Annotated in this window: 66 protein-coding genes and 1 pseudogene (1 of these 67 only partly in view); 62 read left to right on the top strand and 5 right to left on the bottom strand. The window is 72.9% G+C overall.

The window, feature by feature from the left end; genetic code table 11:
- From ACYVI6_RS04085 to ACYVI6_RS03875, 43 genes and pseudogenes are all read left to right on the top strand, one after another.
- Positions 1-847 carry the end of a DNA-directed RNA polymerase subunit beta' gene (locus ACYVI6_RS04085; RefSeq protein WP_460445147.1) on the top strand. It extends 3,026 nt beyond the left edge of the window, so the window shows 847 of its 3,873 coding nt (coding positions 3,027-3,873); its start codon lies off the left edge, out of view; it ends in the stop codon at positions 845-847.
- Positions 848-1,078: 231 nt separating this feature from the next.
- On the top strand, positions 1,079-1,453 hold the full coding sequence (gene rpsL / locus ACYVI6_RS04080; protein WP_056675708.1) for a 30S ribosomal protein S12: 375 nt from the start codon (positions 1,079-1,081) through the stop codon (positions 1,451-1,453).
- A 1-nt stretch (position 1,454) separates the two neighbouring features.
- Positions 1,455-1,925 (top strand): 30S ribosomal protein S7, encoded by a 471-nt coding sequence (rpsG, locus tag ACYVI6_RS04075; protein ID WP_460445146.1) that lies wholly within the window; start codon positions 1,455-1,457, stop codon positions 1,923-1,925.
- A 59-nt stretch (positions 1,926-1,984) separates the two neighbouring features.
- Entirely contained in the window at positions 1,985-4,087 is a 2,103-nt protein-coding gene (gene fusA / locus ACYVI6_RS04070) for an elongation factor G (protein ID WP_460445145.1), read from the top strand.
- A gap of 93 nt (positions 4,088-4,180) precedes the next feature.
- Positions 4,181-5,374: an elongation factor Tu gene (tuf, locus tag ACYVI6_RS04065; protein ID WP_460445144.1), complete on the top strand. Its 1,194-nt coding sequence runs from the start codon at positions 4,181-4,183 to the stop codon at positions 5,372-5,374.
- 417 nt (positions 5,375-5,791) lie between these two features.
- Positions 5,792-6,100 (top strand): 30S ribosomal protein S10, encoded by a 309-nt coding sequence (gene rpsJ, locus ACYVI6_RS04060; protein WP_056675697.1) that lies wholly within the window; start codon positions 5,792-5,794, stop codon positions 6,098-6,100.
- Between the two features lie 13 nt (positions 6,101-6,113).
- On the top strand, positions 6,114-6,767 hold the full coding sequence (rplC, locus tag ACYVI6_RS04055; RefSeq protein ID WP_460445143.1) for a 50S ribosomal protein L3: 654 nt from the start codon (positions 6,114-6,116) through the stop codon (positions 6,765-6,767).
- A gap of 2 nt (positions 6,768-6,769) precedes the next feature.
- Complete coding sequence (gene rplD, locus ACYVI6_RS04050) at positions 6,770-7,465, top strand: 50S ribosomal protein L4 (protein WP_460445142.1); 696 nt, start codon at positions 6,770-6,772, stop codon at positions 7,463-7,465.
- Entirely contained in the window at positions 7,462-7,764 is a 303-nt protein-coding gene (gene rplW / locus ACYVI6_RS04045; RefSeq protein ID WP_460445141.1) for a 50S ribosomal protein L23, read from the top strand. The genes rplD and rplW overlap by 4 nt, the downstream gene beginning before the upstream one ends.
- 31 nt (positions 7,765-7,795) lie before the next feature.
- Entirely contained in the window at positions 7,796-8,632 is an 837-nt protein-coding gene (gene rplB / locus ACYVI6_RS04040) for a 50S ribosomal protein L2 (protein WP_460445140.1), read from the top strand.
- An 11-nt stretch (positions 8,633-8,643) separates the two neighbouring features.
- The gene (rpsS, locus tag ACYVI6_RS04035) at positions 8,644-8,925 is read left to right on the top strand and encodes a 30S ribosomal protein S19 (RefSeq protein ID WP_460445139.1); all 282 of its coding nucleotides are present in this window, start codon (positions 8,644-8,646) and stop codon (positions 8,923-8,925) included.
- Positions 8,926-8,962: 37 nt separating this feature from the next.
- Positions 8,963-9,334, top strand: coding sequence for a 50S ribosomal protein L22 (gene rplV / locus ACYVI6_RS04030; protein WP_460445138.1), 372 nt, complete (start codon positions 8,963-8,965; stop codon positions 9,332-9,334).
- Complete coding sequence (gene rpsC / locus ACYVI6_RS04025; RefSeq protein ID WP_460445137.1) at positions 9,334-10,200, top strand: 30S ribosomal protein S3; 867 nt, start codon at positions 9,334-9,336, stop codon at positions 10,198-10,200. Before rplV ends, rpsC begins: the two co-directional genes overlap by 1 nt.
- Before the next feature lie 2 nt (positions 10,201-10,202).
- Complete coding sequence (gene rplP / locus ACYVI6_RS04020) at positions 10,203-10,622, top strand: 50S ribosomal protein L16 (protein WP_460445136.1); 420 nt, start codon at positions 10,203-10,205, stop codon at positions 10,620-10,622.
- A pseudogene (gene rpmC / locus ACYVI6_RS04015) lies at positions 10,622-10,837 on the top strand (50S ribosomal protein L29); the annotation flags it as partial. The gene rplP and the pseudogene rpmC, both read left to right, overlap by 1 nt.
- A 20-nt stretch (positions 10,838-10,857) precedes the next feature.
- A complete protein-coding gene (gene rpsQ, locus ACYVI6_RS04010) occupies positions 10,858-11,163 on the top strand; it encodes a 30S ribosomal protein S17 (protein WP_284291410.1) in 306 nt (101 codons plus the stop codon).
- Positions 11,164-11,266: 103 nt separating this feature from the next.
- Positions 11,267-11,635: a 50S ribosomal protein L14 gene (gene rplN, locus ACYVI6_RS04005; protein WP_460445135.1), complete on the top strand. Its 369-nt coding sequence runs from the start codon at positions 11,267-11,269 to the stop codon at positions 11,633-11,635.
- 1 nt (position 11,636) lies between these two features.
- Positions 11,637-12,002: a 50S ribosomal protein L24 gene (gene rplX, locus ACYVI6_RS04000; protein WP_460445134.1), complete on the top strand. Its 366-nt coding sequence runs from the start codon at positions 11,637-11,639 to the stop codon at positions 12,000-12,002.
- The gene (gene rplE, locus ACYVI6_RS03995; RefSeq protein ID WP_460445133.1) at positions 12,002-12,580 is read left to right on the top strand and encodes a 50S ribosomal protein L5; all 579 of its coding nucleotides are present in this window, start codon (positions 12,002-12,004) and stop codon (positions 12,578-12,580) included. The genes rplX and rplE overlap by 1 nt, the downstream gene beginning before the upstream one ends.
- Position 12,581: 1 nt before the next feature.
- The gene (locus tag ACYVI6_RS03990; protein ID WP_460445132.1) at positions 12,582-12,767 is read left to right on the top strand and encodes a type Z 30S ribosomal protein S14; all 186 of its coding nucleotides are present in this window, start codon (positions 12,582-12,584) and stop codon (positions 12,765-12,767) included.
- 67 nt (positions 12,768-12,834) lie between these two features.
- Complete coding sequence (rpsH, locus tag ACYVI6_RS03985) at positions 12,835-13,233, top strand: 30S ribosomal protein S8 (protein WP_460445131.1); 399 nt, start codon at positions 12,835-12,837, stop codon at positions 13,231-13,233.
- A gap of 16 nt (positions 13,234-13,249) precedes the next feature.
- On the top strand, positions 13,250-13,789 hold the full coding sequence (gene rplF / locus ACYVI6_RS03980; RefSeq protein ID WP_460445130.1) for a 50S ribosomal protein L6: 540 nt from the start codon (positions 13,250-13,252) through the stop codon (positions 13,787-13,789).
- Complete coding sequence (gene rplR, locus ACYVI6_RS03975) at positions 13,790-14,164, top strand: 50S ribosomal protein L18 (RefSeq protein ID WP_284291414.1); 375 nt, start codon at positions 13,790-13,792, stop codon at positions 14,162-14,164.
- 55 nt (positions 14,165-14,219) lie between these two features.
- The gene (gene rpsE, locus ACYVI6_RS03970) at positions 14,220-14,858 is read left to right on the top strand and encodes a 30S ribosomal protein S5 (protein ID WP_460445129.1); all 639 of its coding nucleotides are present in this window, start codon (positions 14,220-14,222) and stop codon (positions 14,856-14,858) included.
- Positions 14,858-15,040 carry a 50S ribosomal protein L30 gene (gene rpmD, locus ACYVI6_RS03965; protein ID WP_284289760.1) on the top strand — a complete coding sequence of 61 codons (183 nt, stop codon included), beginning with the start codon at positions 14,858-14,860 and terminating at the stop codon, positions 15,038-15,040. The genes rpsE and rpmD overlap by 1 nt, the downstream gene beginning before the upstream one ends.
- A 1-nt stretch (position 15,041) precedes the next feature.
- The gene (gene rplO, locus ACYVI6_RS03960; RefSeq protein ID WP_460445128.1) at positions 15,042-15,497 is read left to right on the top strand and encodes a 50S ribosomal protein L15; all 456 of its coding nucleotides are present in this window, start codon (positions 15,042-15,044) and stop codon (positions 15,495-15,497) included.
- A gap of 152 nt (positions 15,498-15,649) precedes the next feature.
- Entirely contained in the window at positions 15,650-16,957 is a 1,308-nt protein-coding gene (secY, locus tag ACYVI6_RS03955; protein ID WP_460445162.1) for a preprotein translocase subunit SecY, read from the top strand.
- The gene (locus ACYVI6_RS03950; RefSeq protein WP_460445127.1) at positions 16,957-17,526 is read left to right on the top strand and encodes an adenylate kinase; all 570 of its coding nucleotides are present in this window, start codon (positions 16,957-16,959) and stop codon (positions 17,524-17,526) included. The genes secY and ACYVI6_RS03950 overlap by 1 nt, the downstream gene beginning before the upstream one ends.
- Positions 17,527-17,539: 13 nt before the next feature.
- Positions 17,540-18,382 (top strand): type I methionyl aminopeptidase, encoded by an 843-nt coding sequence (map, locus tag ACYVI6_RS03945; protein WP_460445126.1) that lies wholly within the window; start codon positions 17,540-17,542, stop codon positions 18,380-18,382.
- A gap of 113 nt (positions 18,383-18,495) precedes the next feature.
- Complete coding sequence (locus ACYVI6_RS03940; RefSeq protein WP_460445125.1) at positions 18,496-18,966, top strand: thioredoxin family protein; 471 nt, start codon at positions 18,496-18,498, stop codon at positions 18,964-18,966.
- A gap of 71 nt (positions 18,967-19,037) precedes the next feature.
- A complete protein-coding gene (locus ACYVI6_RS03935; protein WP_284289762.1) occupies positions 19,038-19,628 on the top strand; it encodes a MauE/DoxX family redox-associated membrane protein in 591 nt (196 codons plus the stop codon).
- On the top strand, positions 19,625-20,584 hold the full coding sequence (locus tag ACYVI6_RS03930; protein WP_460445124.1) for a thioredoxin domain-containing protein: 960 nt from the start codon (positions 19,625-19,627) through the stop codon (positions 20,582-20,584). Before ACYVI6_RS03935 ends, ACYVI6_RS03930 begins: the two co-directional genes overlap by 4 nt.
- Before the next feature lie 89 nt (positions 20,585-20,673).
- Positions 20,674-21,282 carry a hypothetical protein gene (locus tag ACYVI6_RS03925; RefSeq protein ID WP_460445123.1) on the top strand — a complete coding sequence of 203 codons (609 nt, stop codon included), beginning with the start codon at positions 20,674-20,676 and terminating at the stop codon, positions 21,280-21,282.
- Positions 21,282-21,764 carry a hypothetical protein gene (locus tag ACYVI6_RS03920; RefSeq protein ID WP_460445122.1) on the top strand — a complete coding sequence of 161 codons (483 nt, stop codon included), beginning with the start codon at positions 21,282-21,284 and terminating at the stop codon, positions 21,762-21,764. Before ACYVI6_RS03925 ends, ACYVI6_RS03920 begins: the two co-directional genes overlap by 1 nt.
- Positions 21,761-23,383 (top strand): hypothetical protein, encoded by a 1,623-nt coding sequence (locus ACYVI6_RS03915; RefSeq protein WP_460445121.1) that lies wholly within the window; start codon positions 21,761-21,763, stop codon positions 23,381-23,383. Before ACYVI6_RS03920 ends, ACYVI6_RS03915 begins: the two co-directional genes overlap by 4 nt.
- Before the next feature lie 143 nt (positions 23,384-23,526).
- A complete protein-coding gene (gene rpmJ / locus ACYVI6_RS03910) occupies positions 23,527-23,640 on the top strand; it encodes a 50S ribosomal protein L36 (protein ID WP_009740505.1) in 114 nt (37 codons plus the stop codon).
- Positions 23,641-23,800: 160 nt separating this feature from the next.
- Positions 23,801-24,175, top strand: a complete 375-nt coding sequence (gene rpsM / locus ACYVI6_RS03905; RefSeq protein ID WP_460445120.1) for a 30S ribosomal protein S13 — start codon at positions 23,801-23,803, stop codon at positions 24,173-24,175.
- Between the two features lie 56 nt (positions 24,176-24,231).
- The gene (gene rpsK / locus ACYVI6_RS03900) at positions 24,232-24,639 is read left to right on the top strand and encodes a 30S ribosomal protein S11 (protein ID WP_460445119.1); all 408 of its coding nucleotides are present in this window, start codon (positions 24,232-24,234) and stop codon (positions 24,637-24,639) included.
- A gap of 144 nt (positions 24,640-24,783) precedes the next feature.
- Positions 24,784-25,800: a DNA-directed RNA polymerase subunit alpha gene (locus ACYVI6_RS03895; protein ID WP_460445118.1), complete on the top strand. Its 1,017-nt coding sequence runs from the start codon at positions 24,784-24,786 to the stop codon at positions 25,798-25,800.
- Between the two features lie 54 nt (positions 25,801-25,854).
- Entirely contained in the window at positions 25,855-26,514 is a 660-nt protein-coding gene (gene rplQ, locus ACYVI6_RS03890) for a 50S ribosomal protein L17 (protein WP_460445117.1), read from the top strand.
- Between the two features lie 71 nt (positions 26,515-26,585).
- Positions 26,586-27,431: a tRNA pseudouridine(38-40) synthase TruA gene (gene truA / locus ACYVI6_RS03885; RefSeq protein ID WP_460445116.1), complete on the top strand. Its 846-nt coding sequence runs from the start codon at positions 26,586-26,588 to the stop codon at positions 27,429-27,431.
- A gap of 29 nt (positions 27,432-27,460) precedes the next feature.
- Complete coding sequence (locus tag ACYVI6_RS03880) at positions 27,461-28,036, top strand: TlpA family protein disulfide reductase (RefSeq protein ID WP_460445115.1); 576 nt, start codon at positions 27,461-27,463, stop codon at positions 28,034-28,036.
- A gap of 135 nt (positions 28,037-28,171) precedes the next feature.
- Complete coding sequence (locus tag ACYVI6_RS03875; protein WP_460445114.1) at positions 28,172-28,663, top strand: VOC family protein; 492 nt, start codon at positions 28,172-28,174, stop codon at positions 28,661-28,663.
- A 3-nt stretch (positions 28,664-28,666) separates the two neighbouring features.
- Here the strand turns inward: ACYVI6_RS03875 and ACYVI6_RS03870 are convergent, their stop codons facing one another.
- The gene (locus tag ACYVI6_RS03870; protein ID WP_460445113.1) at positions 28,667-29,419 is read right to left on the bottom strand and encodes a VOC family protein; all 753 of its coding nucleotides are present in this window, start codon (positions 29,417-29,419) and stop codon (positions 28,667-28,669) included.
- A 122-nt stretch (positions 29,420-29,541) separates the two neighbouring features.
- Between ACYVI6_RS03870 and ACYVI6_RS03865 the strand changes: the two genes are divergently transcribed.
- The 9 genes from ACYVI6_RS03865 to ACYVI6_RS03825 all read left to right on the top strand — a co-directional run bounded on the left by ACYVI6_RS03865 (position 29,542) and on the right by ACYVI6_RS03825 (position 43,134).
- Positions 29,542-31,224 (top strand): ABC-F family ATP-binding cassette domain-containing protein, encoded by a 1,683-nt coding sequence (locus tag ACYVI6_RS03865; RefSeq protein ID WP_460445112.1) that lies wholly within the window; start codon positions 29,542-29,544, stop codon positions 31,222-31,224.
- Positions 31,221-31,757 carry a hypothetical protein gene (locus ACYVI6_RS03860; RefSeq protein ID WP_460445111.1) on the top strand — a complete coding sequence of 179 codons (537 nt, stop codon included), beginning with the start codon at positions 31,221-31,223 and terminating at the stop codon, positions 31,755-31,757. Before ACYVI6_RS03865 ends, ACYVI6_RS03860 begins: the two co-directional genes overlap by 4 nt.
- A 145-nt stretch (positions 31,758-31,902) precedes the next feature.
- Positions 31,903-37,701, top strand: coding sequence for a pullulanase-type alpha-1,6-glucosidase (pulA, locus tag ACYVI6_RS03855; RefSeq protein WP_460445110.1), 5,799 nt, complete (start codon positions 31,903-31,905; stop codon positions 37,699-37,701).
- 134 nt (positions 37,702-37,835) lie between these two features.
- Complete coding sequence (gene rplM / locus ACYVI6_RS03850) at positions 37,836-38,279, top strand: 50S ribosomal protein L13 (protein ID WP_460445109.1); 444 nt, start codon at positions 37,836-37,838, stop codon at positions 38,277-38,279.
- Between the two features lie 45 nt (positions 38,280-38,324).
- The gene (rpsI, locus tag ACYVI6_RS03845) at positions 38,325-38,810 is read left to right on the top strand and encodes a 30S ribosomal protein S9 (RefSeq protein WP_460445108.1); all 486 of its coding nucleotides are present in this window, start codon (positions 38,325-38,327) and stop codon (positions 38,808-38,810) included.
- Positions 38,811-38,934: 124 nt separating this feature from the next.
- The gene (glmM, locus tag ACYVI6_RS03840; protein WP_460445107.1) at positions 38,935-40,281 is read left to right on the top strand and encodes a phosphoglucosamine mutase; all 1,347 of its coding nucleotides are present in this window, start codon (positions 38,935-38,937) and stop codon (positions 40,279-40,281) included.
- A gap of 52 nt (positions 40,282-40,333) precedes the next feature.
- A complete protein-coding gene (locus ACYVI6_RS03835; RefSeq protein ID WP_460445106.1) occupies positions 40,334-41,341 on the top strand; it encodes a GNAT family N-acetyltransferase in 1,008 nt (335 codons plus the stop codon).
- A 240-nt stretch (positions 41,342-41,581) separates the two neighbouring features.
- Positions 41,582-42,193 carry a hypothetical protein gene (locus ACYVI6_RS03830; protein WP_460445105.1) on the top strand — a complete coding sequence of 204 codons (612 nt, stop codon included), beginning with the start codon at positions 41,582-41,584 and terminating at the stop codon, positions 42,191-42,193.
- Between the two features lie 440 nt (positions 42,194-42,633).
- Entirely contained in the window at positions 42,634-43,134 is a 501-nt protein-coding gene (locus tag ACYVI6_RS03825; RefSeq protein ID WP_460445104.1) for a hypothetical protein, read from the top strand.
- 6 nt (positions 43,135-43,140) lie between these two features.
- Here ACYVI6_RS03825 and ACYVI6_RS03820 read toward each other — a convergent pair whose 3' ends face one another.
- The gene (locus tag ACYVI6_RS03820) at positions 43,141-44,127 is read right to left on the bottom strand and encodes a helix-turn-helix transcriptional regulator (RefSeq protein ID WP_460445103.1); all 987 of its coding nucleotides are present in this window, start codon (positions 44,125-44,127) and stop codon (positions 43,141-43,143) included.
- Between the two features lie 54 nt (positions 44,128-44,181).
- Between ACYVI6_RS03820 and ACYVI6_RS03815 the strand changes: the two genes are divergently transcribed.
- Positions 44,182-44,739, top strand: coding sequence for a mycothiol transferase (locus ACYVI6_RS03815; protein WP_460445102.1), 558 nt, complete (start codon positions 44,182-44,184; stop codon positions 44,737-44,739).
- Positions 44,740-44,844: 105 nt separating this feature from the next.
- Here ACYVI6_RS03815 and coaA read toward each other — a convergent pair whose 3' ends face one another.
- On the bottom strand, positions 44,845-45,828 hold the full coding sequence (gene coaA / locus ACYVI6_RS03810) for a type I pantothenate kinase (protein WP_460445101.1): 984 nt from the start codon (positions 45,826-45,828) through the stop codon (positions 44,845-44,847).
- On the opposite strand from coaA, the gene glmS reads away from it, so the two are divergent.
- From glmS to ACYVI6_RS03765, 9 genes are all read left to right on the top strand, one after another.
- A complete protein-coding gene (glmS, locus tag ACYVI6_RS03805; RefSeq protein WP_460445100.1) occupies positions 45,827-47,683 on the top strand; it encodes a glutamine--fructose-6-phosphate transaminase (isomerizing) in 1,857 nt (618 codons plus the stop codon). The genes coaA and glmS overlap by 2 nt on opposite strands.
- A 7-nt stretch (positions 47,684-47,690) precedes the next feature.
- On the top strand, positions 47,691-48,044 hold the full coding sequence (locus ACYVI6_RS03800; protein ID WP_460445099.1) for a holo-ACP synthase: 354 nt from the start codon (positions 47,691-47,693) through the stop codon (positions 48,042-48,044).
- A gap of 93 nt (positions 48,045-48,137) precedes the next feature.
- Positions 48,138-49,640: a bifunctional ADP-dependent NAD(P)H-hydrate dehydratase/NAD(P)H-hydrate epimerase gene (locus ACYVI6_RS03795; protein ID WP_460445098.1), complete on the top strand. Its 1,503-nt coding sequence runs from the start codon at positions 48,138-48,140 to the stop codon at positions 49,638-49,640.
- 50 nt (positions 49,641-49,690) lie between these two features.
- A complete protein-coding gene (alr, locus tag ACYVI6_RS03790; protein ID WP_460445097.1) occupies positions 49,691-50,872 on the top strand; it encodes an alanine racemase in 1,182 nt (393 codons plus the stop codon).
- Positions 50,869-51,972 (top strand): alpha/beta fold hydrolase, encoded by a 1,104-nt coding sequence (locus ACYVI6_RS03785; protein ID WP_460445096.1) that lies wholly within the window; start codon positions 50,869-50,871, stop codon positions 51,970-51,972. The genes alr and ACYVI6_RS03785 overlap by 4 nt, the downstream gene beginning before the upstream one ends.
- 36 nt (positions 51,973-52,008) lie before the next feature.
- Entirely contained in the window at positions 52,009-52,602 is a 594-nt protein-coding gene (tsaE, locus tag ACYVI6_RS03780; protein WP_460445095.1) for a tRNA (adenosine(37)-N6)-threonylcarbamoyltransferase complex ATPase subunit type 1 TsaE, read from the top strand.
- Positions 52,602-53,270 (top strand): tRNA (adenosine(37)-N6)-threonylcarbamoyltransferase complex dimerization subunit type 1 TsaB, encoded by a 669-nt coding sequence (tsaB, locus tag ACYVI6_RS03775; protein WP_460445094.1) that lies wholly within the window; start codon positions 52,602-52,604, stop codon positions 53,268-53,270. Before tsaE ends, tsaB begins: the two co-directional genes overlap by 1 nt.
- A complete protein-coding gene (rimI, locus tag ACYVI6_RS03770; RefSeq protein WP_460445093.1) occupies positions 53,267-53,731 on the top strand; it encodes a ribosomal protein S18-alanine N-acetyltransferase in 465 nt (154 codons plus the stop codon). The genes tsaB and rimI overlap by 4 nt, the downstream gene beginning before the upstream one ends.
- The gene (locus ACYVI6_RS03765) at positions 53,718-54,254 is read left to right on the top strand and encodes a GNAT family N-acetyltransferase (RefSeq protein ID WP_460445092.1); all 537 of its coding nucleotides are present in this window, start codon (positions 53,718-53,720) and stop codon (positions 54,252-54,254) included. The genes rimI and ACYVI6_RS03765 overlap by 14 nt, the downstream gene beginning before the upstream one ends.
- Positions 54,255-54,258: 4 nt before the next feature.
- On the opposite strand, the gene ACYVI6_RS03760 is transcribed toward ACYVI6_RS03765, so the two are convergent.
- Together ACYVI6_RS03760 and ACYVI6_RS03755 are read right to left on the bottom strand one after the other, a co-directional pair.
- Complete coding sequence (locus ACYVI6_RS03760) at positions 54,259-54,687, bottom strand: hypothetical protein (RefSeq protein ID WP_460445091.1); 429 nt, start codon at positions 54,685-54,687, stop codon at positions 54,259-54,261.
- The coding region (locus tag ACYVI6_RS03755; RefSeq protein WP_460445090.1) for an alpha-hydroxy-acid oxidizing protein at positions 54,684-55,827 on the bottom strand (1,144 nt) is incomplete at its 5' end. The genes ACYVI6_RS03755 and ACYVI6_RS03760, both read right to left, overlap by 4 nt.

The raw sequence follows: 55,827 nt of genomic DNA, 5'->3' as shown, positions 1-55,827 counted from the left end.
CATCACCCACGGCCTGCCCCGCGTGGTCGAGCTCTTCGAGGCCCGGACGCCGAAGGGCGTCGCACCGATCGCCGAGGCGACCGGCCGGATCACCATCGAGGACACCGACAAGACGCGGCGGATCGTGCTGACGCCGGACGACGGCTCCGAGGAGCACGCCTTCCCGGTGTCGCGTCGCTCGCGGCTGCTCGTGGCCGACGGCGACCACGTCGAGGTGGGCACCAAGCTCATCCAGGGCGCGATCGACCCGAAGCAGGTCCTGCGCATCCTCGGCCCGCGTGCGGTGCAGACCCACCTGGTCGACGAGGTGCAGGAGGTCTACCGCTCGCAGGGCGTGTCGATCCACGACAAGCACATCGAGGTCATCGTCCGGCAGATGCTGCGCCGGGTGACGATCATCGAGTCCGGCGACGCCGAGCTGCTGCCCGGCGAGATGGCCGAGCGCGGTCGCTTCGAGGCGGAGAACCGCCGCGTCGTGGCCGAGGGCGGTCAGCCGGCGTCGGGTCGTCCCGAGCTCCTCGGCATCACGAAGGCGTCGCTCGCGACCGACTCGTGGCTGTCGGCGGCCTCCTTCCAGGAGACCACCCGGGTGCTCACGGACGCCGCGATCAACGGCCGCAGCGACCCGTTGCTCGGCCTCAAGGAGAACGTCATCCTCGGCAAGCTCATCCCGGCGGGTACCGGTCTTCCCCGGTACCGCAACGTCCGGGTGGAGCCCACCGAGGAGGCCAAGGCCCTCATGTACGCCATGCCCGGGTACGAGGACATCGACTTCGCGCCGTTCGGCGCGGGGTCGGGCCAGGCGGTGCCGCTCGAGGACCTCGACCTCGGCGACTACCGCGGCTGACCGGTCCCGGCGCGACCCCCGGGTCAGGGAATCCCTGACCCGGGGGTCGCGTTTTGACCATCGGTGAGCACGGCGAGTATCTTGGATCGTCGTGCCCGGGGTGACCCGGGCTCTTGTGCGTCGCTCCCACTCAGCGGAGCCGGGCGCCGGCCGACACTCCCGACCGCGGGGGCCACAGGCAGCACGACCGCACGAACCCCGAAGCAGTTGTTCGCCAGAGACGGAGAAGCAGTGCCCACGATCCAGCAGCTGGTCCGCAAGGGCCGGCAGGACAAGGTCACCAAGACCAAGACCCCCGCGCTGAAGGGGAGCCCTCAGCGGCGTGGCGTGTGCACGCGCGTCTACACGACCACCCCGAAGAAGCCGAACTCGGCGCTGCGCAAGGTGGCCCGCGTGCGGCTCACCAGCGGCATCGAGGTCACGGCGTACATCCCGGGCGTCGGGCACAACCTCCAGGAGCACTCGATCGTGCTCGTCCGCGGCGGCCGGGTGAAGGACCTCCCCGGCGTCCGCTACAAGATCGTCCGCGGGTCGCTCGACACGCAGGGTGTCCGTGGCCGCAAGCAGGCTCGCAGCCGGTACGGCGCGAAGAAGGAGAAGAGCTGACATGCCTCGCAAGGGCCCCGCGCCGAAGCGGCCGCTGGTCGTCGACCCGGTCTTCAACTCCCCGCTGGTCACCCAGCTGGTGAACAAGATCCTCCTCGACGGCAAGAAGTCCGTCGCCGAGAAGATCGTCTACGGCGCCCTCGAGGGTGCACGCGACAAGACGGGCAGCGACCCGGTCGTGACGCTCAAGCGCGCCCTCGACAACGTGAAGCCGGCCCTCGAGGTCCGCTCGCGTCGCGTCGGTGGCGCCACGTACCAGGTGCCGGTCGAGGTGCGGGCGAGCCGCTCCACCACGCTGGCGCTGCGCTGGCTGGTCAACTTCTCGCGCGACCGCCGCGAGAAGACCATGACCGAGCGCCTCATGAACGAGATCCTCGACGCCAGCAACGGCCTCGGTGCCGCGGTGAAGCGCCGCGAGGACATGCACAAGATGGCGGAGTCGAACAAGGCCTTCGCCCACTACCGCTGGTGACCCTCGGGTCCCGCGGTTCCAGAGTCTGACGACGACAGCAGCAGGGAAGAAGAGACGCTGTGGCACAGGACGTGCTGACCGACCTCACGAAGGTCCGCAACATCGGCATCATGGCGCACATCGACGCCGGCAAGACCACCACCACCGAGCGGGTCCTGTTCTACACCGGGATCAACTACAAGATCGGTGAGGTGCACGACGGCGCCGCCACGATGGACTGGATGGAGCAGGAGCAGGAGCGCGGCATCACCATCACGTCGGCCGCGACGACCTGCTTCTGGGAGGGCACCCAGTTCAACATCATCGACACCCCCGGCCACGTGGACTTCACGGTCGAGGTCGAGCGTTCGCTGCGCGTCCTCGACGGCGCGGTCGCGGTGTTCGACGGCAAGGAGGGCGTCGAGCCCCAGTCCGAGACGGTGTGGCGCCAGGCGGACAAGTACAACGTCCCCCGCGTCTGCTTCGTCAACAAGATGGACAAGCTCGGTGCGGACTTCTTCTTCACCGTGCAGACCATCAAGGACCGCCTCGGTGCCAAGCCGCTGCCGATCCAGCTGCCGATCGGTGCCGAGAACGACTTCATCGGCGTCATCGACCTGATCTACATGCGTGCGCTCACCTGGCGCGGCGACACCGGCAAGGGCGAGGCCTACACGATCGAGGAGATCCCGGCCGAGCTGCGCGAGCAGGCCGAGGAGTACCGCCACGCCCTGATCGAGACGGTCGCCGAGTCCGACGAGGCGCTGCTCGACAAGTACGCCGGCGGCGAGGAGCTCAGCCCTGAGGAGATCAAGGGCGCGATCCGCAAGCTGACGATCGCCGGCGACCTCTACCCGGTGATGTGCGGCTCGGCGTTCAAGAACAAGGGCGTGCAGCCCATGCTCGACGCCGTCGTCGACTACCTGCCCTCGCCGCTCGACGTCCCGCCGATGATCGGCCACGACGTGCGCAACGAGGAGCAGGAGATCATCCGCAAGCCCGACGCGACGGAGCCGTTCTCGGCGCTGGCGTTCAAGGTCGCCTCGCACCCGTTCTTCGGCAAGCTGACGTACGTCCGGGTGTACTCGGGCCACGTCGCGTCCGGCTCGGGTGTCATCAACTCGACCAAGGGCCGCAAGGAGCGCATCGGCAAGCTGTTCCAGATGCACTCCAACAAGGAGAACCCGGTCGAGGACGCCACCGCGGGCCACATCTACGCGATGATCGGCCTGAAGGACACCACGACCGGCGACACCCTGTGCGACCCGACCAACCAGGTCGTGCTCGAGTCGATGACCTTCCCGGACCCGGTCATCTCGGTGGCCATCGAGCCGAAGACGAAGGGCGACCAGGAGAAGCTGGGCACCGCGATCCAGAAGCTCGCCGAGGAGGACCCGACCTTCCAGGTGCAGCAGGACGAGGAGACCGGCCAGACCATCATCAAGGGCATGGGCGAGCTCCACCTCGACATCCTCGTCGACCGCATGCGGCGCGAGTTCAAGGTCGAGGCGAACGTCGGCAAGCCCCAGGTCGCCTACCGCGAGACCATCCGTCGCGAGGTCGTGAAGATCGACTACACGCACAAGAAGCAGACGGGTGGCTCGGGCCAGTACGCGAAGGTGCAGATGACCTTCGCGCCGCTGGTCTCCGAGGACGGCGCGATGTACGAGTTCGAGAACAAGGTCACCGGTGGCCGCGTCCCGCGCGAGTACATCCCCAGCGTCGACCACGGCATCCAGGACGCCATGCAGCTCGGCGTGCTGGCCGGCTACCCGCTGGTGGGCATCAAGGCGACCCTGCTCGACGGTGCCGCCCACGACGTCGACTCCTCGGAGATGGCCTTCAAGATCGCCGGCTCGATGATCCTGAAGGAGGCCGTGCGCAAGGCAGACCCCGTGCTGCTCGAGCCGGTCATGGCCGTCGAGGTGCGCACGCCCGAGGACTACATGGGCGACGTCATCGGCGACCTCAACAGCCGTCGCGGCCAGATCCAGTCGATGGAGGACGCCAGCGGCACCAAGGTCGTGAAGGCCCTCGTCCCGCTGTCCGAGATGTTCGGCTACGTTGGCGACCTGCGGTCCAAGACCCAGGGTCGTGCCAACTACAGCATGCAGTTCGACTCCTACGCCGAGGTTCCCCGGAACGTCGCGGAGGAGATCATCAAGAAGTCCCGGGGCGAGTGACCTGGCTCCGCCAGGTCACCCACCCCACCCAAGCCGGCCGCACCGACCTTTGATCTGCGGCTCCACAACCCCAGTGTCCTGAGGAGGACCCCAGTGGCGAAGGCCAAGTTCGAGCGGACGAAGCCGCACGTCAACATCGGCACCATCGGTCACATCGACCACGGTAAGACGACGCTGACGGCCGCGATCACCAAGGTGCTGCACGACAAGTACCCGAACCTCAACGAGGCGTCGGCGTTCGACCAGATCGACAAGGCGCCCGAAGAGAAGCAGCGCGGCATCACGATCTCGATCGCGCACGTCGAGTACCAGACCGAGAAGCGTCACTACGCGCACGTCGACTGCCCCGGGCACGCCGACTACATCAAGAACATGATCACCGGTGCGGCGCAGATGGACGGCGCCATCCTGGTGGTCGCCGCGACCGACGGCCCCATGCCGCAGACCAAGGAGCACGTGCTCCTGGCCCGCCAGGTCGGCGTCCCCTACATCGTGGTGGCGCTGAACAAGGCCGACATGGTCGACGACGAGGAGATCCTCGAGCTCGTCGAGATGGAGGTCCGCGAGCTGCTGTCCGCCTACGAGTTCCCGGGCGACGACCTGCCGGTCGTGCGCGTCTCGGCGCTGAAGGCGCTCGAGGGCGACGCCGAGTGGGGCAACAAGCTCATGGAGCTCATGGACGCGGTCGACGAGTCGATCCCGCAGCCCGTGCGCGACGTCGAGAAGCCCTTCCTCATGCCGATCGAGGACGTCTTCACGATCACCGGCCGCGGCACCGTCGTGACCGGTCGCATCGAGCGCGGCATCCTCAAGGTCAACGAGGAGGTCGAGATCGTGGGCATCCGCGAGAAGAACTCCAAGACGACCGTCACCGGCATCGAGATGTTCCGCAAGCTCCTCGACGAGGGCCAGGCGGGCGAGAACGTCGGCCTGCTGCTTCGCGGTCTCAAGCGCGAGGACGTGGAGCGCGGCCAGGTCGTGTGCAAGCCGGGTTCCATCACCCCGCACACGAACTTCGACGCCAACGTCTACATCCTGTCCAAGGACGAGGGTGGCCGGCACACGCCGTTCTACGGCAACTACCGCCCCCAGTTCTACTTCCGCACGACCGACGTGACCGGCGTCGTGACCCTCCCCGAGGGCACCGAGATGGTCATGCCGGGCGACAACACGGAGATGGCCGTCGAGCTGATCCAGCCGATCGCCATGGACGAGGGCATGGGCTTCACCATCCGCGAGGGTGGCCGCACCGTCGGTGCGGGCCGCGTCACCAAGATCGCGAAGTGACCCGGCGCGGTCGCTGACCGCGCTGGACAGCACCACCAGAGGGGCCCGGGCGCCTGCCCGGGCCCCTCTGCCGTGCTCCGCCCGCAGCGGGGGAGCACACGCGGATTGGCCAAGAGCGCAGGTGCTCTGGCAGACTATCCAGGTTGCTCGACGCGCCCCGGCGCTCGCTGACCACCACGCGGTGGGCGGCGGCCCGAGGCCCGGCCCCCAGGGGCTCGGGGTGCGCGTCGACGTCCGGCTCAGGCCGGCGGGCGACGATCCCAGCAGGTCGGAGGGGTGGGTGCCGAGAGGCGCCGGCTCCGCCGCGTGGCGCTTAGGCGACACGCCCGACCTCGGGGGTCGGCGGCCACACCCGGAGCGGCTCCCGCCGTCCCGGGACGACAGCAGCGGTACGACGAGAGAGAGCTCCACGAAACGATGGCGGGACAGAAGATCCGCATCCGGCTGAAGTCCTATGACCACGAGGTCATCGACAGCTCGGCGCGCAAGATCGTCGACACGGTGACCCGCGCGGGCGCGACGGTCGTCGGCCCGGTGCCGCTGCCGACGGAGAAGAACGTCTACTGCGTCATCCGGTCGCCGCATAAGTACAAGGACAGCCGCGAGCACTTCGAGATGCGCACCCACAAGCGCCTCATCGACATCATCGACCCCACGCCGAAGGCGGTGGACTCGCTCATGCGACTCGACCTGCCGGCGGACGTGAACATCGAGATCAAGCTCTGAGGACCCAGAACCCATGACCAAGCAGATCCAGGGCGTCCTGGGCGAGAAGCTCGGCATGACGCAGGTGTGGGACGAGGCCGGCAAGCTCGTGCCGGTCACCGTCGTCTCCGCGTCGCCGAACGTCGTCACCCAGGTCCGTACCTCCGACAGCGACGGCTACGAGGCCGTCCAGATCGCGTACGGCGCGATCGACCCTCGCAAGGTGAACCAGCCCTCGGCCGGTCACTTCGCGAAGGCCGGTGTCACCCCGCGTCGCCACCTGGTCGAGCTGCGCACCACCGATGCCGGTGAGTACGCCCTCGGCCAGGAAGTCACCGTCGAGATCTTCGCCGCCGGCCAGAAGGTCGACGTCGTCGGCACCACCAAGGGCAAGGGCACCGCGGGCGTCATGAAGCGTCACGGCTTCCACGGCGTCGGCGCCTCCCACGGTGCGCACCGCAACCACCGCAAGCCCGGCTCGATCGGTGGCGCCTCGACGCCCGGTCGCGTCTTCAAGGGCCTGAAGATGGCCGGTCGCATGGGCCACGTGCGCATGACCACCCAGAACCTGACGGTCCACGCCGTCGACGCCGAGCGCGGTCTGCTGCTCATCAAGGGCGCCGTCCCCGGCCCCCGCGGCGGCGTCGTGCTCGTGAAGACCGCCGCCAAGCTCGTGAAGGGGGCCTGAAGGTGACCACCATCGACGTCCTCTCGCCGACCGGTGAGAAGTCCGGCACCGTCGACCTGCCCGCCGAGGTCTTCGACGTGCAGGCGAACATCCCGCTGATGCACCAGGTCGTCGTGGCCCAGCAGGCCGCGGCTCGCCAGGGCACGCACTCGACGAAGACCCGTGGCGAGGTCAGCGGTGGCGGTCGCAAGCCCTACCGCCAGAAGGGCACCGGTCGCGCCCGCCAGGGCTCGACGCGCGCGCCGCAGTTCACCGGTGGTGGCGTCGTCCACGGCCCGCAGCCGCGCGACTACAGCCAGCGCACGCCCAAGAAGATGAAGGCGGCCGCCCTGCGCGGTGCGCTCTCCGACCGGGCCCGCGCCGACCGCATCCACGTGCTGTCCGCCCTGCTCGACGGCGACGCCCCCTCGACGAAGTCGGTCATCACGGCGCTCGGCCACGTGAGCGACCGGCGCAGCCTGCTGGTGGTCGTGGACCGCACCGACGAGCTGGGCTGGAAGAGCCTGCGCAACGTCGACCGCGCGCACGCCATCGCGCCCGATCAGCTGAACACCTACGACGTCCTCTGCGCCGACGCGGTGGTCTTCACCTCCGCGGCGCTCGAGACGTTCCTGGCCGGCCCGGCCACCGGTCGCGGCGCCAAGGCCGTGGCCACCGAGTCCGAGGCCGTCGAGCTCTCGAAGGAGGCGGCGAAGTGACCGCTCTGCAGAAGGACCCGCGCGACATCCTGCTCGCGCCGGTCGTGTCGGAGAAGAGCTACGGGCTGCTCGACGAGGGCGCCTACACCTTCGTCGTCGACCCGCGCGCCAACAAGACCGAGATCAAGGTCGCGGTCGAGCGGGTGTTCGGGGTGAAGGTGCGGTCGGTCAACACGCTGAACCGCAAGGGCAAGACCCGCCGCACCCGCTTCGGCACCGGCAAGCGCAAGGACACCAAGCGCGCGATCGTGACCCTCAGCGAGGGCTCCATCGACATCTTCGGGGGACCGGTCTCCTGACCGGGCACCCACGAGAGCTGAGGACACACACATGGGCATCCGCAAGTACAAGCCGACGACGCCGGGCCGTCGTGGCTCCAGCGTCGCCGACTTCGTCGAGGTCACGCGCTCGCAGCCGGAGAAGTCGCTGGTCCGCCCGCTCACCAAGAGCGGCGGTCGCAACAACTCGGGCAAGGTCACGACCCGCCACATCGGTGGTGGCCACAAGCGCGCCTACCGCGTCATCGACTTCCGTCGCCACGACAAGGACGGCGTCCCCGCGAAGGTCGCGCACATCGAGTACGACCCGAACCGCACCTCGCGCATCGCGCTGCTGCACTACGCCGACGGCGAGAAGCGCTACATCATCGCGCCGGCCCGTCTGAAGCAGGGCGACCTCGTCGAGGCCGGTCCGGGCGCCGACATCAAGCCGGGCAACAACCTGCCGCTGCGCAACATCCCCACCGGCACGGTGATCCACGCCATCGAGCTGCGGCCCGGCGGCGGCGCCAAGATCGCCCGCTCGGCCGGCACCAGCGTGCAGCTGGTCGCCAAGGACGGCCCCTACGCGCAGCTGCGCATGCCGTCCGGCGAGATCCGCAACGTCGACGTGCGCTGCCGCGCCTCGATCGGCGAGGTCGGCAACGCCGAGCAGTCGAACATCAACTGGGGCAAGGCCGGCCGCATGCGCTGGAAGGGCAAGCGCCCGACCGTCCGCGGTGTCGCCATGAACCCGATCGACCACCCGCACGGTGGCGGTGAGGGCAAGACCTCCGGTGGTCGCCACCCGGTCAGCCCGTGGGGCAAGCCCGAGGGCCGCACCCGTCGTCCGAACAAGGACAGCGACAAGCTGATCGTCCGTCGCCGTCGCACCGGCAAGAAGCGCTGAGGAGCCCGCAGATGCCACGCAGCCTGAAGAAGGGCCCCTTCGTCGACGACCACCTCGCGAAGAAGGTGGACGTGCAGAACGAGAAGGGGACCAAGAACGTCATCAAGACCTGGTCCCGGCGCTCGATGATCGTGCCCGACATGCTCGGTCACACCATCGCCGTGCACGACGGTCGCAAGCACGTCCCGGTCTTCGTGACCGAGTCGATGGTCGGGCACAAGCTCGGCGAGTTCGCTCCGACCCGCACGTTCCGCGGTCACGAGAAGGACGACCGGAAGGGCCGTCGCCGCTGACGCGGCGACGACCACCGACAGAAGGTAAGGACACACGATGGAAGCCAAGGCGCAGGCGCGGTTCGTGCGCGTCACGCCCCAGAAGGCACGCCGCGTCGTCGACCTCATCCGGGGCCAGAACACGACCGCGGCGAACGCCGTGCTGCGGTTCGCCCCGCAGGCCGCGAGCGAGCCCGTCCTCAAGGTGCTCGAGAGCGCCGTCGCGAACGCGCGGGTCAAGGCCGACCGCGCCTCCGAGGCGTTCGACGAGCGCGAGCTGGTCGTGCAGGCCGCGTTCGTCGACGAGGGCCCGACCATGAAGCGGTTCCGCCCGCGTGCCCAGGGCCGCGCGTACCGCATCAACAAGCGCACGAGCCACATCACGGTGGTCGTGGGCACGCCCGAGGACACGAAGGGGAGTGGCCGCTGATGGGCCAGAAGGTCAACCCGCACGGCTTCCGGCTGGGCATCACCACCGACCACAAGTCCCGGTGGTTCGCCGACAGCACCAAGGCCGGCCAGCGCTACCGCGACTACGTGAAGGAGGACGTCGCGATCCGCAAGCTGATGTCCACCGGCATGGAGCGCGCGGGCATCGCGAAGGTCGAGATCGAGCGCACCCGCGACCGCGTGCGCGTCGACATCCACACCGCCCGGCCGGGCATCGTCATCGGCCGTCGCGGCGCGGAGGCCGACCGCATCCGCGGCGAGCTGGAGAAGCTCACGGGCAAGCAGGTGCAGCTGAACATCCTCGAGGTGAAGAACCCCGAGATGGACGCGCAGCTGGTCGCCCAGGGCATCGCCGAGCAGCTGTCGGCCCGCGTGGCCTTCCGCCGCGCGATGCGCAAGGGCATCCAGTCCTCGCTGCGCGCCGGTGCCAAGGGCATCCGGGTGCAGTGCTCGGGTCGCCTCGGCGGCGCCGAGATGTCCCGCTCGGAGTTCTACCGCGAGGGGCGCGTGCCGCTGCACACCCTGCGCGCGAACATCGACTACGGCGTCTTCGAGGCCCGCACGACCTTCGGCCGCATCGGCGTGAAGGTCTGGATCTACAAGGGCGACGTCACCAACCGCGAGCTGGCGCAGCAGCAGGCCGCTGCCCCCGGCCGTCCCGCGCGGGGTCCGCGCGGCGACCGTCCGGAGCGCCCGGGTCGCGGCGACCGTCCCGACCGCGGCGCGCGTCGTCCGGGCACCGGCACGGCTGCGGGTACCGCGGCCAACGCCGGTGGCAGCGTCGGCTCCGCCGACCAGCCCGCGACGCAGGCCGCCGCGGCCGAGCCCGCCGGAACGGAGAGCTGATCATGCTGATCCCGCGTCGCGTCAAGCACCGCAAGCAGCACCACCCCGGCCGGGGTGGCGCTGCCAAGGGCGGCACCACGATCGCCTTCGGCGACTACGGCATCCAGGCGCTCGAGCCCGCGTACGTCACGAACCGGCAGATCGAGTCGGCCCGTATCGCGATGACCCGCCACATCAAGCGTGGCGGCAAGGTCTGGATCAACATCTACCCGGACCGTCCCATCACGAAGAAGCCGGCCGAGACCCGCATGGGTTCCGGCAAGGGCTCGCCCGAGTGGTGGATCGCGAACGTCAAGCCCGGTCGCGTCATGTTCGAGCTGTCCGGCGTGCCGGAGACCATCGCCAAGGAGGCGATGCTCCGTGCGATGCACAAGCTCCCGATGAAGTGCCGTTTCGTGCGGCGTGAAGGCGGTGACGTCTGATGTCGGTCGGTTCCAAGGACCTGACTCCCTCGGCCCTGGCCGAGCTGAGCGAGGAGCGTCTGCTCGAGCAGCTGCGCCAGGCCAAGGAGGAGCTGTTCAACCTGCGCTTCCAGTCGGCCACCGGTCAGCTCGAGAGCCACGGCCGCCTGCGTGCGGTCAAGCGCGACATCGCGCGGATCTACACGATCCTGCGCGAGTACGAGCTGGGCATCCGGCAGCGTCCGGAGGGCCAGGCATGAGCGAGCAGGTAGGCGAGGAGACGGCAGTGAGCACCACCACCGAGGGCGCCACCCGTCCGTACCGCAAGACGCGGCGCGGGCTGGTCGTCAGCGACAAGATGCAGAAGACCGTGGTCGTCGAGGTCGAGGACCGCGTCAAGCACCCGCTGTACGGCAAGGTCATCCGCCGCACCAGCAAGGTGAAGGCCCACGACGAGGGCGAGACCGCCGGCATCGGCGACCGCGTGCTCATCATGGAGACCCGGCCGCTGTCCGCCGCGAAGCGGTGGCGCGTGGTCGAGGTCCTCGAGAAGGCCAAGTGACCGGTACCGCCACCACGGCGTCCGGTCAGTCCAACCAGACCGTTCGGCAAGGCTCGCCCGCTGACCGCGGGTCGAGAACCGGCTCGACGACAGGAGTCCAGCAGTGATCCAGCAGGAGTCGCGGCTCAAGGTCGCCGACAACACGGGTGCGAAGCAGATCCTCTGCATCCGCGTGCTCGGTGGTTCCGGCCGCCGCTACGCGGGCATCGGCGACGTCATCGTCGCCACCGTGAAGGACGCCATCCCCGGTGGCAACGTCAAGAAGGGCGATGTCGTGAAGGCGGTCATCGTGCGCACCACGAAGGAGCGCCGGCGCCCGGACGGCTCGTACATCCGCTTCGACGAGAACGCGGCGGTCATCCTCCGCAACGACGGCGACCCGCGCGGGACGCGCATCTTCGGGCCCGTGGGCCGCGAGCTGCGCGACAAGCGCTTCATGAAGATCGTCTCGCTGGCACCGGAGGTGCTCTGACATGGCGAAGCTCAAGCTGAAGAAGGGCGACCTCGTCGAGGTCATCACCGGTCGCTCGCAGGCCAACGGCGGCGACCGCGGCAAGCAGGGCAAGGTGATCAGCGTCGACGTCGAGCGCCAGCGGGTGCTCGTCGAGGGCGTCAACCAGGTGAAGCGGCACACGAAGGCCGGCACCACCGGCCGGGGTGCCCGCACCGGCGGGATCATCACGCAGGAGGCGTCGCTGCACATCAGCAACGTCATGTTGGTGGACCCCGAGACCAAGCAGCGCACCCGGGTCGGGTACCGCACCGAGACCGTCGAGCGCGACGGCCGCGAGCGCACGGTCCGCGTGCGCGTGGCCAAGCGGTCGGGGAAGGACGTCTGATGACCGCCACCACCGAGCAGGCCCAGCAGCGTCAGCTGCCCCGCCTGAAGCAGCGCTACCGCGAGGAGATCGCCGGCGCCCTGCGCGAGCAGTTCGGCTACGCCAACGTCATGCAGGTCCCCGGCGTGGTCAAGGTCGTCGTGAACATGGGCGTCGGCGACGCCGCCCGTGACTCGAAGCTCATCGAGGGCGCTGTCCGCGACCTGTCGCAGATCACCGGCCAGAAGCCGATCGTGACGAAGGCCCGCAAGTCGATCGCGCAGTTCAAGCTGCGCGAGGGGATGCCCATCGGCGCCCACACGACGCTGCGCGGCGACCGCATGTGGGAGTTCCTCGACCGGCTGGTGTCGGTCGCGCTGCCCCGCATCCGCGACTTCCGTGGCCTGAGCCCGAAGCAGTTCGACGGCCAGGGCAACTACACGTTCGGTCTGAACGAGCAGTCCATGTTCCACGAGATCGACCAGGACCGCATCGACCGCGTGCGCGGCATGGACATCACGGTCGTCACGACCGCGACCAACGACGACGAGGGACGCGCGCTGCTCAAGCAGCTCGGGTTCCCCTTCAGGGAGAACTGACATGGCGAAGACCTCGCTCGTCAACAAGGCGGCCCGCAAGCCCAAGTTCGCGGTCCGCGGCTACACCCGGTGCCAGCGGTGCGGCCGTCCGCACTCGGTGTACCGCAAGTTCGGCCTGTGCCGCATCTGCCTGCGCGAGATGGCGCACCGCGGCGAGCTGCCGGGCGTCACGAAGTCCAGCTGGTGACCACGACGTCGCAGGTCCGGGGCAGCGCGCCCGCGGATACCACGGCGAGGAAGGGCAGGAACGCCCGATGACCATGACCGACCCCATCGCAGACATGCTCACGCGTCTGCGGAACGCCAACTCGGCGTACCACGACTCGGTGACGATGCCGTTCAGCAAGCTGAAGTCGCACATCGCCGAAATCCTCCAGGCCGAGGGCTACATCAGCTCCTGGGCCGTCGAGGACGCCGAGGTGGGCAAGAAGCTCACCATCGAGCTGAAGTACGGCCCCAGCCGCGAGCGCTCGATCGCCGGCATCCGCCGCGTGTCGAAGCCCGGTCTGCGGGTGTACGCGAAGTCCACGAACCTGCCCAAGGTGCTCGGCGGCCTGGGCGTCGCGATCCTGTCGACGTCCTCCGGTCTGCTCACCGACAAGCAGGCGACCCAGAAGGGCGTGGGTGGGGAAGTCCTCGCCTACGTCTGGTGACGGGAGGTCTGAACCCATGTCCCGAATCGGTCGACTCCCCGTGACCGTCCCCGCAGGGGTCGAGGTCACCATCGACGGCCAGGCCGTCGCCGTGAAGGGCCCGAAGGGCTCGCTCAGCCACGTCGTGGCCGCGCCGATCACGGTGGGCCGCGAGGACGACGGCTCCGTCGTCGTCAGCCGTCCCGACGACGAGCGGCGCTCCCGCTCGCTGCACGGCCTGACCCGCACCCTCATCGCCAACATGGTCGAGGGCGTCACGGCCGGGTACGAGAAGAAGCTCGAGATCGTCGGCACCGGCTACCGCGTGCTGGCTCGTGGCTCCGACCTGGAGTTCGCGCTCGGCTACAGCCACTCGATCACCGTGAAGGCGCCCGAGGGCATCACCTTCACCACCGACGGCCCCACCCGCCTGTCGGTGCAGGGCATCGACAAGCAGCAGGTCGGCGAGGTCGCCGCCAACATCCGCAAGCTGCGCAAGCCCGACCCGTACAAGGGCAAGGGCGTGCGGTACGCCGGCGAGCACATCCGCCGCAAGGTCGGAAAGGCTGGGAAGTAGATGGCCATCATCGTCAAGCGGGCCAAGGGTCGCGTCGCGGCGCGCACCCGTCGGCACACCCGCGTCCGCAAGAGGATCACCGGCACGGCGCTGCGGCCCCGTCTGGTCGTCTCGCGATCGGCGCGGCACGTCTTCGTGCAGGTCGTCGACGACGTCCAGGGCGTGACCCTGGCGTCCGCGTCGACCATGGAGGCCGACGTGCGCGCCCTCGAGGGCGACAAGAGCGCCCGGGCCCGTCGGGTCGGCGAGCTCGTCGCCGAGCGCGCCAAGGCCGCCGGCGTCGAGGCCGTCGTGTTCGACCGCAGCGGCAACGCCTACCACGGTCGCGTCGCCGCGATCGCGGACGGCGCCCGCGAGGGCGGGCTGAACCTGTGACCGCCGCACCGAAGCACCAGTCGACCGTCGTCGACGCAGAGAAGAGGAACGTCTGATGCCTGGACCCCAGCGCCGCGGCACGGGTGCCCCCGGTGGCACCGGTGGCACCGGCGGCGGCAACGAGCGCCGTGGTGGCGGTCGCGACCGCGACAACCGCCGCGACAACTCCGCCGACAAGGGCAACTACGTCGAGCGCGTCGTCACGATCAACCGCGTCTCGAAGGTCGTGAAGGGCGGTCGTCGCTTCAGCTTCACCGCCCTCGTGGTCGTCGGTGACGGCGACGGCACCGTCGGTGTCGGCTACGGCAAGGCCAAGGAGGTGCCCGCGGCGATCGCCAAGGGCGTCGAGGAGGCCAAGAAGTCCTTCTTCAAGGTGCCCCGCATCCAGGGCACCATCCCGCACCCCATCATGGGTCGGGCCTCGGCCGGCGTGGTCATGCTGCGCCCGGCCTCGCCCGGTACCGGCGTCATCGCCGGTGGTCCGGTCCGCGCGGTGCTCGAGTGCGCCGGCATCCACGACGTGCTGAGCAAGTCGCTGGGTTCCGACAACCCGATCAACATCGTGCACGCGACCGCCGCCGGGCTGCGGGGCCTCGAGCGCCCCGAGGCCGTCGCCGCTCGTCGTGGGCTGCCGCTCGAGCACGTGGCCCCGGCCGCGATGCTGCGGGCCCGGGCCGCCGGGACGGGTGCCTGATGGCCCGCCTCAAGGTGACCCAGACCCGGTCGACGATCGGCGGCAAGCGCAACCAGCGCGAGACGCTGCGCTCGCTCGGCCTGAAGCGGATCGGCGACGTCGTCGTCAAGGAGGACCGTCCCGAGATCCGCGGCATGGTCGACACCGTGCGGCACCTCGTGACGTCCGAGGAGGTGGAGTGACATGGCTGACCAGCAGCGCACGCTGAAGGTGCACCACCTGCGTCCGGCTCCGGGCGCGAAGACCGCCAAGACCCGCGTGGGCCGTGGTGAGGGCAGCAAGGGCAAGACCGCCGGTCGCGGCACCAAGGGCACCGGGGCTCGCTACCAGGTGTCCGCCGCGTTCGAGGGTGGCCAGACGCCGCTGCACATGCGGCTGCCGAAGCTGCGCGGGTTCAAGAACCCGTTCAAGGTCGAGTACCAGGTCGTGAACGTGCAGACGATCAACGACCTGTTCCCGACCGGTGGCGAGGTCGGCGTCGACGAGCTCGTCGCCAAGGGCGCCGTCCGCAAGGGCCAGGCCGTCAAGGTGCTGGGCACCGGCGACCTCACCGTCGCGGTGAACGTCTCGGCACACCGGTTCTCCGGTGCCGCCCGCGAGAAGATCGCTGCCGCCGGCGGCTCCGTCACGGAGCTCTGAGCGGCCGGGACCCTCGTCCCACCGATGACACCCCGGACCCCCGCAGGCGCGGGGACCCGGGGTGTTATCGTCCCGCAGGGCCGTTCGCGCCCGCCCAGGTCGTCCCCGCCCCACCCCTGAGCCGCCGCGTGCGCGGCATGCTGGAGGAAGTCGTGCTCACCGCGTTCGCCCGGGCCTTCCGGACACCGGACCTGCGCAGGAAGCTGCTGTTCACCATCGCCATCATGGCGTTGTTCCGGCTCGGCTCCCTGATCCCGACGCCCGGCATCAGCTACCCCGCGGTGCAGCAGTGCATCAAGGAGACCGCGAGCAGCGGCTCGCTGGTGAGCCTGGTGAACCTCTTCAGCGGCGGCTCGCTGCTGCAGCTGTCGGTCTTCGCGCTCGGGATCATGCCGTACATCACGGCCAGCATCATCGTGCAGCTGCTCACCGTGGTGATCCCGCGGTTCGAGGCCCTCAAGCAGGAGGGTCAGCAGGGCACCAGCAAGCTCACGCAGTACACCCGCTACCTGACCATCGGCCTGGCGATCCTGCAGTCGACCACCCTGGTGGCCACGGCCCGCGGCGGTGCCCTGTTCTCCGGCTGCTCGGCCGACATCGTGCCGAACGACTCCATCGTCACCATCGGCATGATGGTGATCGTCATGACCGCCGGCACCGGCCTGATCATGTGGCTCGGCGAGCTCATCACCGACAAGGGCATCGGCAACGGCATGTCGCTGCTGATCTTCACCCAGATCGCGGCCACCTTCCCCTCGGCGCTGTGGCAGATCAAGCAGAGCCAGGGCTGGGCGGCGTTCATCGTGGTGCTGCTGGTCGGGTTCGTCATCGTCGCGCTCGTCGTCCTGGTCGAGCAGTCGCAGCGCCGGGTGCCGGTGCAGTACGCCAAGCGGATGATCGGTCGCCGCCAGTACGGCGGCACCAGCACCTACATCCCGATCAAGGTGAACCAGGCCGGCGTCATCCCGGTCATCTTCGCCTCGTCGCTGCTCTACCTGCCCGCGCTGGTGGCCCAGTTCCAGGGCCCGAGCAAGGCGAACGTGGGCTGGGTCCGGTTCGTGAACGACTACCTCGTGCGCGGCGACCACCCGCTCTACATGGCGGCGTACTTCCTGCTGATCGTGTTCTTCACGTACTTCTACGTGGCCATCACGTTCAACCCGGACGAGATCGCCGACAACATGAAGAAGTACGGCGGGTTCATCCCCGGCATCCGGGCCGGTCGGCCCACCGCCGAGTACCTCGACTACATCCTGACCCGCATCACGCTGCCCGGTGCGCTGTACCTCGGCCTGCTCTCGCTGATCCCGCTGATCGCCCTCGGGCTGATCGGCGCCAACGCCGGCAACTTCCCGTTCGGCGGGACGTCGATCCTGATCATCGTGGGCGTCGGCCTCGAGACGGTGAAGCAGATCGAGAGCCAGCTGCAGCAGCGGCACTACGAAGGGTTCCTGCGCTGATGCGGCTGCTGATCATCGGCCCGCCCGGGGCGGGCAAGGGCACCCAGGCGGCGCAGCTGGCCGCGCACTACGGCATCCCGGCGATCTCGACCGGCGACATCTTCCGGCAGAACATCGCCGAGCAGACCCCGCTCGGGGTCGAGGTGCAGCACATCCTCGACGCGGGCGGCTACGTCAGCGACGACATCACGAACGCCATGGTGCGCGACCGGATCGCGCACGCGGACTGCGAGCCGGGCTTCCTGCTCGACGGCTACCCGCGCACCCGGGCGCAGGTGACCGAGCTCGACAGCATGCTCGAGGGACTGGGCTGCGCGCTCGACGCCGTCGTGCAGCTCACGGTCGACGAGGACGAGGTCGTGCAGCGGCTGCTGCTGCGCGCGCAGACCGGCGGCCGCACCGACGACTCCGAGGACACCATCCGCAAGCGGCAGAAGATCTACGCCGAGGAGACGGCGCCGCTGGTCGACGAGTACGGCCACCGCGGCCTGCTGGTGCGCGTGGACGGGCTGGGCGAGGTGTCGCACGTGACCGAGCGCCTCGTGCAGGCGCTCGACGCCCGGCGCTGAGCAGGCGGCTGCGGTGCTGGGGCGGGAGCGGATCCAGTACAAGTCGCCGGACGAGGTGCGCGCGATGCGTCGCGCCGGGCTCGTCGTCGGCGAGACGCTCGAGCTGCTGCGCGAGCGCGTCCGACCCGGCCTGACCACCGCCGAGCTCGACGCCCTGGCCGAGGAGCACATCCGGCGCAGCGGCGCCGTCCCCTCGTTCATCGGCGTCCCGACCGACGGCTACCCCGACTTCCCGGCGTCGCTGTGCGTGTCGGTGAACGACGAGGTCGTGCACGGCATCCCGGGGGAGCGGGTGCTCCAGCCCGGCGACGTCGTGAGCATCGACTGCGGCGCCGTGCTGGACGGCTGGCATGGGGACGCCGCGATCACGGTCGCCCTCGACCCGGCCGACCCGGCCGACACCGCGCTGCTGCGGGTCACCGAGGACGCCATGTGGCAGGGCATCGCCGCGCTCGGCGTCGGCCGTCGGCTGTTCGACGTCGGGGCCGCGGTCGAGGACCGCGTCGCCGCCGCCGACGGCACGTCGTACGGCATCGTCGAGGACTACGTCGGTCACGGCATCGGCACCGAGATGCACCAGGACCCGCAGGTGCCGAACTACCGCGTGCGCGACAAGGGCGTGCGGGTGAAGGCGGGCCTCGCCGTCGCCATCGAGCCCATGCTCACCCGGGGCGACGCCGACACCCGCGTGCTGGACGACGGGTGGACCGTCGTCACGGTCGACGGCTCCCGCGCGGCGCACTTCGAGCACTCCGTGGCCGTCGGCGAGGCGGGCCTGTGGGTGCTGACGGCGCTCGACGGCGGTGCCGCCCGGCTCGCCGAGCTCGGCGTGCCGTTCGCCCCCCTCGACCGGTGACGCGCCCGATCATCTCTGGCCGAACCGTCTCTGTTTGAACACATGTGGCCGTGGCTCCGTGTCATCTGTGAGCCGGGAGCGCAGCGCTCCCGCGACGCAGAGGGGTGAGACCAGTGGACCGACCTCGACAGGTGCCGCCGACCGGCCCGGCCCGGCGCACGGGCACGCTGCTGGCCGGGGGCCCGGCCCTGCGGTGGTTCCCGCGCAGCGCGGAGCACCAGGCGCAGGTGCTGGCGACCGGGCCCGCGGTGCTCGCGTTCGTCGGCGACGACGACCAGGACGCCGGCTACCGGCGCGACCTGCAGGTGGTGGCCGGCTGGCGCCCGCAGGTGCCGGTCTACGAGGTCGACCCCGGCACCCGGCCGTCGCTGGCGGCCGCGCACCACGTGCGACGCACGCCCACGACCGTGGTCTACCGGGACGGCCTGCCCATGCGGCGGGTGGTCGGCCCCGTCGACCCGGTGGCGCTGGACGAGCTGCTCGCCGAGGTGGAGTCGGCCGACATGCTCGAGGAGATGCTCGCCTGGTGCGACGACGTGCTCGAGCACGGTGGCGTCGAGCTGTCCCCGACGTTCCTGCCCTGATGCACCGCGTAGTTGCCACCGGGTGCGGCGATCCGCGCTCGTCGGCGTCCGCTCGCGTGTAGTTTCGCCCCATGTGGCAGATCGTCAGCGGGCCGTTCCTGGCCGCCGCCGCCCTGCTCGTGCTCGCGGGTGCGCCCAAGGTCGTGGCGCCGTCCTCGCTGGTCACGGCCCTCCGCTCGGCCGGCCTGCCCGCCGGGCCGTCCGCCGTCCGGGTCCTCGCCGCCGGCGAGGTCGCGGTCGGGGTGCTGGCGCTGCTGCGTCCGGGGCGGCTCAGCGCGGTGCTGGTGGCCCTGGCCTACCTGGCGTTCACCGGTTTCGTGGCGCTCGCCCTGCGCCGCGGCGGCGTCCTCGCCTCGTGCGGCTGCTTCGGCAAGCCCGACACCCCGCCCACCCGCAGCCACCTGCTGGTCACGGCGCTGCTGGCGGTGGCGGCCGGGCTGCTCGCGATCGCCCCGCCGTCCGCGCCGGTCTGGCACGCGGCCGACCTCGCTCGCCCCACCACGCTGGCGCTGCTCGGCAGCGCCGCGCTCGTCGCCCTGCTCGCCTACCTGGTGATCGCCGTGCTGCCCACGCTGACGCCGGCCGCGGTGCGCTCGGCGTCGGCCCGACCGAGGCGGACGTCGTCGGGCGGCGCCACCGCACCTGCTGGAGGTCGCTCGTGATCGCCGTCGTCGTCGCCGAGGGTGTCGCCGTCCTGCTGCTCGCCGTGCTCGTCGTCGGCCTGCTGCGCAGCCACGCGCTCATCCTGCGGGCGCTGCACGAGCTGGGCGCCGGGCTCGAGCTCGAGCGCGGTGGCCGGCACGCCGCCGGTGCGGCCGCGGCGGGCGGCTCGGCCGGGCCGGTCGAGGTCGAGCTGCAGGCCGGTGTCGTGCCGAACCTGCGCCCCGACAGCCTCGTCGGCGCCGACGTCGTGGGCACCTCGCTGACCGGCGAGGAGGTGCTGGTGCCGGTGCGCGGCGAGGGCCGGCGCACGCTCGTCGCCTTCCTGTCCAGCGGCTGCGGCGTCTGCCAGACGTTCTGGTCCGAGCTCACCGCCGGCCCGGTCGCCGTGCCCGGCGACGCGCGGCTGGTCGTCGTCTCCAAGGGCCCCGACCAGGAGAGCTCGAGCGCGCTGCGCACGCTCGCCGGCGACCGGCTCGAGGTCGTGCAGTCGTCGGCGGCGTGGACCGACTACGGCGTGCCGGGCTCGCCGTACTTCGTGTACGTCGAGGACGGCGTCATCACGGGGGAGGGGTCGGCCACCACCTGGGCGCAGGTCAGCAACCTCATGGGGCAGTCCGTCGCCGACACCGAGGACGCGCGCCGCGGCGCCGGGCGCGACCCGTCGCGGCCGTACCCGGCCGGTGTGCGCACCCCCGGTGGTCACGGCGGACCCCTGCTCGCGCCCGTCGACGGCCCCGCCGACCTCGCCCGGTCGGACCGCGAGCTGCTCGGCGCCGGCATCCACCCCGGGCACGCCAGCCTGTACGAGCCCCCGGACGCCGGCCACGACGACCTCGACGACCTCGACGACCTCGACGTGCGGGACGGCGCCGACCACGCGGGCCACGACCACGCCGACCACGCGGGCCACGACCACGCCGACCACGCGGGGCACGACCACGCCGGGCGCCCGTGACGTCGCCGGCGACCGTCGCGCTCGCGGTCGGGCTGCCCATGGCGCTGGTCGCCGCCGTCCGCTCGACCTGGTCCCCGTGAGGTGAGTCGATGCTGTCCAGCATCAGCCCGCTCGGTGAGCGGGCACGCGCGAACCGGTGGGCGGTCACGACGATCGCCTACCTCCTCGGCTCGGTCGCGGCCGGCGCCGCCACCGGCGTGCTGGCCGGGCTGCTCGGTGGCCTGCTGCCGAGCGCCTGGCGCGCGGCGTGGCCGGCCGCGGCGCTGGTCGCCCTGGCGCTGCTCGTCGGGCTGGTGCTCGACGTCCGCTCCGGCGACCTCGGACCGCCCTCGTGGCGACGGCAGGTCGACGAGGCGTGGCTCGCGCGGTACCGCGGGTGGGTCTACGGCGGCGGGTTCGGCGTCCAGCTCGGCACCGGGCTGGTGACCATCGTGACCAGCTCGACCGTCTACGCGACCTGGCTGCTCGCCGTCCTCTCCGGCTCGCCGGCGGCGGGTGCGCTGGTCGGCGGGGTGTTCGGGCTGGTGCGCGCGCTGCCGCTGCTCGCCCTGCGCCGGGCCACGTCGGCCGCCGACCTGCACCGCGTGTTCGACCGGCTCGAGCGGTGGCGCCGCCCGGCCGACCTGGTGGCCCGCAGCGCGCTCGTCGCGGGTGCCGTCGCCGTCCCAGCCGCCCTGCTCGTGGGAGGAACCGTCTGATGCGCATGTCGAGGTTCGGTCTCAGCCTGGCGCCGCCCGCCGGGTGGGAGGCTCGCATCTACCGCCGCGAGCCGGCCACCGAGCACGAGGTCACGCACCCCGTCGTGCACGCCTGCACCCGGGCGCTGCCCGCGCAGCGCGGCGACTTCGGCAGCGGCGTGGTCGACCTGCTCGGCCCGCAGGACGTGTTCGTGTCGCTCGTCGAGTTCGGCACCGACGTCGCCGACCAGGGGCTGTTCGAGGTGCAGGGTCGGCCGACGCTGCGGCCCTCGCAGTTCCGGCTGAACGGGCTGCAGCGGTCGCTGCCCGACGTCAGCGCCGCCCAGCACTTCTACTCCGAGGGTGGTCGCGCGTTCTGCCTGCTGGTCGTGCTCGGGGCGCACTCGCGCCGGATGGCGCTGGTGCCGAGGGCCGAGGCGATGGTGGGCACGATGCAGGTCACGAGCGCGACCGCGCTGCGACGACAGGGAGCGATGCCGTGAGCACCACCACCGAGGCCCCGACGGCGTCGAGCCGGCCGGCCGATCCCGGGCTCGCCGCCCTCGAGGCGGCCACCGCCCCGGGTGCCGGTCCGGTGTCGTGGCTGGTGGGCCGGGTCGCCAAGGGCCTCGACCGGCTCTCGCGGCGCGGCTTCCTGGCGCAGACCGCCGTCGTCGGGTCGGCCATCGCGCTCGACCCGAAGGGGTACGTGCTGATGCCCGGCACGGCCTACGCCAGCGTGTGCGGCCCCGACACCAAGGCGTCCGCCGGGTACACCGTCATGTGCTGCACGGTGAACGGCGGCAAGAACTCGTGCCCGCCCGGCACCTTCACGGCCGGCTGGTGGAAGGCCGCCGACTCGTCGTGGTGCTGCGGCGGCTACCGGTACATCGTCGACTGCAACGCGACCTGCAGCGACTGCTCCAGCGGCTGCAGCGGCGACCACATCTGCGACTCGAGGTGCTGGAGCTGCAGCTGCGGCACGGGGCCGGCCGGGCAGTGCGACCAGCGGCGGCACTGCTGCAACGCGTTCCGGTACGGCCAGTGCAACACGCACGTCCGGTGCAGCGGCGGGGTCGCCTGCCGCGTGGTCAGCTGCGTCGCGCCGTACAAGTGGGACAACTGCACGACGACGTCCCTGGTCGACGACGCCACCGCGGAGCACAACGCGCCGTGCCTGCAGGGCTGCGGGCCGATCCTGGAGCGGTACGACGCGATCGGCGCCCAGGGGTCGGTGCTCGGCGCCTCGCAGGGCCCGGAGCGGGCGGTGGGCGACGACCGGGGCCGGTACGTCGTCTACGCCGGCGGCCGGATCCTGCACACGAGGTCGACCGGGGCGTGGGAGGTGCACGGCGCGTCGCTGAAGGCGTACCTCGCGGTGTCGGGCCCGAAGGGGGTGCTCGGCTACCCGACCGGCCGGCGGGTGACGTCGAAGGACGGCGACGGCTGGGTGCAGGCGTTCGAGAAGGGCTTCACCATCGACAGCGACCGCACCACCACGCAGGTGGTGCACGGCGCGGCGTCGACGAAGTGGGCGGCGCTCGGGCGCGAGACGAGCCCGCTGGGCTATCCCACGGCGGCGCGCCGGGCCGCGGCGGACGGCGGCTGGCTGCAGCCGTTCGAGCACGGCGCGGTGTGCGACAGCCCGCGCACGAGGACGTCGGCGGTGGTCGGTGCCGTGCACACCGAGTGGCGTGCCTCCGGCGGTGAGGGCGGCCTGCTGGGGTACCCGCACAAGGACGCGGTCGCCGGGCAGGGCGGCGGGCGCGGCCAGTGGTTCGAGGGCGGCGAGATCTGGGCGCGCTCCGGCGGCCGCGGCTTCCGGATCACCGGCCCCGTGCTCACCGCCTGGCGGCGAGCCGGGTACGAGCGCGGCCTCGGCTACCCGACGGACCGGGCGGTGTCCCGGCGCGGCGGCGGTGTCGGCCAGGCGTTCGACCGCGGCCAGCTGTGGGTGCGGCCGGGCACCATCACCGCCCGAGCGGTGACCGGCCGCGTGCTCGCCGCGTGGCGGGCGGCCGGCAGCGAGGCCGGGCGGTACGGCTACCCGACGTCCGACACCACCACCGCCGCGGACGGCACGCAGCGCTGCACCTTCGAGCACGGGACCATCACCGCCTAGCCCGAGCGCATTTGGGTCCGCGTGCTCGCATGACGTATCCTGCTGTGTCGGCTCGTCGTGCCCGCGTCCTCGCCTGTCGAGGACGCGTCGCGTGTCGGGCCCGACCACGTCTCATCCGCACACACGAGAGCGACGAGCTGGCAGTGAAGGTCAAGCCGAGCGTCAAGAAGATCTGCGACAAGTGCAAGGTGATCCGCCGTCACGGCCGGGTCATGGTGATCTGCGAGAACCTGCGCCACAAGCAGCGCCAGGGCTGAGCAGCTCCACCCGCACGTCGTCGTACCCCAGCAGCGCACGACCCCTGACCCGCTCGACGGATCAGGACGACACCCCCGGCCGCGGAGGCCGGGGACCCCGCCGGCCGGCGGGGACCGGCGCTGCTCCAGACCTCCGCAGGACAGAACGAGGACCAGCCACATGGCACGTCTGATCGGCGTCGACCTCCCGCGCGAGAAGCGCGTCGAGATCGCGCTCACCTACATCTTCGGCGTGGGTCGCACCCGCGCCACCAAGACCCTGGAGGCGACGGGCGTCAGCCCCGACGTCCGGGTCCGCGACCTCACCGAGGACGACCTCGTCAAGCTGCGCGACCACCTCGAGGCGACCTACCGCCTCGAGGGTGACCTGCGCCGCGAGGTCGCCGCCGACATCCGCCGCAAGGTCGAGATCGGCAGCTACGAGGGCATCCGCCACCGCCGCGGCCTGCCGGTGCGCGGTCAGCGCACCAAGACCAACGCGCGCACGCGCAAGGGTCCGAAGCGCACCGTGGCCGGCAAGAAGAAGGCGCGCTAGTCGGCCCCGGCCGACCGCCGCCCCACCCACCCTCGTAGACACAGCAGGAGAGACAGATGCCTCCCAAGGGCCGTACCGCTGCGGGCGCCAAGAAGGTGCGCCGCAAGGAGAAGAAGAACATCGCCGCCGGGCACGCTCACATCAAGAGCACCTTCAACAACACGATCGTGTCGATCACCGACCCCAGCGGCGCGGTCATCGCCTGGGCCTCGGCCGGCCAGGTCGGCTTCAAGGGCTCGCGCAAGAGCACGCCGTTCGCGGCCCAGCTCGCCGCCGAGTCCGCCGCCCGCCGCGCCATGGAGCACGGCATGCGCAAGGTCGACGTCTTCGTGAAGGGCCCGGGCTCGGGCCGCGAGACGGCGATCCGCTCGCTCACCGCGACCGGCCTCGAGGTCGGCTCGATCCAGGACGTCACGCCGGTCCCGCACAACGGCGTCCGTCCCCCCAAGCGCCGCCGGGTCTGACGGCCACGCACCGGGTCGGTCACGACCGGCCCGGTGCGGCACGACCCCGTCCGGCGTACCGAGACCGGCCGGGGGCGCCGCCCAGAGCGGCGCACGCGTCACGAGGCGTCAAATAGCGGACGTCTCCGGAAGGGAAACACCACAGTGCTCATCGCACAGCGCCCCCAGCTCACCGAGGAGTCGGTCGACGAGTACCGCTCGCGGTTCGTCATCGAGCCGCTCGAGCCCGGCTTCGGCTACACGCTCGGCAACTCGCTCCGCCGCACCCTCCTGTCGTCGATCCCCGGTGCCTCCGTCACCAGCCTGCGCATCGACGGCGTGCTGCACGAGTTCTCCACGATCACCGGGGTCAAGGAGGACGTCACCGAGATCATCCTCAACGTCAAGCAGCTGGTCGTCTCCAGCGAGCACGACGAGCCGGTCGTGATGTACCTGCGCAAGCAGGGTCCCGGCGCCGTGACGGCCGCCGACATCGCCCCGCCGGCGGGTGTCGAGGTGCACAACCCCGACCTGCACATCGCCACGCTGAACGGCAAGGGCAAGCTCGAGATGGAGCTGACCGTCGAGCGCGGTCGCGGCTACGTCTCGGCCAACCAGAACAAGTCCGGCGACGCCGAGATCGGCCGCATCCCGGTCGACTCGATCTACTCGCCGGTGCTGAAGGTGACCTACAAGGTCGAGGCCACCCGCGTCGAGCAGCGCACCGACTTCGACAAGCTCGTCGTCGACGTCGAGACCAAGATGAGCATCGCCCCGCGCGACGCGATGGCGTCGGCCGGCAAGACGCTCACCGAGCTCTTCGGCCTCGCCCGCGAGCTCAACGTCGAGGCCGAGGGCATCGACATGGGCCCCTCGCCGACGGATGCCGCGCTGGCGGCCGACCTGGCGCTGCCGATCGAGGAGCTCGAGCTCACGGTCCGGTCGTACAACTGCCTGAAGCGCGAGGGCATCCACAGCGTGGGTGAGCTCGTCGGGCGCAGCGAGGCCGACCTGCTCGACATCCGCAACTTCGGCGCCAAGTCGATCGACGAGGTGAAGGCCAAGCTCGCGGGCATGGGCCTGCAGCTCAAGGACAGCCCGCCCGGGTTCGACCCCGCCGCCGCCGTCGAGGCGTACGGCGCGGACGACGACGCGGCGTACGCCGAGGACGAGCAGTACTGATCGGTCCCGGACCGACGCACCCACCCCTGACCGACCGGTAGGAGATCGACCACCATGCCCACGCCCACCAAGGGTCCCCGCCTCGGCGGCGGCCCGGCGCACGAGCGGCTCATCCTCGGCAACCTCGCCCAGGCGCTGTTCGAGCACGACCGCATCACCACGACGCAGGCCAAGGCGAAGCGGCTGCGTCCGCTCGCCGAGCGCCTGGTGACGTTCGCCAAGCGCGGCGACCTGCACGCGCGCCGTCGCGTGCTCGCGGTCATCAGCGACAAGGGCGTGGTGCACCGGCTGTTCACCGAGATCGCGCCCGACGTCGCCGAGCGCCAGGGCGGCTACACGCGCATCACGAAGATCGCCCCCCGCAAGGGTGACAACGCGCCGATGGCCGTCATCGAGCTGGTCCGCGAGCCGCTGACCGGTGGCGCCAAGACCACCGCGGCTGCCCGTCGCGGTGGTGCGAGCCGCACGACGACCCGCTCGGCCGCCGCGGCTGCCGAGGCCGACGTCGCCGCGCAGGTGGCCGAGGAGGCCGCGGCGACCGACGACGTCGAGACCGCCGTCGACGCCGCCGCCCGCGCGGAGGCCGCTGCCGAGGTCGTCGCCCAGGAGGCGCCCGGTACCGCCGACGCCGCCGAGGCCGACGCCGCTGCCGACGCGGCCGCGGACTTCGCCGACGCCGCGGTCGACGACGCGGTCGAGGACGGCAAGGCCTGATCGACACCTCGGGCGCCTCGCGCCCGGACCGCCACGAGCCCGCCGCCCCCCACGAGGGGGACGGCGGGCTCGTGCGCGTGCGGCTCGACCTGGCCTACGACGGCACCGCGTTCGCGGGCTGGGCGGTGCAGCCGGGTCTGCGCACGGTGCAGGGCGAGCTGTCGGCGGCGCTGGCGACCGTGCTGCGGCTGCCCGAGGTGGCGCTGACGGTGGCCGGCCGCACCGATCGGGGCGTGCACGCGCGCGGCCAGGTCTGCCACGTCGACCTGCCGGTGCCGGCGTGGAGCGCGCTGCCCGGGCGCGGCGACCTGCCGCCGGGGGAGACGCTGGTGCGCCGGCTCGCCGGGGTGCTGCCCCCCGACGTCCGGGTGCACGTGGCGGCGCCGGCGCCGGACGGGTTCGACGCGCGGTTCGCGGCGCGGCACCGGCACTACCGCTACCGGGTCAGCGAGCCACCCGGCGGTGTCGACCCGCTGCGCCGGCTCGACGTGCTCGACCACCGACGCCCGCTCGACGTCGACGCGATGGCCGAGGCCGCGAGCCGCCTCGTCGGCCTGCACGACTTCGCCGCGTTCTGCCGCCGCCGTGCGGGGGCGACCACCGTGCGGACCCTGCTGACCTACACCTGGTCGCGCCCCGAGCCCGGTCAGGTGGACGCCGGGCTCGTCGTGGCCGACGTGGTCGCCGACGCCTTCTGCCACTCGATGGTGCGTGCGCTGGTCGGTGCGCTGCTGCCGGTCGGCGAGCGACGCCGGGACGTCGACTGGCCGGCGCAGGTGCTGGGTGCCGTCGTGCGCGACCCGGCGGTGTCCGTCGTCCCGCCGCACGGCCTCACCCTCGAGCGCGTCGACTACCCGCCGGACGCCGAGCTGGCCCGTCGCGCGGCGCAGACCCGCGCCGTCCGCAGCCTGGGCTGAGCCTGCACCCCTCGCCTACCCTGACAACCGTGAGTCGACGACAAGCACACGTCGTGGCGGCCGTGATCGGGGTGACGGTGCTCGTCGCCGGCTGCGCCGGGCCCGACTCCGTGGCCGGGGCCGCTCGCTCGGGTGGGGGGCGTGGGTCGTCGCCGACGCAGGTCGTCCACCCGGCGGATCGGCGCGGCGTCGTCCGGCTGCACGGGACGGCGCTCGACGGTCAGCCGCTCGACACCGGGCACCTCCTCGGCCGGGTGACGGTGGTGGTCGTGTGGGGCTCGTGGTGCCCGCCCTGCGTCGAGGAGGCGCCCGCGCTCGCCCGGGTCGAGCGCGCTCGCCGGGCGGACGACGTCGCGTTCGTCGGCGTCGACGTGCAGGACTCGCCGGCGACCGCCGCGGCCTTCCAGCGCCGGGTGCACGCGGAGTACCCGTCGTTCCGCTTCGACGGTGGCCGGGTCGTGCAGCAGCTGGGCGGTCTGGCCCCGGCGCCACCGACCACGCTGGTGCTGGACCGCCGGGGCCGGGTGGCCGCCCGGGTGCTGAGCAGCGTCGGGGAGCAGACCCTGCTCGACCTCGTCGACGACGTCCTCGCCGAGCCCGCCTGACGCCGAGCTGCCACCGCCGGGGCACGAGAGCGCCGCGCACCCCCACGAGAGCGGCAGGTCGTCGGGCGATGAGTCGTGGGCCGCGTGGGAGTCTGCACCCCGAGACGCTCCACGAACCCCTTGCAGGAGGACGCGATGCCCAAGACCACCCCGTGGCTCTGGTTCGACGGGACGGCGCTGGACGCCGCCCGGCTGTACTGCAGCCTGTTCCCGAACTCGCGGATCACCAGCGAGGTGCCGACGAACGACGCGATGCCGGACGGCGAGGCCGAGACGCCGATCGTGGTGACCTGGAACCTCGACGGGCAGGACTACGCCGGGCTGAACGGCGGACCGCAGTTCCCGCAGACCGAGGCGTTCTCGATCATGGTGAGCTGCGCCGACCAGGCCGAGGTCGACCACTACTGGGACGGGCTGATCGCCGACGGCGGCCAGGAGTCGCGGTGCGGCTGGCTCAAGGACCGCTTCGGCGTCTCGTGGCAGATCGTGCCCACCCGGCTCATGGAGCTGCAGAGCGACCCCGATCGCGAGCGCGCCGCCCGCGCCACGCAGGCGATGCTCGGCATGAGCCGGCTGGTGATCGCCGACCTCGAGGCCGCCGCCGACGGCGCCCCGGCGCACGCCTGAGGGTCAGGACGACGAGCCCGGCGGCAGCACGCAGAACGGGTTGCCGCCGGGGTCGGTCAGCACGACCCGGCCGTCGTCCGACGGTGCGTGCCCGGCGCCGGGCCAGCCGTCGGGCGGCAGGTGCGCCGCGCCGAGCCCGAGCAGCCGCTCGACCTCGTGGTCGAGGTCGGCGCCGGCCACGGGCACGAGGTCGACGTGCACCCGGTTCGGCCCGTCGCGCCGCGCCAGGGGAGGGCCGCCCCAGCTGATCTTCGTGCCGCCGTGCGGCGACTGGACGGCGGTCTCCTCGTCCTGGTCCCAGACCAGCGGCCAGTCGAGGGCGGCGGCCCAGAACACGCCGACGTCGCGCAGCCCGTCGCTCGACAGCGCCCCGAACCGCCCGCAGCCGGCGAGGAACCCGTTGCCGGCCTCGACGACGCACAGCTCGTCGCCCTCGGGGTCGGCGAGCACCACGTGCCCCTCCTCGGGCCGCTGCCCGACGTCGAGGTGCCGGCCGCCCAGCGCCAGCGCCCGCTCGACCGTGGCCCGCTGGTCCTCGTCGCTCGCCGTCCACAGGTCGGGGTGCGCCTGGTTCGGTCCGGACTTCGGCAGCGTGCTGGGCAGGAACCGCACGGGGACGGCGCGCTCGTCGTCCGGCAGCAGGGTCGGCCCCGCCGGCCGCTCGACGAGCTCGCGCTCCAGCACGCCCGCCCAGAACCGGCCGAGCCGCACCGGGTCGAGCCCGTCGAAGCAGATCGCCACCAGGTCGAGCGCCACGCGACACCTCCGTCGGGATCGGCCGTGACGGTAGGCGCGCGTCGTCCAGGGGCGCAACGGGTTTCGGGCCTCGCGCGAAACGCGATGGTCGGGTGTCGGTGCGGCGCGGCACACTCGTCGTCGTGGGCCACGTCGACGTCAACGCCATCGGGTTCGTGCTGCCGGACGGGCGGCCGCTGCTCGACGAGGTGAGCTTCCGCGTCGGCGACGGTGCGGTCGTCGCGCTGGTGGGGCCGAACGGCGCCGGCAAGACGACGCTGCTGCGGATCATCGCCGGCGACCTCGACGCGCACGGCGGTGCGGTGACGCGCAGCGGTGGGCTCGGCGTGATGCGCCAGTTCGTCGGCCAGGTGCGCGACGACAGCACGGTGCGCGACCTGCTCCTGTCGGTGGCGCCCGCGCCGGTGCGCACCGCGGCCGCCGCCGTCGACGCGGCCGAGCTGGCGATGATGGAGACCGACGACGAGCCGACGCAGATGCGGTACGCCCAGTCGCTGGCCGACTGGGCCGACGCCGGGGGGTACGACGCCGAGACGCTCTGGGACGTCTGCACGGTGGCGGCGCTCGGCATCCCGTACGAGAAGGCCCAGTGGCGGCCGGTGAACACGCTCAGCGGTGGCGAGCAGAAGCGGCTGGTGCTCGAGGCGCTGCTGCGCGGGCCCGAGGAGGTGCTGCTGCTCGACGAGCCCGACAACTACCTCGACGTGCCGGGCAAGCGCTGGCTCGAGCAGCGGCTGCGCGAGACGCCGAAGACGGTGCTGCTGGTGAGCCACGACCGCGAGCTGCTCGACCAGGCCGCGACCCGCATCGCGACGCTCGAGCCGGGCGCCGCGGGCAGCACGGTGTGGGTGCACCCGGGGCGGTTCTCGACGTACCACGAGGCCCGGCGCGAGCGGTTCGCCCGGCTCGAGGAGCTGCGCCGGCGCTGGGACGAGGAGCACCAGAAGCTCAAGGACCTGGTGCAGATGTACAAGGTGAAGGCGGCGTACAACGACGGGCTGGCCAGCCGGTACCAGGCGGCGAAGACGCGGCTGGCGAAGTTCGAGGAGGCCGGCCCGCCGCAGGAGGTGCCGCAGGAGCAGCAGGTCAAGATGCGGCTCACCGGCGGCCGCACCGGCAAGCGCGCCGTGGTCGCCGAGCGGCTCGAGCTGACCGGGCTGATGCGTCCGTTCGACCTCGAGGTGTGGTTCGGCGAGCGGGTGGCGGTGCTCGGGGCGAACGGCTCGGGCAAGTCGCACTTCCTGCGGCTGCTGGCGGCCGGCGGTTCCGACCCGGACGTCGAGCACCAGCCGGTCGGCGACGTCGAGATCGCGCCGGTGCGGCACGCCGGCACGGTGCGCCTCGGTGCGCGGGTGCGGCCGGGGTGGTTCGCGCAGACCCACCAGCACCCTGCGCTGCTGGGCCGCACGCTGCTGGAGATCCTGCACCGGGGCGACGAGCACCGCGACGGCATGCCGCGCGAGCAGGCGGCCCGCGCCCTCGACCGCTACGAGCTGGCCCGGGCGAGCGAGCAGGTCTTCGAGTCGCTGAGCGGCGGGCAGCAGGCGCGGTTCCAGATCCTGCTGCTCGAGCTGAGCGGCGCGACGCTGCTGCTGCTCGACGAGCCGACCGACAACCTCGACCTGCACTCGGCCGAGGCGCTGGAGGAGGGGCTCGCGGCGTACGAGGGGACCGTGCTGGCGGTCACGCACGACCGCTGGTTCGCCCGCGGCTTCGACCGCTTCCTGGTGTTCGGCGCCGACGGGCGCGTGGCCGAGCACCCGCAGCCGGTGTGGGACGAGGGCAGGGTGGTGCGCGAGCGATGAGCTACCAGCCCGATCCGGACGACATCGGCTGGCGCGGTGAGCTGGTCGACGGCTCCTGGCACCCGCCGCTGCGCGCGGCCTGGGGCGCCGCGCCGTGGCAGCTGCGCGTCGCCGTGCTGCTCGTCGTGCCGGTGGTGGTGCTGGGCGTGCTGCGGTGCTGGATGGCGGCGCACTACGCGCCGCTCTTCGTCGACGCCTACGGTCGCTCGGTCGGGCTCGACATGACGCAGTTCGTCGACCAGCAGGTGGCCGAGCGCGACCACCCGATCATCGGCGACTCGGCGCTGTTCGGCGCCGTGCTCGGCGGCCCCGTCTACCTGCTGCTGGTGCTGCGCGGGCTGACCCGGCACCGCTGGTCGCTGGTCAGCGCCGGCGCGGCCGCAGCGGTCGTGGCGCTGAACGCGCTCGGCTCGCTGGGTGACCCGGCACCGTGGTGGTACCACCTGTCAGCCGTGGCCCTCGTGCTGCCGGCCGCCCTCGCCGCCGTGCTCTGCCTGCTGCCGGTCAGCCGGGCCTGGTCGACCCCGGACTGACCTCTGCAAGATCTTGCAAGAAGTTGCAACAGGCTCTTCCTGTGGCCGCCCTGTGCGGTCTACAGTTCGGGACCAACCGGTGCGGGTCCGCAACGGTGATCAGCTGCAGAACCAGGACGACGTCGTCCGAGCGCCAGGAGCCGTCATGCGCCGCACCACCACCGCCCACCGGTACCCGACGACGGCGGCGCTCGCCGTCCTGGCGCTGCTCGCGGCGCTGCTGGCGCTGCCGGCCCCGCCGACGGCCCGGGCGGCGGACGGCGACACCCCGCTGCCGACGTCCGTCACGGTGGCCGGCGACTTCCAGTCCGCCGTCGGGTGCGACGACAACTGGCAGGCGGACTGCGCGCTGACCCACCTGCCGCGCGTCGGCGACAGCTCGGTGTTCCAGGGCAAGGTCTTCGTGCCGCCGGGTAGCTGGAACGTCAAGGCCGCGCTGAACGACTCGTGGGACGAGAACTACGGCGCCGGCGGCGTGCTGAACGGCCCGAACATCCCCGTCCACAGCTCGCAGGGCGGCGACTTCGAGTTCACGTACGACCACACGACGCACCGGCTGACCTTCGCCTCGCCCGGCACGCTGCCCGGCTCGCAGACCGACGCGCTCGACAAGCGCTTCGTGCGCCCGGCGCTGCGGGCCGGGCTGACGAAGGAGCGCTACTACTTCGTGATGGCCGACCGGTTCGCCAACGGCTCCACGGCGAACGACGCAGGTGGCCTCAGCGGGGGGCGCCTCGAGACCGGGCTCGACCCGACGGCCAAGGGCTTCTACCACGGCGGCGACCTCAAGGGCCTGACCGGCGAGCTCGACTACATCAAGGGTCTGGGCACCACCGCGATCTGGCTGACGCCGTCGTTCAAGAACAAGCCGGTGCAGGGCACGGGCGACAACGTGAGCGCCGGGTACCACGGGTACTGGATCACCGACTTCACGCAGGTCGACCCGCACCTCGGCACGAACGCCGACCTCAAGGCGCTCGTGGCCGCCGCGCACGGCAAGGGCATGAAGGTCTTCTTCGACATCATCACCAACCACACCGCCGACGTGATCGACAACGAGCAGCAGAAGTACAGCTACGTCGACAAGGCGACCAGCCCCTACCGCGACGCCGACGGCGTGGCCTTCGACGACAGCGCCTACGAGCTGAACACCGTGTTCCCGCCGTTGAACAAGCAGTCGTTCCCGTACACCCCGGTGTTCCGCACCAAGGCCGACGAGACCGTCAAGGTGCCCGCCTGGCTGAACGACCCGTTGCTGTACCACAACCGTGGCGACTCGACGTTCGCCGGCGAGAGCACGACGTACGGCGACTTCTCCGGCCTCGACGACCTGTTCACCGAGCAGCCGAAGGTCCGCGACGGCATGATCGACGTGTACAAGCAGTGGGTCGACTTCGGCATCGACGGGTTCCGCATCGACACCGTGAAACACGTCAACATGGGCTTCTGGCAGCGGTTCTCGCCGGCGATGCTGGCCGAGGCGAAGAAGATCGGCAACGACGACTTCTTCATGTTCGGCGAGGTGTACGACGCGCGGCCCGAGGCCATGTCGCCGTACACGACGAAGGGCCGGCTGCCCGCGACGCTGGACTTCGGGTTCCAGGACGCCGCGAAGCAGTTCGCACAGGGCAAGCCGACCACCGTGCTGCGCGACCTGTTCGCCGGCGACGACTACTACACCGACACCGACTCCAACGCCTACGAGCTGCCGACGTTCACCGGCAACCACGACATGGGCCGGCTGCCGGCGATGCTGCGCGACGGCGGGGTGCCGGCGGCCGAGCTGCTGCCGCGCGACCGGCTCGCCAACGAGCTCATGTACCTGGTGCGCGGTCAGCCCGTCGTCTACTACGGCGACGAGCAGGGCATGGTCGGGGAGAGCGGCGGCGACCAGAACGCCCGCCAGGACATGTTCCCCACGAAGACGAAGGTCTACTCCGACCAGGCCGACCTGCTCGGCCGCACCGGCAGCATCGACCGGTTCGATCCGAGCAGCAGCCTCTACCGCGACATCGCCCGCATGGCGAGGCTGCGGCAGGCGAACCCGGCGCTCGCCGACGGCACGCAGGTGCACCGGTACGCGTCGTCGTCCGCCGGCGTGTTCGCGGTGAGCCGCATCGACCGCGACCGCGACGTCGAGTACCTGGTGGCCGCCAACAACTCGACGTCCGCCAAGACGGTCGACGTCGCCACCTACAGCCGCAAGGGTCGCTTCACGCCGCTCTACGGCACCTCGACGACGCTGCGCACCGACCGCGAGAACCGGACGTCGATCACCGTGCCGCCGCTGTCGGTGGCGGTGTGGAAGGGCGCGAAGCGCATCGACCGCCCGTCGTCCGCGACCGTCGCCTACCCGGCGTCGCCGCAGCCCGGCGCCACGCTGAGCGGGCGGCAGGAGGTCGGCGTCTCGGTGCCGGCGAACACCCCGGTCGAGGTGTCGTTCGGCTGGCGCGAGGCGGGGCAGGCCGACTGGCACCTCATCGGCACCGACGACGCCGCGCCCTACCGGGTGTTCCACGACGTCAGCGACCTGCCGAAGGGCGAGCTGATCGAGTACCGCGCCGTCGTCACGAACGGCGCCGGCAAGCAGTACGGCACCTCGACGTACGGCGTCGTGGGCGACCCGGTGGCCGGCGGCGACGACGGCGGCGGCGGGGTCGGCCCGGTGACGCAGCCGTCGGCCGTGAGCGTGCCCGGCGACCACAACAGCGAGATGGGCTGCGGCGGCGACTGGGACCCGGCCTGCGACCAGGCCCAGCTCACCCTCGACCCCAAGGACGGCGTCTGGAAGGGCACGTACGAGCTGCCCGCCGGTGAGAACCACGCCTACAAGGCGGCCATCGCCAAGACGTGGGACGAGAACTACGGCGACAAGGCCGTGCTGAACGGCGGCAACATCCCCTACACGGTGCCGGGGTCGGGCAAGGTCTCGTTCTACTACGACCACGGCACGCACTGGGTGACGTCGGACGCGCAGGGCCCGATCGTGACCGCGCCCGGCTCGTTCCAGAGCGAGCTCGGCTGCCCCGCCGACTGGTCGCCCGACTGCATGCGCCCGTGGCTGCAGGACCCGGACGGCGACGGCACCTACACCTGGCGCACCGACGCGATCCCCGCCGGCGGCTACGAGGTCAAGGCCGCGCACGGCCTGACCTGGGACGAGAGCTACGGCGCGGGCGGCGCGGCGGGCGGCGCGAACATCCCGTTCACCGTGCCCGAGGGCGCCGTCACCACGTTCTCGTACGTGCTGGCGACGCACGTGCTCACGGTGACCACGTCGAAGCCCGGCGCGGCCCCCGACCTCACGAAGGCGAAGGCGCACTGGGTCGACCGCCGCACGATCGCGTGGCCGGCCGACGGCCTGCCCGCCGGCACCCGGCCCGAGCAGGTCTCGTGGCGGCTGCACTGGTCGGCCACCGGCGGCCTGGCGGTCGACGACGAGGCGCTCACCGGCGGCTCGTCGGCGCGACTGACCTACGACCCCGACGGCCTCCCGGCGTCCGTCGTGAAGAAGTACCCGCAGCTCGAGGGGTTCCTCGCCCTGAAGCTCGGCTCGAAGACGGGGCGCCAGGCGGAGACGATCCTGCGCGGGCAGGTGGCGGTGGCGCAGTACGACGACCTCGGCCGGCTGCTCGACGCCACCGGGGTGCAGGTGCCGGGGGTGCTGGACGCCCTGTACTCGAGGGCCGCGACGAAGCAGCGCTTCGGCGTCAGCTGGTCGGGCGGCCGTCCGACGTTCCGCGTCTGGGCCCCCACGGCGAAGAGCGTGCACCTGAAGGTGTGGCCCACGACCGGTGCGGCGCAACGGGTCTCCATGCAGCGTGACGCGGCCGGCTCGTGGTCGGTGCGCGGCCCGAAGGGGTGGCTGGGCGCGCAGTACCTGTACGACCTGCAGGTCTACGCACCCACGACGCTGAAGGTCGAGCGCAACCAGGTCACCGACCCGTACTCGGTCGCACTGACCACGAACAGCACCCGATCGGTCGCCGTCGACCTCGACGCCCGGTCGACCCAGCCGTCGCTGTGGCGCAGCACGCCGTCGCCGAAGCTGGCCCGTGCCGTCGACTCGACGATCTACGAGCTGCACGTGCGCGACTTCTCGATCGGCGACAGCACGGTGCCGAAGGCGCACCGCGGCACCTACCTCGCGTTCGCGGACGCCGGGAACGGCACGAAGCACCTGCGCGCGCTGGCGGAGGCCGGCCTGAACACCGTGCACCTGCTGCCGACGTTCGACATCACCTCGGTCCCCGAGCGGCGCTCGCAGCAGCAGACCCCCGACTGCGACCTGGCCGCGCTGCCCCCGGCGTCCGACCAGCAGCAGGCCTGCGTCACCGCCGTCGCGGCGCAGGACGGCTACAACTGGGGCTACGACCCGTACCACTGGATGGCGCCGGAGGGCTCGTACGCGACGAACCCCACCGGGGCCGCGCGGGTCGCGCAGTTCCGCACGATGGTCGGCGCGCTGCACCGCGACGGGCTGCGCGTGGTGCTCGACCAGGTCTACAACCACACCAGCAGCAGCGGTCAGGCCGCGACCTCGGTGCTCGACCGCGTGGTGCCCGGCTACTACCAGCGGCTGAACCCGAAGACGGGTGCGGTCGAGACCTCGACCTGCTGCCAGAACGTCGCCACCGAGCACGCGATGGCCGAGCGGGCGATGGTCGACTCGGTGGTGCTGTGGGCGAAGCAGTACCGCGTCGACGGGTTCCGCTTCGACCTCATGGGCCACAGCTCCAAGGCGAACCTGCTCGCCGTCCGGCACGCGCTCGACCGGCTCACGCTGCGCCGCGACGGCGTCGACGGCACGGCGATCTACCTCTACGGCGAGGGCTGGAACTTCGGTGAGGTCGCCGACGACGCGCTGTTCGAGCAGGCCCGGCAGGGCAACCTCGGCGGCACCGGCATCGGCACGTTCAGCGACCGGCTGCGCGACGCCGTCCGCGGCGGTGGGCCGTTCGACGACGACCCGCGCGCCCAGGGCCTCGGCTCCGGTCTGGCGGGCTCGCCGAACGGGGCCGAGATCAACGGTGACGCCGCGAAGCAGGCCGCGACGCTGGCGCACGACACCGACCTCGTCGAGCTCGGCATGGCCGGCAACCTGCGCGACTTCGTGTTCCGCACCAACGCGAGCGGCGAGGAGGTGCGTGGCGACGAGGTCGACTACAACGGCCAGCCGGCCGGGTACGCCGACGAGCCCGACGAGGTGGTGTCGTACGTCGACGCCCACGACAACGAGACGATCTGGGACGCGCTCACCCTGAAGCTGCCGACGTCGACGCCGATGGCCGACCGCATCCGGATGAACACGCTGTCGCTGGCCACCACGGCCCTCGGTCAGTCGCCGTCCTTCTGGCACGCCGGCGCCGACCTGCTGCGCAGCAAGTCGCTCGACCGCAACAGCTTCGACTCCGGCGACTGGTTCAACCGGCTCGACTGGACCGGGGCCGACAACGGCTTCGGGCACGGGCTGCCCCCGAAGGCCGACAACGAGGCGAAGTGGGACTTCCAGCGGCCGCTGCTGGAGGACCCGGCGCTGAAGCCGACCGCCGCCCAGGTGGCGACGGCGTCCGCGCAGGCGCAGGACCTGCTGCGGCTGCGGGCCTCGACCCGGCTGCTGCGGCTCGGCTCGGCGCAGCTCATCCAGCAGAAGGTGTCGTTCCCGGCGAGCGGGTCGACCCAGAAGGCGGGGCTGATCGTGATGCGGATCGACGACACCGTCGGTCGCGACGTCGACCCGCGCCTGCGGGGTGCGCTGGTGGTGCTGAACGCGACGCCCGACCGCCAGACGCAGCAGGTGAACGGCCTGCTGGGCCACCACCTGACGCTGTCGCCGGTGCAGGCGCGCGGCGCCGACCCGGTCGCGCGGACGACGACGTGGGACGACGCCAGCGGCACCGTGAGCGTCCCCGCACGCACCGCGGTGGTGCTCGTCGAGCGCTGATTTTGACCCTCGGCTCACCCCGCAGGTACCCTGGGGAGTCGTTGTGCGCCGCCCTGCCCGTCGGGGGCGGGCGCACCTGCCAGCGGGCGAGCAGTCGCCCGGCCACCTGCAGTGAGAGAACGAAGGCTACTTCCGTGCGCACGTACACCCCGAAGCCCGGCGAGGTCGACCGCCAGTGGCACGTCATCGACGCCACCGACGTGGTGCTCGGCCGGCTGGCCAGCCAGGTCGCCGTCCTGCTCCGGGGCAAGCACAAGGCCACCTTCGCCCCGCACGTCGACACCGGTGACTTCGTCGTGATCGTCAACGCCGACAAGGTCGCCCTCACCGGCAACAAGCGCGAGCAGAAGCTGGCCTACCGCCACTCGGGCTACCCGGGCGGCCTGCGCTCGCGCACCTACGTCGAGATGCTCGACAAGCACCCGGCCAAGGCCGTCGAGCAGGCCGTGCGCGGCATGCTGCCGAAGAACTCGCTGGCTCGTCAGCAGCTGAGCAAGCTGAAGGTCTACGCCGGTGCCGAGCACCCCCACTCGGCGCAGCAGCCGCAGCCGTTCCAGATCACCCAGGTCGCGCAGTAAGCGCACCCAGCCGCACCCGAACGCAGAAGGAAACCGAGGAGAACCGTGGCTGAGCCCACCACCGACGTCGACTACGACGAGGACGCCCCGAGCACCTACACGAGCGAGTCGTCCGAGGCGCCGACCCGTCGCGTCGCGGTGACCGCCCCGGGTGCCGCGACCGGTCGCCGCAAGGAGGCCGTCGCCCGCGTGCGCATCGTGCCCGGCACCGGCCGCTGGTCGATCAACGGCCGCGACCTGCCGAACTACTTCCCGAACCGGGTGCACCAGCAGATCGTGAGCGACCCGTTCAAGGTCCTCGAGCTCGACGGCTCGTACGACGTCATCGCCCGCGTGCACGGCGGCGGCGCCAGCGGTCAGGCCGGCGCGCTGCGCCTCGGCGTGGCCCGCGCGCTGAACGGCGTCGACGAGGAGGCCAACCGTCCCGCGCTGAAGAAGGCCGGCTTCCTGACCCGCGACGCGCGCGTCATCGAGCGCAAGAAGGCCGGTCTGAAGAAGGCGCGCAAGGCGCCGCAGTACAGCAAGCGCTGATCGAGGCCGGGCCCGGCGCGTCGCCGCAGCGCCCACCTCGTCCAGACGGCCCCGGGGAGTACCGTCCCCCCGGGGCCGTCGGCATGTCCGACCACGTCCGACCGCAGACTGAGAGGGGAGCGCCGTGGCTCGACTCTTCGGCACCGACGGCGTGCGAGGGCTCGCCAACCGCGACCTGACCGCCGAGCTCGCGCTCGACCTGTCGGTCGCGGCGGCGCACGTGCTGGCCGACGCCGGGGCGTTCACCGGGCACCGCCCGCTCGCCGTGGTCGGGCGCGACCCGCGAGCCTCCGGCGAGTTCCTGAACGCCGCGGTCGTGGCCGGCCTGGCCAGCGCCGGCGTCGACGTGCTCGACCTGGGCGTGCTGCCCACCCCCGCCGTCGCGTACCTGACCGGCCTGCGCGGCGCCGATCTCGGCGTGATGATCTCCGCCTCGCACAACGCGATGCCCGACAACGGCATCAAGTTCTTCGCCAAGGGCGGCCACAAGCTCGAGGACACCATCGAGGACGTCATCGAGCAGCGGCTCGGCGAGCCGTGGCAGCGCCCCACCGGCCGCGACGTCGGCCGGCTGACCTACGACGTCGACGCGGCGGACGACTACGTGGCGCACGTGCTGCAGGCGCTGCCGGGGCGGCTCGACGGGCTCCACGTGGTGGTCGACTGCGCGCACGGTGCGGCCAGCGTCGTGTCCCCGCGGCTGCTGCGCGAGGCCGGGGCCGAGGTGACCGTGATCGGTGCCTCGCCGGACGGCTGGAACATCAACGACGGCTACGGGTCGACGCACCTGGGCAACCTGCAGCAGGCCGTCGTGCAGCACGGGGCCGACCTCGGGCTGGCCGTCGACGGCGACGCCGACCGCTGCCTGGCTGTCGACGCGGACGGCGAGGTGGTCGACGGCGACCAGATCATGGCCGTGCTCGCGCTGGCCCTCCGCGAGGCCGGCGAGCTGCCGGACGACACGCTCGTCGCCACCGTGATGTCGAACCTCGGCCTGCTGCTGGCGATGGAGCGCGAGGGCGTCCGCGTGCTGCAGACCGCCGTCGGCGACCGCTACGTGCTCGAGCAGATGCGGGCCGGCGGCTACGGCATGGGCGGCGAGCAGTCCGGGCACGTCATCCTCAGCGCGCACGGCACCACCGGCGACGGCGTGCTCACCGGTCTGCTGCTGGCCGCCCGGATGTCGACGACCGGGCGCTCGCTCGCCGAGCTGGCCGGCGTCATGGAGAAGCTGCCGCAGGTCATGGTGAACGTGCCGGGCGTCGACAAGGGCCGCGCTCACGACGACGAGCACGTGCTGGCTGCGGTCGCGCGGGCCGAGCACGAGCTGGGCCGCACCGGCCGGGTGCTGCTGCGCCCGTCGGGCACCGAGCCGCTGGTGCGGGTGATGGTCGAGGCCGGCGAGGCCACGCAGGCGCAGGCGCTGGCCGACCGGCTGGCCGGCGTCGTGCGCGAGCGGCTGTCGCTGTAGCCGCACCGAAAACCCGTACCGCCGGTCGCCGCGGGTCTGGTTCGGTGAGGGTGTGCGCCTCGTCGACGTCGACCCCCTGACCGCTCCGGAGCTGCTCGTCGACTGGGTCGCCGTCGACACCGCCGCGGGCGTGCACGAGTTCGGTGACCGGCACACCGTCTACTCGCTCGACGAGGTGCGCGAGCAGCACCGGCTCTCGCAGGACCACCTCGAGCTGGTGCTGGCGGTCGACGACGACGGCACCCCGGTCGGCTGCGGCGACCTGCGAGCCCCGACCCGCGACAACCTGCACAGCGCGACCGGGCGGGCGATGGTGCTGCCGGCGGCGCGGCGGCGCGGTGCGGGCAGCGCGCTGGTGACCGACCTCGAGCGGCGGGTGCGGGCGCTCGGCCGGGTCGACCTGGTGCTCGAGAGCGACCTCGCCCCCGGGTCGCAGCCGGGCACCGCGGCCTTCGCGGCGCGGCACGGGTACGAGTCGGCCCAGCAGAACCTGCGTCAGGACCTCGACGTCGACCGACGGCCGGACTCGCTGCCCGACCCCGGCGACGGGTACCGGCTGCGGACCCACCACGACGCCGTCCCCGAGGAGCTGCTCGAGGAGCGGGCCGGGCTGAGCGCGCGCATGTCGACCGACGCGCCGTCCGGCGACGTGCGGCTCGAGCAGGAGGCGTGGGACGCCGAACGGGTGCGGCGGTCGCTGGAGATCGCCCGGGCGCAGGGCCGGGTGGTGGTCGAGACCGTGGCGGTGGCCCCGAGCGGGCGGCTGGCCGGGTACACGACGCTCGCCGTCGCGCAGCACACGCCGGACGTCGCCTACCAGTGGGACACGCTGGTGCTGCGCGAGCACCGCGGCCACGCCCTGGGCCGACGGCTGAAGGACGCGAACCTCGCCGCGCTGCTCGCTCGCCTGCCGTCGGTGCGCCGGGTCGTCACCTGGAACGCGACGACGAACGGACCGATGCTGGCCGTCAACCGTGCCCTGGGGTTCGAGGTGGCCGGCGTGCTGACCGAGTGGCAGAAGCGGCTCGCGCCGACGACAAGGCCCCCGTGCTCGCCCTGAACCGCGCCCTCGGCTTCGAGCCCACCGGGGTCACCACGGAGTGGCAGCGCCACCTCTGACCCTGCCGCCGCGAGGTCGTCGCGGGCCACGTGAAGTCGGCTGGCGCACCGTTCGATGGGCGTGCACGCCCATGGGACGGTGCCGCAGCCCATCGGAGCGCGGGCAGCGCGGTGCCCGGTTGTCCACAGGCGGCTGCACGTGGTTCCCGGTTCGCCGTGGAGGCGTCTACGGTGCCTGTCCATGGGGCAACTGATGCGATGGTGGCGGGCGCTCGCGATCGGGCTCGTCGCCCTCGGTGCGACCGCGTGCACGGACGACGCGCCGCAGCCTGCGCACACGTACGCGATCCCCACGCCGGGACCTGGCGCCAGCGGGTCGGGCGGCACCTCGTCGACCGCTGCGACCCCGACCGGGCCGGTGACCGTCGGCCCGGTGCCTGCCGCCGCTCGGGCCGACACGGTCGAGGGCGCCAAGGCGTTCGTGAGTGCGTTCTACGGTCGGTTGAACGGCGCTCTCACGAGGCCGCAGGAGGATTGGCTGACAGACGTGTGTGCACCGAAGACCCCGTACTGCTCCTACTACGTCAAGGCCCAGGGTCAGCTCCGCGACAAGGGCTGGCGCGCCGAGCAGGCGCCGTTCGCCGCCCGGGGGATGGAGGAGCTGTCGTACAGCACCACCCACGAACGCGTCTTCCAGTTCTTGCTCCGCAAGGCGGAGGTTCGCTTCGTCGACGGCCGTGGTGCCGTGCGGGGACGCGAGAGGCCGGAGACGGTCGTCGCGAACGTCATGGTGGTACGACGCGGCGACTCCTGGCGACTCGCCGACTTCGAGGTCGCGAAGGTTCAGACGTGAGGCGCCTGCTGGGCATCGGCCTCGCCGCGTGCCTCGCCGTGGCGCTCGAGCCGGTGTCGGCGGCGTCCGCGTCTGACGGTGGCTTGCGAGTCGACATCCGCGGGTCGGGCGGCAGCGGTGGTGCTCGGTTGGCGGCTCGGTCCGCCCGAGCCGCCGCGAACCACGACGGACCGCACGTGCAGGTCCGCTCGGCCCGCTCGACTGCTTCTCACGTCGTCACGCGCACCACGTTCGCGTGCGCCGCGAACGACCCGAACGGGCAGGTGGGTGCCGAGGTCTCGTGCTGGCTCGCCGTGCACGGTTGTGCCAGCACCGGGCAGCCCGATCGGATCCGCCTGACGGTGTGGAGCCGGCGTGAGTCGGCGAGCGGTGAGGCCCTCACGAGCTGGGCGGAGAGCGGGACGACCTGCGGTGAGTCCGCCTCGAAGGCGCGGGCCCCGGTGCTGACGGCCGCGGTGGTGGCGCGGGAGTTCCGGCGGTTGCCGTTCGCGCGGGCGGGGGTGGCGACGCGGCCGACGGGTCGGGGTGAGCTGGCGACGCTGGTGAACCTGCCGACGTCGTTCCGGGTGGTGTGGCCGGGGGCGGGGGTGCAGCCGGGGGAGGTGGTGTCGCGGACGCTGCTGGGGCACCGGGTGCGGCTGCGGCCGAGCGCGACGTGGTTCGCGTACGTGTTCGGCGACGGCGGCTCGTCGGGGCGCACGGTCGACGGCGCGGGCGGGGTGGTGCACGCGTACGCGGCGACGGGGACGCGTGCGGTGCGGGTCGACACGCGGTACGCCGGGCGGTTCAGCGTCGACGGCGGGACGTGGCAGCCGGTGCCCGGCGGGGTGACGGTGCAGGGGAGCGTCGCGGCGCTGCACGTCTACCAGGCGCGGTCGGTGCTGGTCGACGAGCCGTGCCGGCGGGCGTCCGACGTCGGCTGCGCGGGGTGGTCGGGCTGACGCGGGTCAGGGCGTCGGGCCGGGGCGGGCGGTGCGCGGCTCGGTGGCGGCGCGGGTGAGGCGGCGCCCGAGGGTGCGGGCCTCCTCGCGCAGCTCGGGCGGCGACACGATGCGGTAGGGCGCGTCGAGCCCGACCAGGTGCCAGGCGTACCAGCGCGGCTCGTCGGTCGTGCCGGTCAGCCGGGTGCGGCGCGGCGACACCGCCTCCAGACGGCCGAGGTTGCGCGGCACCCACCGCTCGACGTCGGCGAGCGGCGCGTCGACCAGCACCTCCACCTCGTACCGCCAGCCGGTGCTCAGGTGCGCCTCGACGGCCGCGACGGGATCGAGACCGGCCGGCCGCTCGAAGCGCTCGTCGAGCACCCGGACGTCGCGCACGCGGTCGACGCGCAGCACGCGCTGCGCGTCGCGGGTGTGTGACCAGCACAGCAGGTACCACCGGCCGCGGCGCACCGACACCGCCCACGGGTCGACGTCCATCTCGCGCGGCTCGGGCAGCAGGTAGGTGACGCGCACCCGGCGCCCGGCGTCCGACGCCTGCACCAGGGCCGCCGTCACGTGCGGGTCGGGTGGCGGCACCGCGGCGTCACCGGCGTTCGCCGTCGTCACCTGCCGGATCGCCGTCACCGACTCCGCGACCTGCGCCGGCAGCAGGCGCACCAGCTTCGCGATGGCGCTCGCCACCGGGTCGCCCGTCACGTCGCCCTGCCCGGCGTTCGGCCGGCCCTCGAGCACGGCCATCACCAGGCCGAGCGCCTCGGCCGCCGACAGCAGCACCGGTGGCAGCCGGGTGCCGCGTCCGAGCCGGTACCCGCCGTACCGTCCCGACGTCGACTCGACCGGGATGCCCGCCTCGCGCAGCAGCGTCGCGTACCGGCGGACGGCGCGCTCCGAGGTGCCGAGCCGCCGGGCCAGCCGCTCGGCCGTCACGCCGGGGCTGTCCTGCAGCGCCTCCAGCATCCGCAGCGCCCGCGCGGTCGGCGAGATCTCCACGGTGCCCCCGTTCGCGGACGCAGGTCGTCCGCGAACGACCCTAGCGTCGCCGTCATGACCGACACCATGTACACCGAACCGCCCCGCGACGGCGACGAGGCCGCGACCACGATCGGGGTGCTCGAACGCACCCGCGGCGTCCTGTGGTGGAAGACCAGCGGCCTGGACGCCGAGGGGCTGCGCGCGACCCTCGGACCGTCGTCCGTGACGCTCGCCGGCCTGCTGAAGCACCTGGCGCTCGTCGAGGACCACTACTTCCAGCACAAGCTGTGGGGCCGCGACATGCCGCGGGTGTGGGCGGCCGGCGACTGGGACGACGACCCCGACTGGGAGTGGCACTCGGCCACCACCGACGACCCCGATGAGCTGCGGGCGCTGTGGCGCGCCGCCGTCGAGCGGTCGCGGGCGAGCGTCGCCGAGGCCCTGCAGCGCGGCGACCTGGGGCAGCAGCTGCACGCCGCCGACGACGACGGCTCGCACGCCAACCTGCGGCGGATGCTGCTCGACCTCGTCGACGAGTACGCGAGGCACAACGGGCAGGCCGACCTGCTCCGCGAGTCGGTCGACGGCCTGGTCGGCGAGGACCCGCCGCGCGGCGGCCCGGACGCCTGACCCGCCTGCCGCTCCGAGCCGAGCTGCCACTTCCCGGGGTCCGAGACGTGCTCGAGACCCCCGGAAGCGGCAGCTCGGCAGGACGGGGGGCCCTCGACGGCGGGGTCAGAGCTTGCGCAGGCGCACCCGTCGGACGGCGTGGTCGGCGCCCTTCTGCAGCACCAGCGAGGCCCGGCCGCGGGTAGGCCGCACGTTCTCGACGAGGTTGACCTCGTTGATGTCGCGCCAGATGCCCAGCGCCGTGCTCACCGCCTCGTCGTCGCTGAGCGCCGCGTACCGGTGGAAGTACGACGAGGGGTCGGCGAACGCCGTCTGCCGCAGCCGCAGGAACCGCTCGACGTACCAGCGGCGCACGTCCTCGACCTTCGCGTCCACGTAGAGCGAGAAGTCGAAGTAGTCGCTGACCGCCATCCGGGCCGTGCCGTCGTCGCCGACGCGCGGCGGCTGCAGCACGTTGATGCCCTCGACGATCAGGACGTCGGGGCGGCGCACCACCACGCTCGCGTCGGGCACGACGTCGTAGGTGAGGTGGGAGTAGACGGGCGCCTCGACCTCGTCGCGCCCGGCCTTCACCTCGGCCATGAAGCGCAGCAGCCGGCGGCGGTCGTACGACTCGGGAAAGCCCTTGCGCCGCAACAGGTCTCGTCGTTCCAGCTCGGCGTTCGGCAGCAGGAACCCGTCGGTGGTGACGAGCTCGACCGACGGCGTCTGCGGCCACGCAGACATCAGGTCGCGCAGCAGCCGCGCCGTCGTCGACTTGCCCACCGCCACCGAGCCGGCGATGCCGATCACGAAGGGCACCCGCTCGGGCTGTTCGCCGAGGAAGTCGCCGGACACGCGCCGCAGCCGGTTCGAGGCCCGCACGTAGAGGTTCAGCAGGCGCGACAGCGGCAGGTACACCTCCTCGACCTCGCCCAGGTCGACGCGGTCGCCCAGACCGCTCAGCCGGCGCACGTCGTCCTCACCCAGCGTCAAGGGCGTCTGGTCGCGCAGCCGCGCCCACGCCGCCCGGTCGAGCTCGACGTACGGACTGGGCACGCTCGCGCCGTTGCCGGGGGCCACGTCGGCGAACGTTACCCTTGCGGCCATGTGCGGCATCGTGGGGTACACCACTCGTGACGGCGGTCCGGCGGCGCTCGACGTCGTGATGGAGGGCCTGCGGCGCATGGAGTACCGCGGGTACGACTCGGCGGGCGTGGTCGTGCAGGACGGCGCCGGGCTCGACGTGCGCAAGAAGGCCGGCAAGCTGGCGAACCTGGTCGAGGCGCTCGACGCCGACCCGCTGCCCGCGGCCACGACCGGCGTCGGGCACACCCGCTGGGCCACCCACGGCGGCCCGACCGACGGCAACGCGCACCCGCACCTGTCGCAGGACGACCGGCTCGCCGTGGTGCACAACGGGATCATCGAGAACTTCGCGCACCTGCGCGCCGAGCTGGCCGAGACCGGCGTCGTGTTCCGCAGCGAGACCGACACCGAGGTCGCCGCGCACCTCGTCGGCCGGGCGTACGACGAGGTCGGCGACCTCACCGAGGCGATGCGCCGCGTCTGCAACCGGCTCGAGGGCGCCTTCACGCTGCTCGCGGTGCACGCGGACGTGCCGGGCACGGTCGTCGGGGCCCGCCGCAACAGCCCGCTCGTGGTCGGCGTCGGCGACGGCGCGAACTTCCTCGGGTCGGACGTCGCGGCGTTCATCGAGCACACCCGCGAGGCCATCGAGCTCGGCCAGGACCAGCTCGTCACCATCACCGCCGACAGCATCGACGTCATCGACTTCGACGGCGCCCCCGCCGAGACGACCGAGTACCACGTCGACTGGGACGCCTCGGCCGCCGAGAAGGGCGGCTACCCGAACTTCATGACGAAGGAGATCGAGGAGCAGCCGCGCGCCGTCGCCGACACGCTGCTCGGCCGCACCGACGCCGACGGGCACCTGGTGCTCGACGAGCTGCGCATCGACCCCGCCGTGCTGCGCCGGGTCGACAAGATCGTGGTCATCGCCTGCGGCACCGCCTCCTACGCCGGGCAGGTGGCCAAGTACGCCCTCGAGCACTGGTGCCGCGTGCCCACCGAGGTCGAGCTGGCCAGCGAGTTCCGCTACCGCGACCCGGTCGTGAACGAGAAGACGCTCGTCGTCGCGATCTCGCAGTCCGGCGAGACGATGGACACGCTGATGGCCGTGCGGCACGCCCGCGAGCAGGGCGCGAAGGTCGTCGCCATCGTGAACACGCACGGCTCGACGATCCCGCGCGAGGCGGACGCCGTGATCTACACGCACGCCGGTCCCGAGATCGCCGTCGCCTCGACCAAGGCCTTCCTCGCCCAGATCACCGCGGTGTACCTGCTCGGGCTCTACCTGGCGCAGCTGCGCGGCAACAAGTTCCAGGACGAGGTCCGCGAGATCCTGGCCCAGCTCGCCGACGTGCCGCAGCAGATCCAGCGGGTGCTCGACCAGATGGCCCCCGTGCGCGCGCTGGCCCGCGAGCTGCAGGACGCGCGGGTGGTGCTCTTCCTCGGCCGGCACGTCGGCTACCCGGTGGCGCTCGAGGGCGCGCTGAAGCTCAAGGAGCTCGCGTACATCCACGCGGAGGGGTTCGCGGCCGGCGAGCTGAAGCACGGGCCGATCGCGCTCATCGAGCCCGGCCTGCCGGTGTTCTGCGTCGTCCCGTCGCCGCGTGGTCGCGACTCGCTGCACGGCAAGGTGGTCTCGAACATCCAGGAGATCCGGGCCCGCGGTGCGCGCACCATCGTGATCGCCGAGGAGGGCGACACCGACGTGCTGCCGTACGCCGACACGCTGATCGAGGTGCCGCAGACGCCGACGCTGCTCGCGCCGCTGGTGACGACGGTGCCGCTGCAGGTGTTCGCGTGCGAGCTGGCGCTGGCCAAGGGCCACGACGTCGACCAGCCGCGCAACCTGGCCAAGTCCGTCACCGTCGAGTGACCGCCGCGTGATCGTCGGGGTCGGCATCGACGTCGTCGACGTCGAGCGCTTCGGTCGCACCCTCGAGCGGACGCCGGCGCTGCGGCTGCGGCTGTTCACCGAGGCCGAGCGTGCGCTGGGGCTGAACAGCCTGGCCGCCCGGTTCGCCGCCAAGGAGGCGCTGGCCAAGGCGCTCGGCGCCCCGCCCGGGCTGCACTGGACCGACGCCACCGTCGTCCGCACCGAGCACGGCCGCCCCGAGCTGCAGGTCACCGGCACCGTCGCCGCCCGGGCCGAGGCCCTGGGCGTGACGTCGCTGCACGTGTCGCTGTCGCACGACGCGGGCATCGCGAGCGCCGTCGTGGTCGCCGAGTCGCACTGACCCCACCCCGCCGAGTTGCGACCAGTGGTCGCTCAGGGGGGTCCAGAGCAACCACTGGTCGCATCTCGGCCGGACGCCGGGCAGGGTGGGCGGGTGATCGACGCCTACGAGGTCGAGGACGTGCGCGCCGCCGAGCGCCGGGTGATGGCGACCGTGCCCGACGGCGCGCTGATGCAGCGGGCCGCCGCCGCGCTGGCGGTGACGGTCGCCCGCGAGCTGCGCTCTCGCCGCGGTCGGGTGGTCGGTGCGCGCGTCGTGCTGCTGGTCGGCCCCGGCGACAACGGGGGCGACGCGCTGTGGGCCGGTGCGCGGCTGGCCGGGCGCGGCGTGCGGGTCGACGCCGTGCTCGTCGCCGACCGCGCGCACGAGGCGGGGCTGCAGGCGCTGCGCGCCGCCGGAGGACGGGTCACGCACCTCGCCGACGTGCCGGACGACGTCCTGACGCGAGCGGACGCCGTGCTCGCCGGCGTGCTCGACGACGGCGGGCTGCCGGGCGTCGACGAGGCCGTGACGGCCCGGTGGGCGCTGGTGCCGGAGCACGCGCTGCGCGTCGCCGTCGACCTGCCGAGCGGCGCGGACGTGGCGTCGGGGGCGCGGCCGGCGGCGGTGCTCGAGGCCGACCTCACGGTGACGTTCGGCTCGGCCAAGCCCAGCCTGCTGCTGCCCCCGGCGAGCACGGCGGCCGGGCGGGTCGAGGTCGTCGACATCGGCACCCGGCCGGCGCTGGTGTGCACGCCGCCTGCGGTCACCCGCCTCGACGCCGCCGACCTGGCGGCGGCCTGGCCGGTGCCGCGGGCGGCCACCGACAAGTACCGCCGCGGCGTGCTCGGTGTCGTGGCCGGGGGCCGGCAGTACACGGGCGCCGCGGTGCTGGCGACGGGCGCGGCGGTGCAGGCCGGCGTCGGCATGGTGCGGTACGTCGGGCCGCCCGAGCCGACCGAGCAGGTGCGCTCGCGCTGGCCGGAGGTGGTGCCGGGCGGAGGTCGCGTGCAGGCCTGGGTGCTCGGCCGCGGCGTCGACCCGGCCGCCGTCGAAGGCCAGGCCGACGCGATCCGCGAGGCGCTCGCGAGCGGCCTGCCGTGCCTGGTCGACGCCGGGGCGCTGAGCCTGCTGCCCGAGCGGGTCGAGGGGCAGGTGCTGCTGACCCCGCACGCCGGTGAGCTCGCGACGCTGCTCACCGCCCGCGCCGGTCGCGCGGTGGCGCGCGAGCAGGTCGAGGCGGCGCCGCTGCGGCACGCCCGCGAGGCGGCGGCGCTGACCGGTGCGACGGTGCTGATCAAGGGCGGCACGACGCTCGTCGTCCCGGTCGCCGGCACGGTGCGCAGCCAGGCCGACGGGCCGCCGTGGCTGGCGACGGCCGGGTCGGGCGACGTGCTGGCCGGGCTCACCGGCACGCTGCTCGCCGCCGGGCTGACCCCCCTGGACGCCGGGGCCGTGGGTGCCGCGGTGCACGGCCGGGCCGGCGCACGGGCGTCGGGCGGGGGGCCGGTCAGCGCCGAGTCGGTGCTGCACGCGATCCCGGCGACGGTGGCCGGGCTGCTGCACGCGGACGACGCCGAGATGCGCCCGGCGGTGCACCGCGGGCGGGTGCGGTGAACCACGAGTCGCATCTCGGCCGGCGGGGGGCGGCTGACACACTGGCGCGCGTGACCTCGACGCCCGCGACGCCGCCGACGCCGTCGACGCCGCCGCCCGCGCAGGCGCAGGTCGACCTCGACGCGCTGCGCTCGAACGTCGCGGCGCTCGACGCGCGCAGCGGCTCCGCGCAGGTGATGGCCGTGGTGAAGGCCGACGCCTACGGCCACGGGCTGCTGCCGTGCGCGCGGGCCGCTCGCGAGGGCGGCGCCTCCTGGCTCGGCGTCGCCCAGCTGCACGAGGCGCTCACGCTGCGGCGTGGCGGTGACCAGGGCCGGCTGCTGTCGTGGCTGCACGTGCCCGGCGACGACTTCGCCGCCGCGCTGACCGGCGACGTCGACCTGTCGGTGAGCGACCACTGGGCTCTGGACGAGATCGCCGCCGCAGCGCGCGCCACCGACCGGGTGGCCAGGGTGCACCTGAAGATCGACACTGGGCTCTCGCGCGGGGGCGTCACGGCCGACGGCTGGGCCGACCTGGTCGGCGCCGCGCTGCGGCTGCAGGCCGAGGGGGTGCTGCGCGTCGTCGGCGTGTGGTCGCACATGGTGTGGGCCGACGAGCCCGACCACCCGACGTCCGCCCGGCAGCTGGTGGCGTTCCGCGAGGCGGTCGCGGTGGCCGAGCGGCTCGGCGCCGACCTCGAGGTGCGGCACCTGGCCAACTCTGCGGCGACGCTCACCACGCCGGCCGCGCACTTCGACCTGGTGCGCCCGGGCATCGCGGTCTACGGGCTGTCGCCGGTGCCGCAGCTCGGCGGCCCGGCCGACTACGGCCTGCGGCCGGTGATGACGCTGCGCGGGCAGGTGGCGCTGGTGAAGCAGGTGCCGGCCGGCACCGGCGTGTCGTACGGCCACCAGTACACGACCGCGCACGACACGACGCTGGCGCTGGTGCCGCTGGGGTACGCCGACGGGCTGCCGCGGGCTGCGTCGAACGCCGGGCCGCTGCTCGTCGCGGGTCGCCGCACCCGGGTCGCCGGCCGGGTCTGCATGGACCAGGTGGTCGTCGACCTCGACGGGCTGCCCGACCCGGGCGGGGTGCGGGCCGGCGACGACGTCGTGGTGTTCGGCGACGCGACCCGTGGCGAGCCGACCGCGCAGGAGTGGGCCGACGTGGTGGGCACCATCGGCTACGAGATCGTGACGCGGGTCGGTGTCCGGGTGCCGCGCACCTACCTCGGGGCCAGGGCGTGAGCCAGCGGCGGGGACTGCTCGGGCTCGGCGCCGGGGTCGCCGCGGCGGGCGTCGGTGCGGCGCTCGGCGTCGCCGCCCAGCGGTGGACGTCGTCCCGCGGCGTGGTGCCCGACCTGCAGGAGGCCTACGGCTCGCTGCGCGGCGAGCCGGTGCGCGTGGTGGCGAGCGACGGCGCGCAGCTGTACGCCGAGGTCGACGAGCCCGACCCCGAGCTGGCCGGCGACCCCGTCGTCACGGTGGTGCTCAGCCACGGCTTCGGGCTGAACATGGACATCTGGCACTACCAGCGGGCCTTCCTGCGCGGCCGGTACCGGCTGGTCTTCTGGGACCTGCGCGGGCACGGCCGCTCGTCCACCGGCCCGAGCGACCACTACACGCTCGGGCAGTGCGGCGCCGACCTCGCAGCCGTCGTGGCGACCTGCGCCCCCGAGGGGCCGCTGGTGATCGTCGGGCACTCGATGGGCGGCATGACCGTCATGGAGTTCGCCGACCAGCAGCCCGACACGATCCGCGAGCGGGTGGTCGGCGGCGCCTTCGTCGCGACGTCGTCCGGGCAGATGGCGAGCGTCGACTGGATCGGCCTCCTCGGTCTCGGTCGCGTCGTGCACAAGCTCGGCCCAGGCGTGCTGACCGCCCTGTCGCGCGCCCCGTCGTACGTCGACCGCACGCGGCGCATGGTGTCGAGCGACCTCGAGACCCGGCTGGTGCGGCACTACTCCTACGCCTCGCCGGTGCCGTCGTCGCTCGTGCGGTTCACCGCGGCGATGATCGCCAGCACGCCGATCGACGTCCTCGCGGCCTTCCTGCCGGGCTTCGACCTGCACGACAAGGGCACCGCGCTGAAGGCGTTCGCCGACGTGCCGGTGCTCGTGCTGAACGGCGACGGCGACCTGCTCACGCCGCTCGAGCACAGCGAGGCCATCGCGGCCGCGCTGCCCGAGGCCGAGCACGTCCTGCTGCCGCGCGCCGGGCACATGCTGATGCTCGAGCACCCCGACGTCGTGAACCTGCACCTCGCCGAGCTGCTCGACCGCGTGCACGCCGCGATGCCCCGCCCGGCCCGTCGGCGGCACCGCGGTCGCCGTCGCCGTGCCCGCTAGGACGGGGGCTGCTGGCCGGTGGCCGCTCGCCCTACGATGACCGGCGTGGAGTCGGTCGAGCTGGTGCCCACGCGCGCCGCGATGCACGATCTGGGCGCGCGCCTGGCCGCGGTGCTGCGCGCCGGTGACCTGGTGCTGCTGACCGGTGACCTCGGGGCGGGCAAGACGACGCTGGCGCAGGGCATCGGCGCGGGCCTCGGTGTGCGCGGCCCGATCACCTCGCCCACCTTCGTCATCGCCCGCGTGCACCCCAGCGAGGTGGGCGGCCCGGCGCTGGTGCACGTCGACGCCTACCGGCTCGGCTCGATCGGCGAGGTCGACGACCTCGACCTCGACGCCGGGCTCGACGCCTCGGTGACCGTCGTCGAGTGGGGCGAGGGGCTCGTCGAGGACCTCGCCCAGGACCGGCTGCTGGTGCGGCTCGAGCGCCGCCGCGGCCAGCGCCCCGGCCCGGACGGCGCCCGCCGCCGGCCGGCTGCGGCGACCGGCGTCGGGGGCGACGACGACCCGGACGAACCGGACGACCCGGACGACCTGGACGACGTCGACGAGCCGCGCGAGGTGCGGCTGACCGGGCTCGGCGGGCGCTGGGCCGGCGTCGCCCTGCCCGAGACGACGGTGGCGCGCTGATGCTGCTGCTCGCGCTCGACACCGCGACGCCCGCGGTCACCGTCGCCCTGCACGACGGCGAGCAGGTGCTCGCCGAGGCCACGACCGTCGACGCCCGCCGGCACGCCGAGCTGCTCGCCCCCGCCGTCGAGCAGGTGCTGGCGCAGGCCGGGCGTGCGCCCGCCGACCTCACCGGCGTCGCCGTCGGCACCGGACCCGGCCCGTTCACCGGGCTGCGCGTCGGGCTGGTCACCGCGCAGGCGCTCGCGGAGGCGCTCGGGGTGCCGGCGCACGGCGTCTGCACCCTCGACGTGCTGGCCGCCGAGGCCGTCGCCCTCGGCGCGGTCGACGGGCCGTTCGTCGTCGCCACCGACGCCCGCCGGCGCGAGGTCTACTGGGCCGCCTACGACGCCGCCGGCGAGCGCACCGACGGCCCGCACGTCGACCTGCCGGCGTCGGTGCCGGTCGACGGGCGCCCGGTCGTGGGGCGCGGCGCGTCGCTCTACCCCGAGCACCTCGGTGGCGACCCGGCCGACCCGATCGGCCCGCTCGACCCGTCGGCCGCCGGCCTGGCCGACCTCGTGGTGCGGCGGCTGGCTCGCGGCGACGACCTGAGCGACCTGTCGCCGCGCTACCTGCGCCGCCCCGACGTGCACGAGGCGGGCCCGCGCAAGAGCGTGCTGACGTGACGCTCGCGCCGGTGCGCTGGTGGGACGTCGCCGAGCTGGCGGCGCTGGAGGAGCAGCTGTTCGACGACGACGCCTGGAGCGAGGCGACGTGGTGGGGCGAGCTGGCCCGGCACGACACCCGCACGTACCTGCTGCAGCGCGACGACGCCGGCCGCGTCGAGGGCTACGCCGGGCTGTCGGTGCAGGGTGGCGACGCCGACGTCATGACGATCGCGGTGGCGCCGGACGCGCAGGGCCGCGGCCTCGGACGCCGGCTGCTCGCCGCGCTCGTCGACCACGCGGCCCGGGTCGGCGCGACGCAGCTGCTGCTGGAGGTGCGCGGCGACAACGTCGTGGCGCAGCGGCTCTACGCCTCGGCCGGGTTCGAGCGGATCGCGCTGCGCCGGGGGTACTACCGCGACGCCGACGGCTGGGTGATGCGGCTGCGACCGTTACCGGGAGTGATCAGTGCTGAGGCGTGAGATCGGCGACGGGTACGCGCTCGCGCCCGTCGAGCCCTGGCAGGCCGAGGTGTTCTCGGCGCACCTGGACGAGGTGCGGCCGTCGATCCGGCAGTGGGTGCCGATGGCCAGCCGCAACGTCGACCTGGTGAGCTGCCGCGCGTGGCTGCAGCGCTACGCCGACGGGCACGCAGCCGACGAGCGGCACCTGTGGGGCGTCTGGCGCGACGGCGACCTCGTGGGCGGGGTGCTGTTCCCGCACTTCGACGTCGGGCAGGGCGTCTGCGAGATCGGCGTGTGGCTGGCACCCGGCACCGAGGGCCGCGGCGTCGCCCGCCGGGCGCTCGAACCGTTGCTGCAGTGGGCGTTCGAGCGCGGGGTGGTGCGCGTCGAGTGGCAGGCCGCGCCGGGCAACGTGCGCAGCATCGCGCTCGCCGAGCGCCTCGGGTTCCGCCACGAGGGGGTGCTGCGGCAGTCCGCCGTGGTCGACGGCGTGCGGCAGGACACCGCGCTGCTGGCCCTGCTCGCGGCCGACCGCGCCTGAGACCTCAGCAGACGTCGGGGTGCTCGGGCCGGTCGAACGCCTCGAGCCGCTGCGCCGGTCGGGTCGCGCCCGGCCGCGCGGCGCAGGCGAGGGCCACGAGGTCGGTGGCCGGGTCGCGCAGCTGCAGCACGGCGTCGAGCACCTCGTCGGCGGTCAGCGGGCCGGCTTCGCGGCGCTCGAGCGCCTCGGCGGGCACGTGCCACGGCTCGACCTCGACCCCGCGGCGCAGCAGCAGGCGGCGGGTGCTCGACGGCGCCTCGCGGCGGACGTCCTCGCGGCAGCCCGGGCAGCGGAAGGTGTAGTACGACCACTCGCGGACGGTGCACTCGACGAGCAGCAGTCGCTCGGCGTGCAGCTCGACGGAACCGCAGGTCGGACAGGTGGCGCTGATGGTGTGCACGATGGCCTCTCGGTCGGGGACTGAGGGGTTCACGTGCTGAGACGGTGGGGCGGTTCGATCACGGAGCGTGACGTACGCCGCAGTGGCAGCCCGCTCGCCTCGCGGGCGCTGCGGCAGCCGACGAGGCCCAGGGTGAGGTCGGCCTCGGCGAGCACGTCCTCGACGACCTGCTGCACGCCGCGCGCGCCGTCGACCGCGAGGCCGTAGACGTACGGCCGGCCGAGCAGCACCGCGGCCGCCCCGAGGGCGAGCGCCTTCACCACGTCGGCCCCGCCGCGCACCCCGCTGTCGAGCAGCACCGGCACCCGCCCGGCGACGGCGGCGACGACGTCCGGCAGCGCCTCGGCCGCGCCGACCGAGCCGTCGACCTGCCGCCCGCCGTGGGTGCTGACGACCAGCCCGTCGACGCCGTGGTCGACGGCCAGCCGCGCGTCGTCCGGGTGCAGCACGCCCTTGAGCACGATCGGCAGCCGGGTGCGTTCGCGCAGCCACGCCAGGTCGGCCCAGGTCAGGGTCGGCCGCGAGTAGACGTCGAGGAAGGTCTGCACCGCCGCCCGCGGCACCGGCGAGCGCAGGTTGTCGACGAACCGGCCCGGGTGGGCGCGCGAGACGTCGAGCAGGGCGCGGACGGCGGCCGGCGTCGGCCGGGGAGAGGGTGCCGGCGGCGCGGCGGCCACCCGATCGGCGACCAGCCGGCGGAACACCGGGTCGCTCGTGTACTGCGCGATGCCCTGCCCGCGGGCGAACGGCAGCGAGCCGAGGTCGAGGTCGCGGGTGCGCCAGCCGAGCATCGTGGTGTCGAGCGTGACGACGAGCGCCTCGCAGCCGGCCGCCTCGGCACGCGCCACGAAGCTCTCGACGAGCTCGTCGACGGTGCTCCAGTACAGCTGGAACCAGCGCGGCGAGTCTCCCAGCTCGGCCGCCAGCCGCTCGATCGGCACCGACGCCTGGCTCGAGATCACCATCGGCACGCCGAGCGCGCGCGCCGCCCGGGCCACCGCGAGGTCGGCGTCGCGGTGCGCCATCGAGAGCACGCCGACCGGCCCGAGCAGCAGCGGCGCCGGCAGCGTGCGGCCGAACAGCTCGACCGACAGCTCGCGGTCGCCGACGTCGCGCAGCACGCGCGGCACCAGCTGCACGGCGTCCAGGCCCGCGCGGTCGGCGGCCGACGTC

This window comes from Angustibacter aerolatus (assembly GCF_054776675.1).
This window is presented reverse-complemented; position numbering and strand designations above follow the sequence as displayed.

Bases quoted from the DNA above. Each gene is read 5' to 3' on its own strand.
- rpsG (WP_460445146.1), top strand. From the start codon at position 1,455: ATGCCTCGCAAGGGCCCCGCGCCGAAGCGGCCGCTGGTCGTCGACCCG.
- rpsJ (WP_056675697.1), top strand. From the start codon at position 5,792: ATGGCGGGACAGAAGATCCGCATCCGGCTGAAGTCCTATGACCACGAG.
- rplC (WP_460445143.1), top strand. From the start codon at position 6,114: ATGACCAAGCAGATCCAGGGCGTCCTGGGCGAGAAGCTCGGCATGACG.
- rplB (WP_460445140.1), top strand. From the start codon at position 7,796: ATGGGCATCCGCAAGTACAAGCCGACGACGCCGGGCCGTCGTGGCTCC.
- rpsS (WP_460445139.1), top strand. From the start codon at position 8,644: ATGCCACGCAGCCTGAAGAAGGGCCCCTTCGTCGACGACCACCTCGCG.
- rplV (WP_460445138.1), top strand. From the start codon at position 8,963: ATGGAAGCCAAGGCGCAGGCGCGGTTCGTGCGCGTCACGCCCCAGAAG.
- rpsC (WP_460445137.1), top strand. From the start codon at position 9,334: ATGGGCCAGAAGGTCAACCCGCACGGCTTCCGGCTGGGCATCACCACC.
- rplP (WP_460445136.1), top strand. From the start codon at position 10,203: ATGCTGATCCCGCGTCGCGTCAAGCACCGCAAGCAGCACCACCCCGGC.
- rpsQ (WP_284291410.1), top strand. From the start codon at position 10,858: ATGAGCGAGCAGGTAGGCGAGGAGACGGCAGTGAGCACCACCACCGAG.
- rplX (WP_460445134.1), top strand. From the start codon at position 11,637: ATGGCGAAGCTCAAGCTGAAGAAGGGCGACCTCGTCGAGGTCATCACC.
- rplE (WP_460445133.1), top strand. From the start codon at position 12,002: ATGACCGCCACCACCGAGCAGGCCCAGCAGCGTCAGCTGCCCCGCCTG.
- ACYVI6_RS03990 (WP_460445132.1), top strand. From the start codon at position 12,582: ATGGCGAAGACCTCGCTCGTCAACAAGGCGGCCCGCAAGCCCAAGTTC.
- rpsH (WP_460445131.1), top strand. From the start codon at position 12,835: ATGACCATGACCGACCCCATCGCAGACATGCTCACGCGTCTGCGGAAC.
- rplF (WP_460445130.1), top strand. From the start codon at position 13,250: ATGTCCCGAATCGGTCGACTCCCCGTGACCGTCCCCGCAGGGGTCGAG.
- rplR (WP_284291414.1), top strand. From the start codon at position 13,790: ATGGCCATCATCGTCAAGCGGGCCAAGGGTCGCGTCGCGGCGCGCACC.
- rpsE (WP_460445129.1), top strand. From the start codon at position 14,220: ATGCCTGGACCCCAGCGCCGCGGCACGGGTGCCCCCGGTGGCACCGGT.
- rpmD (WP_284289760.1), top strand. From the start codon at position 14,858: ATGGCCCGCCTCAAGGTGACCCAGACCCGGTCGACGATCGGCGGCAAG.
- rplO (WP_460445128.1), top strand. From the start codon at position 15,042: ATGGCTGACCAGCAGCGCACGCTGAAGGTGCACCACCTGCGTCCGGCT.
- ACYVI6_RS03950 (WP_460445127.1), top strand. From the start codon at position 16,957: ATGCGGCTGCTGATCATCGGCCCGCCCGGGGCGGGCAAGGGCACCCAG.
- ACYVI6_RS03935 (WP_284289762.1), top strand. From the start codon at position 19,038: ATGTGGCAGATCGTCAGCGGGCCGTTCCTGGCCGCCGCCGCCCTGCTC.
- ACYVI6_RS03925 (WP_460445123.1), top strand. From the start codon at position 20,674: ATGCTGTCCAGCATCAGCCCGCTCGGTGAGCGGGCACGCGCGAACCGG.
- ACYVI6_RS03920 (WP_460445122.1), top strand. From the start codon at position 21,282: ATGCGCATGTCGAGGTTCGGTCTCAGCCTGGCGCCGCCCGCCGGGTGG.
- rpsM (WP_460445120.1), top strand. From the start codon at position 23,801: ATGGCACGTCTGATCGGCGTCGACCTCCCGCGCGAGAAGCGCGTCGAG.
- rpsK (WP_460445119.1), top strand. From the start codon at position 24,232: ATGCCTCCCAAGGGCCGTACCGCTGCGGGCGCCAAGAAGGTGCGCCGC.
- rplQ (WP_460445117.1), top strand. From the start codon at position 25,855: ATGCCCACGCCCACCAAGGGTCCCCGCCTCGGCGGCGGCCCGGCGCAC.
- ACYVI6_RS03875 (WP_460445114.1), top strand. From the start codon at position 28,172: ATGCCCAAGACCACCCCGTGGCTCTGGTTCGACGGGACGGCGCTGGAC.
- ACYVI6_RS03860 (WP_460445111.1), top strand. From the start codon at position 31,221: ATGAGCTACCAGCCCGATCCGGACGACATCGGCTGGCGCGGTGAGCTG.
- pulA (WP_460445110.1), top strand. From the start codon at position 31,903: ATGCGCCGCACCACCACCGCCCACCGGTACCCGACGACGGCGGCGCTC.
- ACYVI6_RS03830 (WP_460445105.1), top strand. From the start codon at position 41,582: ATGGGGCAACTGATGCGATGGTGGCGGGCGCTCGCGATCGGGCTCGTC.
- ACYVI6_RS03815 (WP_460445102.1), top strand. From the start codon at position 44,182: ATGACCGACACCATGTACACCGAACCGCCCCGCGACGGCGACGAGGCC.
- glmS (WP_460445100.1), top strand. From the start codon at position 45,827: ATGTGCGGCATCGTGGGGTACACCACTCGTGACGGCGGTCCGGCGGCG.
- coaA (WP_460445101.1), bottom strand. From the start codon at position 45,828: ATGGCCGCAAGGGTAACGTTCGCCGACGTGGCCCCCGGCAACGGCGCG.
- tsaE (WP_460445095.1), top strand. From the start codon at position 52,009: ATGACCGGCGTGGAGTCGGTCGAGCTGGTGCCCACGCGCGCCGCGATG.
- tsaB (WP_460445094.1), top strand. From the start codon at position 52,602: ATGCTGCTGCTCGCGCTCGACACCGCGACGCCCGCGGTCACCGTCGCC.